This is a genomic window from Enterobacteriaceae endosymbiont of Donacia bicoloricornis (assembly GCF_012567955.1).
GTDB lineage: Bacteria > Pseudomonadota > Gammaproteobacteria > Enterobacterales > Enterobacteriaceae.
This window is the reverse complement of record NZ_CP046186.1, coordinates 76,799-134,469: the sequence shown is the minus strand read 5'-3', so window position 1 is coordinate 134,469 and position 57,671 is coordinate 76,799. Positions and strand designations below refer to the sequence as shown.

The following is a 57,671-nucleotide window of genomic DNA, read 5'->3' as shown; positions in this document are numbered from 1 at the left end:
TTCCCTATATCTCTTTCACCTCCACAACCAAAAATACACCATATTTTACCATAAGTAATTAATCTTATAGTTAATAAAATATTTTTTAATGAATCAGGACTATGAGCATAATCAATTATTATATTAGAATATTTTTTTTTAAAAAAAATTTTTTCCATACGTCCTTTAACAGGTTTTATTTTAGATGCTGTTTTTAACAATTTTTGTAAAGGATAATTTAAACTTAATAAAGCAGCCATACTTAAAATAATATTTATAACATTAAATTTACCTATTAAATTTATTTTTATTTTGCCATTACCCCAACTAGAATTAAATAAGATAATTGTTTGATCAGATAAATAAGTTATTTTTTTTATATAAATAAATATATTAGATTTATATAGTTTTTTTTTAGTAGTAACTGTGATTACATCAGATAATTTTTTAAACCATTTAAATCCAATATTATCATCAATATTTATAATTTTTTTTTTTACCTTATGAGTAGAAAAAAAACTCCATTTGGATAATTCATAATTATTCATATTATGATGATAATCTAAGTGATCTCTAGTTAAATTTGTAAAGATCCCAATAGTAAAAAATATATCATATACTCTATATTGTTTTAATCCATGAGAAGAAATTTCCATTATTATAATATTTGCTTTTTTTTTTACAAAATTTTTTAATGTAGATTGTATTTTTATTGCAGAATCTGTTGTATTTTTAGTTTGAGTTAATTTATTACTAAAACCATTACCAATAGTACTTAAAACAGCTGGATTACCTCCTAATAATTTAATCCATTGCATTAGAAAATGAGTTATGCTTGTTTTCCCATTAGTTCCAGTAATTCCTATAACAGGTATTTTTTTACTTGGATGATCATATAATAATCCTGCAAAATATGAAATATATTTATTTAAATTAAATAAATAAATAATAGGTATTTTATTTTTAAAAATAATTCTAGAAGAAGATATTTTGTTATCTGAATATGCTAATATAGCAATAGCACCATTTAATATAGCATCTTTAATAAAATTTCTACCGTTATTTTTATGTCCTTTCAATGCTACAAAGAGACAATTTTTCCCTTTAATTTTTCTACTATCTAAAACTATTCTGTTTATTAGAATATTTTTAATCAGATTATTTTTTATATATTTATTTAATAGTTTTTGTAAACTTAATAAAGAAGATGTCAATGCTTTTAATCCTTAATTTAAAAAATTTTTGAAAATAAAAGAATAAGTTATTTTTTTAGATTTTTTCTGCAATACGTAATGTTGCACTTCTTGATCTGGGATTTTTAAAAATTTCTTTTTTACTAGGAAAAATTCTATTAATAATTTTTAATTGTTTTTTCTCTTTTTTATAAAAATTATTTATTTCTATTTCAGTTAGAGGTAATTTATGATAAATACTTTTTTTATATAAAATACTATGTTTTTTTATAAAATACTTAACAATTCTATCTTCTATAGAATGAAAACTAATAATTGATAAAATACCTCCTTTTTTTAATAATTTTAATGAGTTTTTTAAAGCTTTTTTTAATTCTTTTGTCTCTTTATTTAAAAAAATTCTTATTGCTTGAAAAGATCTTTTTGCTGGATGTTTAAATTTATTATTTTTATTAATAGAACATATTAAATTAGATAAATCTTGAGTATTATTTAATTTTTTATGTATAATATACTTTTTGATATAATATGCTATTTTTTTATGATATTTTTCTTCACCATACTTTTTTAATATTTCAGATAATTTTTTTTCATTTATATTTTTTAATAAATTAAAAGCTGTTTCTTTTGTTCTTTGATTTATACGCATATCTAATGGTCCATTAGACATATAAGAAAAACCTCTTTGGGAATTATTTAATTGAAATGAAGAAATTCCTAAATCAAATAATATTCCATCTATTTTACCTATTTTAGTATTTAAAATAGATTTTAAATTTGAAAAATTATCATTAAGATAGATGATTCTATCATCTATAATTTTATGTTTTAAAATTGTTTTTATGTCACAATCTACTGCATAAATTCGTCCATAATTTCCTAATTTAGATAAAATTAACTTTGTATGCCCCCCACAACCATAAGTAGCATCTATATATATTCCATTACTTTTAATTTTTAAACTATTAATAGATTCTTTTAATAAAACCGGTATATGACTCATTATATGATATATAATTAAATTAATTTCTATGTAATTTATATATTATATTATATAATATAAATACAATTTATATATATTTTTTAAAATGTTTCTCAAAAAAATTTTATTAAATTTTAAAAGGTATAATTATGATGGAATGTCAAAATTTAAAAAGTACTACTTTAAAAAAAAAAAGATATCATATACAAACATATTTTAGAAGAGTATATGGATGGATGTCTTGTGGGTTATTATTAACAGCATTTGTCGCTTGGTATATAACTAATACATTACCAATAATAAATTATTTATTAAATAATAGATTTTTTTTATTAGGATTATGTTTTTTACAATTTGGATTAGTTTTGATTATGTCTAATCTATTAAATAGATTATCAGGTAAAACATTAACTACATTATTTATGTTTTATTCCGCTTTAACAGGATTAACAACAGCAGGAATATTTTCTGTATATAATAACAATACAATTTTTACAGCTTTTATAACTACATCATTAATGTTTTTATCTATGTGTTTTTGGGGATATTTCACTAAAAAAGATTTAAGTTATTTAGGAAATATTATTCTAATGGGGATATTTGGAGTAATTATAGCATCATTTATAAATTTTTGGTTACAAAATAATTTTTTATTATCAATAATAAATTATATTGGTGTAGTTTTTTTTACATTATTAATAGCATATGATACTCAGAAATTAAAAGGTATTGCAAAACAAATTAGTTTAAATATAAACGATAAAGATAATTTAAGAAGATATGCTATTTTAGGGGCACTTATGTTATATTTAGATTTTATTAATTTATTTTTTATAATATTAAATATTATTAATAATAATGAAAATAATGAAAATAATGATGATAAATAACTAATAGTAATAATTACTATATAAACTATTAAAATTATCAATTATTTTTCTTATCTTATTTGTTTTAAATAAAATTTTATTTAGGTAAAGTATTTTTTTTAAAATAAAAAATATTAAAAAGTAGTTAAATATGTCTACACCTATGATGAAGCAATATTTCAAATTTAAAAAACAATATCCTAATATTCTATTATTTTATAGATTAGGAGATTTTTATGAGATGTTTTTTGAGGATGCAAAAAAAGCATCAAAATTATTAAATATTGTATTAACTAAAAGAGGTAAATTAAATGGAAAGCCGATTCCTATGGCAGGGATACCAGTTAATAGTATACAAAATTATTTATCAAGATTAATTAAATTAGGAGAATCTATAGCTATTTGTGAGCAAATAGAAAAAAAAAATATATCTTCTAAAAATAAAATTTTAAATAGAAAAATAGTTAGAATTATTACTCCAGGAACAGTTAGTGATGATATTTTATTAAATAATAATATTGATAATTTATTAGGATCAATATATCAAGATATAAAATTGGGATTTGGTTATGCTACATTAAATATTAGTTCTGGGGATTTTAGAATTATGGAAAATAAAGATATTAATATAATTGCAGGAGAATTACAAAGAACAAATCCAAAAGAATTATTATATTCTGAAAATTTTCAAAGTATAGATTTATTAAAAAAAAGAAATTGTCTTAGACGTAGACCATTATGGGAATTTGATATAGATACCGCAATACAACAATTAAATATGCAATTTAAAACTAAAAATTTAAAAAGTTTCGGTATTGAAAAATCATTGTTAGCTATTAGAGCAGCAGGATGCTTAATCCAATATGTTAAAGATACACAAAAAGTATATTTACCTCATATCAATAATATTTATTTAAAAAATAATAATAATGAAATTATTATGGATGAAAATACTCGTAAAAATTTAGAAATTATTAATAGTATTTCAGGTGATAAAAATAATACTTTAATTAAAATATTAGACTATACAACAACTAATATGGGAAGCCGTTTATTAAAAAGGTGGTTAAATAACCCAACACGTGATATAAAAATCATTTTAAATAGACAAAAAAATATTTCTGTTTTACAAAAATATTTTTTAGATTTTCAAAAAATATTATTAAAAATTAGTGATATTGAAAGAATTATTGCTAGATTAGCTTTAAAAACTGCAAAACCTAATGATTTAGTGTCTTTAAGACAAACATTAAATTATTTACCTAAAATTCATAAAATTTTTCAGAAAATTAATAATTGTGAAATAAAATTAAAAATCCTAAATTTAGGACTTTTATCTCCGTTAAAAGAATTATTAGAAAAATCTATAAAGAAACATCCTGCTTTATCCCTAAAAGAAGGAAATGTTATAGCTATTAACTATAATTCAGAATTAGATAAATTAAGAGAATTATCTAATGATTCAAATAAATATTTATTATTTATAGAAAATCAAGAACGTAATTTATTAAAAATAGAAAAATTAAAAATAGGGTATAATACAATTCATGGGTATTATATTCAAATTAACAAAAGTTATAAAAATAACTTACCTAATAAATATATTCAAATTCAAACTTTAAAAAATTTTAAAAGATATACTATTCCAGAATTACAAAAATATCAAAAAAACATTCTTTTATCTAAAGAAAAACTCTTAAATTTAGAAAAATATTTATATAATAAATTATTTAATTATATTAATCCTTTTTTAAAAAATTTACAAAAAATATCATTATATTTATCTGAATTAGATGTATTATGTAATTTAGCTGAAAGATCTCTAACTTTAAATTATACATGTCCTATAATTAGTAAAAAAATAGGAATATCATTAATTAATTCTAGACATCCTGTTGTTGAACATATTATAAAATCATCTTTCATAGCTAATAATGTTATATTAACTGATAAATACAATATGTTATTAATAACAGGTCCTAATATGGGTGGAAAAAGTACTTATATGAGACAAATAGCATTAATTGTATTAATGACTTATATAGGTAGTTACATTCCTGCAGATAAAGCTATTATAGGTCCTATAGATAGGATATTTACAAGAATAGGATCTACAGATAATATTGCGTTTGGATTATCTACTTTTATGGTAGAAATGATAGAAACTGCAAATATTTTAAGAAATGCAACCAAAAAAAGTTTAGTATTAATGGATGAAATAGGTAGAGGAACATCTACTCATGATGGTTTAGCTATAGCATGGGCTTGTGCAGAAAATATTGCTCAAAAAATTAAATCACTTACTTTATTTGCAACTAATTATATTGAATTAACAAACTTAAAAACTAAAAATAAAAGTATAAAAAATATGTATTTTGATGCAGTCGAAATCAATAATTCTATTGTCTTTTTATATAAAATTAAAAATGGATCAATTAATAAAAATTATGGTTTATTCGTAGCATCTTTAGCTGGTCTTCCTAAAGAAGTTATTAATCAAGCAAAAAAAAAAATTAAGCAATTAGAAAATTATAATATTTAAATTTTTTTTAAAAATATTATTTTAAAACATAAAGTATAAAAATTTACTTTTTAATAAAAAAAATTCTATTACATAAGTAAGTATAAATTATAGAAATTTATATTATAAATTAGTGTATATTTTTATGATTTTATACATTTAATTATTTGAATTATATATTAGAATACATAAATAACAAATTTATAACTTATAAAACATAAGTTAAAAGGATATTTATTTACATGAATTTTTTTGCTAAAGAAATAAAATTAATTAATATTGAAGAAGAATTAAAAAATTCTTATTTAGATTATGCAATGTCAGTTATAATAGGGAGAGCCTTGCCAGATGTAAGAGATGGATTAAAACCAGTACATAGACGTATATTATACGCTATGTATATATTAGGAAATACATGGAATAAATCTTATAAAAAATCAGCAAGAATAGTAGGAGATGTAATAGGAAAATATCATCCTCATGGAGATAATGCAGTTTATGATACAATTGTAAGATTAGCACAAAATTTTTCATTAAGATATCCATTAATAAAAGGACAAGGTAATTTTGGTTCTATTGATGGAGATTCTGCAGCAGCTATGCGTTATACTGAAATAAAAATGTCTAAAATTTCTCAAGAAATTATTAGTGATTTAGAAAAAAATACAGTAAATTTTTTATCTAATTATGATGGTACAGAGAAAATACCTGAAATAATGCCTACAAAAATACCTAATTTATTAATAAATGGATCATCTGGTATAGCAGTTGGTATGACAACTAATATTCCTCCACATAATATTAATGAAGTGATTAATGCCTGCTTAGCTTATATTAAAAATAATACTATTAATATTAAAGAATTAATGAATTATATTCCTGGTCCTGATTTTCCTACTGCAGGGATTATTTATGGTATTGATGAAATTGAAAATGCATATAATACAGGTAAGGGAAAAATTTTTATTAGAGGACGTATTAAAACTATTAAAGATAAAAAACAAAAATACAAAAAAATCATAATTTATGAACTTCCTTATCAGGTAAATAAATCTAAATTAATAGAAAAAATAGCTTATTTAATAAAAGAAAAAAAAATTAAAGGAATTAAAACTTTAAGAGATGAGTCAGATAAAGACGGAATTAGAATTTTAATTAAAATAAAAAAAGATATATCTATTAATGTATTATTAAATAATTTATATAAATTAACACCTTTACAAACTACTTTTAGTATAAAAATGGTTTCTTTATATAAAGGAAAACCTACATTAATGTCTTTAAAAAGTATTATTGAAGCATTTATTTCTCACAGACGTGAAATAGTAATAAGAAGGACAAATTATGAAATAAATAAAGCACGTAATAAAGCACATATTTTAGAAGGATTAATAGTAGCTTTATTAAATATAAAAGAAATTATTAAAATTATCCGTTCTTCTAAAATAGAAGAAAATATAAGAAATAAAATTGCTTTACAAGCTTGGAAAATTCCAAATATATTCCAAATATTTAATTTACAGGAGAAAAAAACATTAAATATTTATTTGACTAATTCTAATTTAATAAAATTTAATGAAAATTATCATTTTAGTTATACACAAATTATAGCTATTTTAGAATTAAAATTAAATAAATTAACAAATTTAGAACATAAAAAATTATGTATAGAATATGAAAATTTAATATATAAAATATCGAATTTAATGAAAATAATTGAAAATTATGAATACTTAATGAAAGTAATATACGATGAATTAGTTTTAGTAAAAAAAGAATTTGGAGATCAAAGAAAAACAGAAATTATTTTAAATAATCATAATAATTCCATAATTCAAAAAAAAGATTTAATTAATCATGAAAAAGTTATTATTACCTTATCTTATCAAGGATATATTAAATATCAAAAAATTACTGAATATAATTTACAACATAGAGGGGGAAGAGGCAAAATAGCTGTAAAATTGAAAGAAAATGATTTTATATATAAAATATTAATAGCATATACTCATGATCAAATTTTATGTTTTTCTAATAAAGGATATTTATATTGGTTAAAAGTATATGACATACCTGAAGCTAATAGATATGCAAAAGGAAAACCTATTATAAATTTTATTCCTTTAAAAAATAATGAAATTATTAATACTTTTATTGTAATAAGTAATAATACAAATTATTCTGATTTAATTATGGCAACTTCACAAGGGAAAATAAAAAAAACAAATTTAAATAAATTTAATAAACCAAGATCTAATGGAATTATTGCAATAAAATTAAAAAAAAATGATACTTTAATAGGTGTCTCTCTTATTAAAAAAAATGATGTAATTATGTTATTTTCTTCTTTAGGTAAAGTAGTTAAATTTAATGAATCACAAATTAAATCAATAGGAAGGAACACAATAGGTGTAAAAGGTATTAGTTTTTCAAATAAAAAAAAAGATTATGTAGTTTCATTAATAGTATTAAATCATAAATTTCAAAAAAACATTTTTACCATAACAGAGAATGGATATGGAAAATGCACTAATAATCAAAAATTTCCTATAAAATCTAGAGCTACAAAAGGAATTATATCTATGAAAATTAATAAAAGAAATGGAAAATTAGTAGGATCTTTAAAAGTAACAAATAATGATCAAGTAATTATAATTACTAATATGGGTACATTAATACGTATTAATATATCCGAAATTTGTATTGTTGGGCGTAATACAAAAGGTGTAATTATAATTAAAACAAAATTTAATGAAAAAGTTATTGGATTACAAAAAATTTAAAAAATTTTTTATAATTTTTTCTATTTTAAGTAATTTTAAAAAAATCTTTAAATTTTAAAATTTTATCTGTTTTTTCCCATGAAAAAATATTTCTACCAAAATGACCATAAGATGCAGTTTTTTTATATATCGGTTTTAATAAATCTAACATTTTTATTAAATGAAAAGGTCTTAAATCAAAAATTGTTTTAATAAATGCAGTTATTTTTTTATCAGATACTTTTCCAGTACCAAATGTATTTATCATTATTGAGATTGGTTTAGCAATACCAATAATATATGAGATTTGGATTTCACATCGTGAAGCTAAAGATGATGCTACTATATTTTTAGCTATATAACGAGCAGCATAAGCAGCTGATCTATCTACTTTTGATGGATCTTTACCAGAAAATGCTCCTCCTCCGTGTCTAGCCATACCCCCATAAGTATCTACAATAATTTTTCTTCCAGTTAGGCCGCAATCTCCAACAGGGCCGCCAGTAATAAAACTCCCAGAAGGATTAATAAAAAATTTTGTTTTTTTATTTATCCATTTTTTAGGTAAAATAGGTTTAATAATTTCTTCCATAATAGCTTCTTCTAATTTTTTAAATGAAATTTGCTTAGAAATTTGTGTTGATAAAACTACAGAATCTATATCAATAATTTGATTATTTTTATATTTAAAAGTAATTTGACTTTTTGCATCTGGTTCTAACCATGATAAAATTTTTTTCTTTCTAACTGATGCTTGTTGATACATTAATTTATGTGCATATATAATAGGAGCAGGCATAAACACATCTGTTTCATTATTTGCATAACCAAATACAAATCCTTGATCTCCTGCTTTTTGATTAGCTTTATCAGAATTAGATGTTATACCTTTATTAATATCTTTCGATTGTTTACTAATAATATTTAGTATTGTACACGTATCTGCATCAAATCCTTTATTAGGATTAGTGTATCCAATTTCTTTGATTGTTTTTCTAGTTATTTTTTCTATATTAATTTTAGCTTTTGTTGTTATTTCACCTCCAATTAATACTATATTATTTTTAATATATGTTTCACATGCGACACGTGCATCAATATCTTGTTCAATTATTTTATCTAAAATAGCATCAGAAATTTGATCTGCTATTTTATCAGGATGTCCTTCTGATACAGATTCTGAAGTAAATAAATACTCTGTCATTAATATAACCTTTTATTTTTAATAAAAATAAACTAATTATATTAGTATATATTCAAATAAAATAAAATAAATATAAAAATTAAAATTTTAATAAATTTTATTTTTTTAAAATTTTAAAATTATAAAAATAGATTTTAAAATATTTTACGTATATATTTCTTTATATAAATAATTTTTTTAAAAAAATGTTTTATTTAAGTTTTAGGAGTAATTTATATTATGCCTTCTAGAAGAGATCTTGCTAATGCTATTAGATTTTTAAGTATAGATGCTATAGAAAATTCTAAATCAGGTCATCCTGGAGCCCCAATGGGAATGGCCGATATAGCAGAAGTACTTTGGCGCAATTATTTAAATCATAATCCTAATAATCCAACCTGGATTAATCGTGATAGATTTATATTATCCAATGGTCATTGTGTTATGTTAATTTATAGTTTATTACATTTAACTGGATATAATTTAACAATTTCTGATTTAAAAAAGTTTAGAAAATTAAATTCAAAAACTCCCGGGCATCCTGAATTTAGATGTACTCCTAATATTGAAACTAGCACTGGCCCATTAGGTCAGGGATTAGCTAATGCTGTTGGTATGGCTATAGCTGAAAAAACATTATCTTCACAATTTAACAGATCCAATTATAATATTATTAATCATTATACCTATGTTTTTTTAGGTGATGGTTGTTTAATGGAAGGTATTTCTCATGAAGTATGTTCTTTAGCTGGAACATTAAAATTAAAAAAATTAATAGTTTTTTACGATAATAATGGTATTTCTATAGATGGAAATGTTAAAGGATGGTTTAGTGATAATACTAAAAAAAGATTTGAAGCTTATGGTTGGAATGTTATATCAAATATAGATGGACATAATTTTAAAAAAATAGAAAAAGCTATTAATCAAGCAAAATCTTTAAAAGAAGAAAAACCTTCTTTATTAATTTGTAATACAATTATTGCTTTTGGTTCACCTAATAAATCAGGAAAAAATATTTCACATGGTGCTCCTTTAGGTAAAGAGGAAGTTATTTTAACAAGAAAAAATTTAAATTGGAATTATAAACCTTTTGAAATTCCTTTAGACATTTATAAAAAATGGGATGCGAAAAAAATAGGTAATATAAAAGAATCTAGATGGGAAAATATGTTTAAAAAATATTGTCATAAATTTCCTATTTTAGCTAAAGAATTTAAAAGAAGGATTAATAATCTTCTTCCCCAAAATTGGAATACTGAAATAAATAAATTTATTTATAAATTAAATAATGTTAATACTAATTTCTCAACAAGAGAATCATCTAAATATATTTTACAAAAATATTCTAAATTATTACCAGAATTAATAGGAGGTTCTGCAGACTTATCTAGTAGTAATTTAACTATTTTAAAAAATTCTAAACCAATTAATAAATTTAAAAATGGAAATTATATTTATTACGGAGTAAGAGAATTTGGTATGATGGCAATTGCAAATGGAATCTCTTTATATAAGGGTTTTATTCCTTATACAGCTACTTTTTTAGTTTTTTCAGATTATTGTCGTAATGCTATAAGAATGGCTGCTTTAATGAAAATTAGAAATATAATGATTTATACTCATGATTCTATTGGTTTAGGTGAAGATGGCCCAACACATCAACCAATAGAACAATTATCTAGTTTAAGACTCATTCCTAATATAAGTATTTGGCGCCCATGTGATAAAATTGAAACAGCCATATCATGGAAAATTAGTATTGAAAATGTATATAAACCAACTATCTTGATTTTATCAAGACAGAACTTACCTACGCAAAAAAGAAATAAAAAACAAATATCATTTATTTCATATGGAGCATATATTTTAAAAGATTGTTTAGATAAAAACCCACAAATCATATTAATAGCTACTGGTTCAGAAGTAGAATTAGCTATTAAAGTATATAAAAAATTATCTTTCTTAAAATATAAAGTCAGAGTAATATCAATGCCATCTACTGATACTTTTGATAAACAAAAAAAAGAATATCAAAATTATATTTTACCTAAACATATTAAAAATAGAATAGCTATTGAAGCTGGTTCTAAAGATTTTTGGTATAAATATGTAGGTTTAAAGGGTATTGTAATAGGTATAAATAAATTTGGATGTTCTGGATCTTCGGAAAAATTATTTCAAAAATTTGGTTTTACAGTTGAAAATATTATTTTAAAAATAAAAAAAACCTTTAAAATTATATAATTAATTATTTTTAAATTTTTTATGGTATAGGATTAATTATTTATGTTAAGTATTGCAAATTTAAATATTAAAAATAAAATTTTGTTAATAAGATCAGATTTTAATGTACCTTTAGATAAAAATGGTAATATTACTTCTGATACTAGAATTAGATTGTCATTACCAACTATAAAATATGCTTTAGAAAAAAAATCTAGAATTATTTTAGCTTCTCATTTAGGGAGACCTATTGAAGGAAAATATAACCCTTTTTTTTCTTTAAAAAAAATTGCTATATTTTTGGAAAAAATTTTAAATCATAAAGTTGTTTTAAAAAAAAATTATTTAAACGGATGTAATTTTAAAAATAATGAAATTATTCTTTTAGAAAATGTACGATTTAATCTCGGAGAGAAAAATAATAATAAAAAATTATCTAAAAAATACGCATCTTTATGTGATATATTCGTAATGGATGCATTTGCTACTGCACATCGTATGCATTCATCTACTTATGGGGTAATAAATTTTGCTAAAAAATCTTGTGCAGGATTTTTATTATTAAATGAAATAAAAAACTTAAATAAATTTTTAAATAATCCTATAAAACCTATAATTTCTATTATAGGTGGATCTAAAATATCTACAAAATTTAATATTTTAAAAAAATTATGTGAATTATCAGAAAAAGTTATTGTAGGAGGAGGAATAGCAAATACGTTATTATCATTAAATAATGATATTGGAAGTTCATTATATGAACCTAATGCAGTTTTATTGGCTCAGAAAATAAGTAAAAAATACAAAAATATAATTATTCCTATTGATTGTGTGGTTAGTACATCTATTAATGATGAATCTTTAATAAGAAATACAAATATTAATAATATATTAAAAAATGAAAAAATTCTTGATATAGGTAATAAAACTATAAATAGTATTAAATACGAATTAAAAAAAGCTGGAACCATATTATGGAATGGGCCTATTGGAGTTTTTGAATTTAAAAAATTTAGAAAAGGAACTGAAATTATTATTAAAACTATTATAAATAGTAATGCTTTTTCTATTGTAGGTGGTGGAGATACTTTAGCTGCAATAGAATTATTTAGTTCTTTTGATAGAATTTCTTATATTTCTACAGGTGGAGGATCTTTTTTAAAATATATAGAAGGAAATAAATTACCTGTTATATCTATATTAGAAAATATTTCATAACGTTTTATTTAAAAAAAATAAAATTGTTAAAAATTAAAATTTTAATAGGATTAAAATATATATTATGTCTAAAATTTTAAATTATATAAAACCTGGTGTTGTTGTTGGTCATGATTTACAAACCATATTTAAAATAGCAAAAGAAAATAAATTTGCTTTACCAGCTGTTAATTGTATTGGTACTGATTCTATTAATATAGTTTTAGAAACTGCAGCAAAGGTAAGATCTTCAGTTATTATTCAATTTTCTAATTCAGGAGCTTCTTTTATTGCAGGTAAAGGATTACAAATGATAAATCCTAGACTAGCTCCTGTTATTGGCGCTATTTCTGGGGCTAAACATGTTCATAAAATTGCTAAATATTATGGTATTCCAGTTATTTTACATACTGATCATTGTCCAAAAAATAAATTATCTTGGATTGATAATTTATTAGATGAAAATGAAAAATATTATTTAATACATAAAAAATCTTTATTCTCATCTCATATGATAGATCTTTCTAGAGAATCAATTAAAAATAATATTGAAATTTGTAGTCATTATTTAAAAAGAATGTCAAAAATGCAAATGACATTAGAAATAGAATTAGGATGTACAGGTGGAGAAGAAGATGGTATTGATAATAGTAATATGACTAAAAAATCATTATATACTGATTCTTATGACATTAATTATGCCTATGAAAAACTAAAACCAATTAGTTCTCAATTTATAATTGCTGCATCTTTTGGAAACGTACATGGAGTATATCAAACAGGTCATGTAAAATTATTACCAAAAATTTTAAAAGATGCTCAAAAGTTTATCAGTAAAAAACATAATATCCCCAATAATGCTATAAATTTTGTATTTCATGGAGGTTCAGGGTCTTCATTATTAGAAATTAAAGAATCTATTAATTATGGTGTTGTTAAAATGAATATTGATACAGATACTCAATGGGCTACCTGGGAAGGTGTATTAAATTTTTATAAAAAATATGAAAAATATTTACAAACACAACTTGGGAATCCAGAAGGATTTAATAAACCAAATAAAAAATATTATGATCCTAGATCATGGATTAGAGCATCTCAAATTTCTATGAAAAAAAGATTAGAAAAAACATTTAAAGAATTAAATGCAATTAATATATTATAAAAAATAAATTATTTTAATTATAAAAATCAGTATAAATTATTTCATAGAATGGATTATAAAATATGAATAAATTTACTAGTGTATTAGATTTTATAAAATTGTGGATTTTTCAAAATAGAGTTTTTATTTTATATCAATGTGAACATTTTGTTTTGGCAGGTATGATTTTATTTTTTGGATTATGGGGAGTAAAAATTGTTACTAAAACTACAAGAAATGTTTTTACTATTAGAAATATAGATCCAATTACCACTGGATTTCTTACAAATATTTTTAAATATAGTTTAACTATATTTGTCATAGTTAGTGCATTAAGTAGTATAGGATTAAAAACATCATCAATTTTTGCTGCTTTTGGAACTATTGGTTTAGTAATAGGTTTAGCATGGCAAAGTGCTTTATCAAATTTAGCATCAGGATTATTAATTATTACATTCCGTATTTTTAAAGTTGGAGATTATATTAATATAGGTAATGTAACTGGAAAAATTACTAATGTTGAAATTTTTTGTACTCTTTTTAAAACATTTGATGGAACTATTATCTCTGTTCCTAATGGTAAAATACTTACAGAGAATATAATAAACTTTTCTAAATCTAATGAATATCGAAATAAAATTACTTTAGGTATTGCGCGAAATTTAATACAAAAAGACATTAATATAATTAAAAAAATTTTATTAGATACTGTTTCAGTAAATGATAAAATAATAAAAAATTCGATTGTTAATATTATTGTTGATGAAATTACTAATAATTCTATTAATTTTACTGTTTTTTTTTGGATTAATGATTTTATAAATAAAAAAGAAATTTGTTCAGATTTAATTAATATTTTAAAAAATAATTTAGAATTATATGAAAAATCATGCGTATTATGGATTAATAATGATTAATATAATTTTTTTTAAAATAAATTATACGGTGCGAACGGGATTTGAACCCGTGACCCCCGGCGTGACAAGCCGGTATTCTAACCAACTGAACTATCGCACCATCAGACTATTATGGTATATTTAATATTTTAAATTGTCAATTTTTTATTTATTTTTATTTTCCCATAAAGAAAAACCATATTTATTTTTAATTAAATTTAATTGTAATTGGTGTAATTTTAATTCTTTTTTAGAAGCGTTTATAACTAATGTTTTTTTTATTTTTGATTTTGCATTTAAAAATTTTATTTTATTTTTAAAAATACTATTTTTTTCTTTTAAAAATTCTAATTGAAATGAATTTTGTTTAGTTGTCATAAATAAAAAAATATGAGCTAATAATTTTGCATCTAATAAAGCTCCATGTAAATTACGTTTACTTATATTAATATTAAATCTATTACATAATGAATTTAACGAATTTCTTTTTCCGGGAAAAATATTACGAGCTATTTTAAGTGTATCTGTTATTATGCAAATATCTTCAATTTTAGGTGTTTTTTTTTTTAATAATGATAATTCATAATTTAAAAAATTAATATCAAATTGAGCATTATGAATAATAAGTTCTGCACCTTTAATAAAATTAAGAAAATTATCTAATATATCAGAAAAAATAGGTTTTTTAGATAAAAATTTATTAGAAATACCATGAATACTAAATGCTTCTTTACTTATAATTTTTTGTGGATTTATATATGTATGAAAATAATTTTGAGTAATATTACGATTAATTATTTCGATAATACCTATTTCTATAATACGATGTCCTATATAATAGGGATAAGATAAATTCATTCCTGTTGTTTCTGTGTCTAAAACTACTTGACGTATATTAGTTTTTTTCATATTTGTTATATAAATAATATAAATTTTAATAAAATTATATGTATAAAAATATAAATATTTTTACTGATGGTTCTTGTCTATATAATCCTGGACCTGGAGGTTGTGCTGCTATATTACAATATCATAAATATGAAAAAATTTTAACTAAAGGTTTTTTTTTTACAACTAATAATAGAATGGAATTAATGGCTTCTATTATTGCATTAGAATCTTTAAAAGAAAATTGTAATATTTATTTATTTACTGATAGTAATTATTTAAAAAAAGGAGTTACAACATGGTTGTATAATTGGAAAAAATATAATTGGATACGTAATAACAAAAAAATAGTAAAAAATATTGATTTATGGAAAAGATTAGAATTATCTTTATCTAAGCATAATATTTACTGGAAATGGATAAAAGGTCATTCATATAATATAATGAATAATAAATGTGATAAATTAGCTCGTATTTCAGCTAAAAATCCTTTAAATCAGGATTCAGGATATATAAAAAATGTATAGTTTAAATTATGAAATAAGATTTTAAGAAAAATAGTTGTTATTTTTTTATAATTTATTTAAGTTTAATTAAAATAATTAATTTTTAACATAAAATTAATTTTTAAAAATTTTAAATTTTTTAAAAAAAAGGATAAAAGTATGCCGGATAACAATCGTTTACGCATAGCTATGCAAAAATCTGGGCGTTTAAGTAATGAATCTAGTAAACTATTAAAAAATTGTGGTCTAAAAATTAATTTACAACAACAAAAATTAATAGCATTTGCAGAAAATATGCCGATTGATATCTTAAGAGTACGTGATGATGATATTCCTAGTTTAATTATGGAAGGTGTTGTTGATTTAGGTATTATTGGGCAAAATGTTTTAGAAGAGGAAGTTTTAACTAGATTAGCAAGAGGGGATCATGCAAATTATTTAACATTACGTAAATTAAATTTTGGTATATGTAGATTATCTATAGCAATACCTATTAATAAAAATTATACAGGATTACAATCTTTACAAAATACTTGTATTGCAACTTCTTATCCTAATTTATTAAAAAAATATCTTGATAAACATCATATTACATTTAAATCTTGTATGTTAAATGGATCGGTAGAATTAGCACCTAGATTAGGTCTATCTAATGCTATTTGTGATTTAGTTTCAACAGGAGCCACATTAGAAGCACATGGAATTAAGGAAGTAGAAATTATATATATTTCACAAGCATGTTTAATACAACGTTATGATAAAATAACTAATTTTAAACAACAATTAGTCAATAAATTATTAGCAAGAATTAAAGGAGTTATTCAAGCAAGAGAATCTAAATATATAATTTTTCATATTCCTAATAAAAAATTAAAAAAAGTAATGTCATTATTATCATGTGTACAGAATCTTACTATTTTACCATTAATAAGAAATATTGAAAATGTAGTTATACATATGGTATGTAGTGAAACATTATTTTGGGAAAAAATAGAAGAATTAAAATTATTAGGTGCAAATGCTATTTTAGTTTTACCTATTGAAAAAATAATGGAGTAATAAAATGAATATTTTAAATAATTTAATTTATTGGCATAAATATAGTCAAGAACAGAAAAAAAAAATATTATCTAGACCGATATTTTTAATAAATAAAAATATTAAAAAAAAAGTAACACATATTTTAGAAAAAGTTAAACATGAAGGAGATAGTGCGTTAAAAAAATATAATTTTTTATTTGATAAATTACACATTAATACTCTAAAAATAGATAAAAAAAAAATATATAATTCAAAATTTCATATAGATAAAAATATTAAAAACGCAATAAAAAAAGCTTATAATAATATATATAAATTTCATAAATATCAAATTTTAAAAAAAAAAAAAATTGAAATTATACCTGGAGTGTTTTGTTATCATATTTATCGTCCTATATCAAAAATAGGATTATATATACCAGGAGGTACATCTTCTTTATTTTCTACAGTATTAATGTTAGGTATCCCAGCTCAACTAGCATTATGTCCTAATATTACATTATGTTCTCCTGCTCCAATTTCTAATGAAATTTTATTTGCTGCATATTTATGTAATATAGAAAATATTTTTCAGGTAGGTGGCGCACAAGCTATAGCAGCAATGGCCTATGGAACAGAATCTATTCAGAAAGTAGATAAAATTTTTGGACCAGGAAATTTTTTTGTTACTGAAGCTAAAAAACAAGTAAGTAATCAACATAAATCTTATAAAAATATATCTATTGATATGCCAGCAGGCCCATCAGAATTAATGATTTTAGCAGATAAATCTGCTAATTACAATTTTATTGTTGCAGATTTATTATCACAAGCAGAACATGGAGTAGATTCACAAGTATTTTTAATTACTATTGACGAAAAAATAGCAAAATTAGTAAAAAAAGAACTTTCTAAACAATTAGAAAAATTACCTAAAAAAGATATAGCAAAAAAATCTCTTAATAATAGTTTTATTATAATAGCTAATAATATTAAAGAATGTATACAAATAATTAATCAATATGCTCCTGAACATTTAATTATTCAATGTAATGATTACAATAAAATTTTATCTAAAATTATTAATGCAGGATCAATTTTTTTAGATCATTGGTCACCTGAATCAGCAGGAGATTATGCTTCAGGAACTAATCATGTTTTACCTACTTATGGTTATACAAAAACATATTCATGTTTAGGAGTTTCTGATTTTCAAAAAAGAATATCTGTTCAAAAATTAACAAAACAAGGATTATTAAATATTTCTGATACAGTAGAAATTATGGCAAAAAAAGAAAACTTATTAGGTCATAGTAATTCTATTACAATAAGAAAAAAATACATTAATAAAAATTATTTTGATCAAAAAAAAAATAATAATATTAATAAAATGATTAGAAAAAATATTCTAAATTTTACTCCATATAAATCTGCAAGATCTTTATATAAAAATAATCATAATGATTTAATAACATTAAATGCTAATGAATCTCCTATTACTTCTATTTTTTCATTAAATAAAAAAATATTTAATAAATATCCAGAACCACAATCTAGAGAGCTAATTAATTTATATAGTAAATATGTTAATTTATCCACTCAAAATATTTTAATTACAAGAGGAGCTGATGAAGGTATTGATTTAATTATACGTACATTTTGTAATAAAAAAGATGATAAAATATTATTTTGTCCACCAACATATGATATGTATCGTGTTACTGCTGAAATATTAGATATAGAATATTTAATGATTAATAGTAATATTAATTGGGATTTAGATTTAAATAAAATTAAAAAAAATCTTAGTAATATTAAAATTATATTTATTTGTAATCCTAATAATCCAACTGGGAATTATATAGATAAAAATAATATAATAAAATTATTAAAATTAACAAAAGATAAAATAATTGTTGTTATTGATGAAGCATATATTGAATTTTGTATAGATCAAACTTTAACTAATTTTATAAATAAATATAATAATTTAATTATATTAAGGACTTTATCAAAAGCATTTGCATTAGCAGGATTACGTTGTGGATTTATTTTAACAAATAAATATATTATTGATATTTTAGTAAAAGTAATTGCTCCTTATCCAATACCAGAACCTGTTATAAATATTGCAACACAAGCTTTAAATTCAAAAAATTTAATTATTATGCAAAATAATGTAAAAACAATTATTAATAATAAAAAATGGTTAATAAAAAATCTTAATAAATGTAATTGTATAAAAAATATATTTAATAGTGCAACTAATTTTATTTTAATAAAATTTCATAATTCTGAAATTATATTTAAAAAGTTAATTAAAAAAAAAATTATTGTAAGAAACCAAAATCATGAAAAAAAATTAAATAATTGTTTAAGAATTACAATAGGAACATTTATCGAATGTAAAAAATTACTTTTTGAATTACAAAAATTATCTTTTTAAAATTTTATAAAAAAAGACCTTATTATATGTTAAAAAAAATACTTTTTATAGATAGAGATGGTACTTTAATATCTGAACCTAAAATAAATTATCAAGTTGATAATATTAATAAATTATTTTTTGAAAAAAATGTTATTATTGCATTATCAGAATTAAAAAAATTTTCTTATTTATTTGTAATGATTACAAATCAAGATGGATTAGGTAGTAAAAATTTTTCTTATAAGTCTTTTAATATTCCTCATAATTTTATGATAAGTATTTTTAAATCACAAGGTATTAAATTTGAAAATATTTTTATTTGTCCTCATTATTCTTATGATAATTGTATATGTAGAAAACCGAAAACAACATTATTAAAGCAATATTTAAATAACTATTTAGATAAAATAAATAGTTATGTTATAGGAGATCGTTTAACTGATATTGCATTAGCAAAAAATATTGGAATTAATGGTATTTTATATAATAAACAAAAATGTAATTGGTTAGATATTTTAACTAAATTAACACCAATAAAAAGATATGCTACAATAAAAAGAATCACAAAAGAAACAAAAATATATGTCGAATTATTTTTAGATAAAAAAGGGAATAATAATATTAATACTGGAATTAACTTTTTAAACCATATGTTAGAACAAATAGCAATTCATGGAGGATTTATTTTAAATATTTATAGTAAAGGAGATTTATATGTTGATGATCATCATACAATAGAAGATATCGCAATATCATTAGGACAAACTTTTTTTAAAGCAATTGGTAATAAAAAAGGAATCAATAGATTTGGTTTTTTATTACCAATGGACGATTCATTAGCCCAATGTTCAATTGATTTATCAGGAAGACCATATTTACAATATGATGTAAAATTTAAATATCAAAAAATTGGGGATTTAAGTACAGAAATGATTAAACATTTTTTTTATTCTTTGTCATATTCCATGGCATGTAATATATATTTAAAAGTAACAGGAGATAATGATCATCATAAAATTGAAAGTTTATTTAAAGCATTTGGATGTTCACTAAAACAAGCTATAAAAATAGTAAATAATAATACTATAATTCCTAGTTCAAAAGGAGTTTTAATTTGAAAATCGTTATTTTAGATACATCCTGTGGTAATTTTTACTCTTTACAATCTACTATAAAAAAAATAGGATTTAATGCAAAAATCACAAATAAAAAAAAATTAATTTTAAATGCTGATAAAATTTTTTTACCAGGTGTAGGTTCTGCTAATTCTGTAATAGAAAAATTAAAAAATGATAATTTAATAAAATTAATCAAAAATTGTAAAAAAGATGTTTTGGGAATCTGTTTAGGTATGCAAATTTTAGGGAAATATAGCGAAGAAAATGAAGGTATTCCTACATTAGGAATTTTAAATTATTCTGTAAATTTAATGAATAATAAATATAAACCTATTCCACATATGGGCTGGAATAAAGTAAATAGTATAATATCATCACCATTATTTCATAATATTAATCAAAATTCTTATTTTTATTTTTCACATAGTTATAATGTTAATATTAATACTTATACAATAGCTACTACTAATTATGAAAAAGAATTTAGTTCTGTTATTCAAAAAGAAAATTTTTTTGGAGTTCAATTTCATCCAGAAAGATCAGGAATTAATGGTATTCAATTAATTAAAAATTTTTTAAATATATAAGATTAAAATATGATTATTCCAGCAATTGATTTAATAAAAGGAAAAGTTGTTAGATTACATCAGGGAAAGTTTAATTTAAAACGTCAATATCTATATAAACCTTTATTTTATATAAAAAAATATATAAAGCAAGGAGCAAAAAAAATTCATATTATAGATTTAGATGGTGCAAAAGATCCTAATAAAAAACAAATAGTTTTATTAAAAAATATTTTTCAATATAATTCATTTCCTATTCAATTAGGAGGAGGTATCAGGTGTAAAGAAGATATAGATTTAATTTTTAATTTAATACCTAAAGTACAAATTATATTAGGATCTTCTATTATTCATAATTTAAAAAATGTACAAAAACTGTTTCAAATATATAATCCAAATTCTCTAATTTTAGCATTAGATGTTAAAATTAACAAAAAAAATGAAAAAATTATTTTTATTAATGGATGGCAAGATAAAAGTAACATAATTTTTGAAAATATTATTGAAAAATTTTTAGATTTAGGATTAAAACACGTTTTATGTACAGATATCTCTAGAGATGGTACATTTTTAGGCCCAAATATAAATTTATATACTGAAATAGTTCAAAAGTATCCTCAAATTTTTTTTCAAGCATCAGGTGGAGTTTCATCATTAAAAGATATTATTAATTTAAAAAAAAGTGGAGTAAAACATATAATTATAGGAAGAGCATTTTTAGAAAAAAAATTTACTATTAAAGAGGCTAATTTATGTTGGCAAAAAGAATAATTCCTTGTTTAGATGTTTGTAATGATGTAGTAGTAAAAGGGAAACAATTTAAAAATCATAAAATTATAGGAGATGTTTTATCTTTAGCTAATAAATATAATAAGGATGGAGCTGATGAATTAGTATTTTATGATATTACAGCATCAATTGATAATCGATTAATAAATAAAAAATGGATATCAAAAATCGCAAAAATAATTAATATACCTATTTGTGTAGCAGGAGGTATAAAATCGATAGATGATGCTGCGCAAATATTGCATTTAGGAGCTGAAAAAATATCTATAAATACTCCTGCATTAAATGATCCGTCTTTAATTACAAGACTATCTAAATATTTTGGTAAACAATGTATTGTTGTTGGAATAGATTCCTGGTATAACAAAAAAGATAAAAAATATTATGTATATAAATATACTGGTAATACAAAAAATATAAAAATAACTAATTGGGAAACAATTAAATGGGTTAAAAAAGTACAAAAATTAGGAGCAGGAGAAATAGTATTAAATATGATGAATCAAGATGGATTATGTTCTGGATATGATATTATACAGTTAAAAAAAATAAGAAAAATTTGTCAAATTCCTTTAATTGCTTCTGGTGGAGCAGGTTCTTTAAATAATTTTTATGATGTTTTTAATAAAAAAGTAAATGTTGATGGAGCTTTAGCAGCATCAGTATTTCATAAAAATATTATTAATATTAATACTTTAAAAAAATTTTTACATAAAAAAAATATTGAGGTTAGAATATGTTAAAACAAAATATTTTCAGTACTTTGAATTGGACTAAAATAAATGGATTAATTCCTGTAATTATACAACATAAAATTTCAGGTCAAATACTTATGCATGCTTATATGAATAAAAAATCTCTCAAAATAACGTTAAAAACAAAAAAAGCTACATTTTTTTCTAGAACAAAAAATAAAATATGGACAAAAGGAGAGACAACAGGTAATTTTTTATACATAAAAAAAATTACTACAGATTGTGATAAAGACACATTACTCATTTTAGTAGAACCTGTTAATAAAACATGTCATTTAAATGAATATAGTTGTTTTAAAAATACTATATCAGATTTTACCTTTCTATATTTGTTGGAAAATATTTTAAATAAAAAAAAAAACTCTATAAAATCTTCATATACTAATCAATTATATCAAAGCGGATTAAAAAGAATTACACAAAAAGTAGGAGAAGAAGCAATAGAAACTATTATTGCTGCAAATGATAATAATAAAAAGGAAACTATGCAAGAAACAGCTGATTTAATTTACCATTTAATAGTTTTATTAAAAATAAAAAATATTAACTTATATGAAATTATAAAAATTTTAAAAAAAAGAAATTCTTAATTTTAATATTTTTTAAAAAATAATTTTTTTATTATAAAATATAATATTTTATAAAATATATCTACTAATATCTTCATTAATTATTAATGTATCTAAATGTTTACTTACGTAATTTTTATCTATAATAATAGATTTATTATAATATTCATTAGCATTATAGGAAATATCAGACATTAAATGTTCTAAAACAGTATGTAACCTTCTAGCTCCTATATTTTCTGTTGTTTCATTTACTTTCCAAGCAGATTCTGCAATTTTTTTTATACCATCTTCAGTAAAAATAATATTAACTTTTTCAGTTTCTAATAATGCTTTATATTGTATTGTTATAGATGTATCTGGTTCTATAAGAATTCTTCTAAAATCATTACTAGTTAATGCTTTTAACTCTACTCTAATAGGTAATCTACCTTGTAATTCTGGAATTAAATCAGAAGGTTTAGATATTTGAAATGATCCTGATGCAATAAACAAAATATGATCTGTTTTAACCATTCCATGTTTAGTTGATACTGTACATCCTTCTACTAATGGTAATAAATCTCTTTGTACTCCTTCTCTAGAAATATCCGAAGATATGTTATTACTTCTTCTACAAATTTTATCAATTTCATCTAAAAATACAATTCCATTTTGTTCTACTGCTTCAATAGCTTTTTGTTTAATATCTTCATTATTAATTAATTTCCCAGCTTCTTCTTCTATTAATAATTTAATGGCATCTTTCACTTTTAACTTACGTTTTTTTTGTTTATTACCACCTAAATTTTGAAATAATGATTGTAATTGACTAGTCATTTCTTCCATTCCTGGAGGAGCCATAATTTCAATACCCATAGGAGTACTAGCTACATTAATTTCAATTTCTTGATTATCTAATAATCCATTTTTAAGTTTAACTTTTAATTTTTGTTTTATGGATTCAATATTGTCATCTTGATTCCAATTATTTTTATTAGGAATTAAAACATTTAAAATTCTTTCTTCTGCCATTTCTCTTGCTCTATAGCAATTTTTATTAAATGCTTGTATTCTTATCATTTTTATAGCTACATCAGTTAAATCACGAATAATAGAATCTACTTCTTTTCCTACATAACCGATTTCAGTAAATTTAGTAGCTTCTACTTTTATAAATGGAGCATTAGCTAATTTAGCTAATCTACGTGCAATTTCTGTTTTTCCTACTCCTGTAGGTCCAATCATTAATATGTTTTTAGGTGTAACTTCTTGTCTTAAATTCTCATCTAGTTGCATACGACGCCAACGATTTCTCAATGCTATAGCAACAGCTTTTTTGGCACTTTCTTGTCCAATAATAAATTTATCTAATTCTTTAACAATTTCTTTTGGGGTCATCTCAGACATAATTAGCTTTTTCCTTATGCTTATTTACATGATAATTTTTCAATAGTAAAATTATGATTTGTATATATACAAATATCTCCTGCTATTTTTAAAGATTTTTTTACTATTTCATATGCATTTAGATTAGTGTTTTCAAATAAAGCACGAGCTGATGCTTGTGCATATGGCCCACCAGAACCAATAGTTACTATATTATTTTCAGGTTGTATAACATCTCCACTTCCTGTAATTATTAAAGAAGTAACTTTATCTGCAATTACTAATAAAGCTTCTAATTTACGTAAAATACGATCTGTTCTCCAATCTTTAGCTAATTCAACTGCTGATTTAGTTAAATTTCCTTGATATACTTCTAATTTTTGTTCAAATAATTCAAAAAGCGTAAAAGCATCTGCAGTTCCACCAGCAAAACCCGCAATAACTGTATTGTGATATAATTTACGAATTTTTTTTACATTTCCTTTCATTATAATGTGACCAAGAGTTGCTTGTCCATCACCACCAATAACTACATCCTCATTTTTCCTTACACTAACAATTGTTGTCACGAGTTTTATTCCTTACTTCAATTATTGAATTATTTTATATTTTATAATAATTATATAAAATAATTTTATTATAAATAAAATTTTAATAAAATTATTATTTATTAAATTTATTCTAAATTTAAATATTAAATATATTATTTTATAAAATAATATATTATAATTATTTGATATAATAGTTTGAATTGTTCATTAAAACATTAGAATTATAACATAATTTAGATTTTAAACAATAAATTTATTTTTAAATCAGAGATATATGTATAAAAATATTTTAACTATTGATACATCTACAAAATATTGTTTTGTAATTTTACAAAATAATGGAATTATTTATAAAAAAATTCAATTTTGCCCTTGTCTACATATGAAATATGTACTATTTCTAGTAAATAGTATTTTAAATGAAACTAATATATTATTATCTGAAATAAATTTATTAGGATATAATTTAGGTCCAGGTAATTTTACAAGTGTAAGAATAGGAATAGCGGTAATAGAAAGTATTTCCTATGCTTTAAATATTCCTAAAATAGGATTATCACATTTAATGATTTTAGCAGAAAAATCTTGGAAAATAAAAAAAATTAAGCGAATAATAACTATTATTAAATGTAATAAAGAATTTGTATATTTTTCTTTATATAGAAGAACGAAAAAAGGATTATGGATTGGTAAAAATAATGAATGTTTATTAAATTATAATAATATTATAAACAAAATTTCCTTATTAAAAGGGAAATGGGGTTTAATTTCAGATATTAATAATTTTATTAAAAATAACATAAAATTAACTTTAAATAAAAACCTAAAAATATCTTTTATTAAAAATAAAATCCTTTTTTCAGAAGAAATTATTAATATTATTAATAATATTTTATTAAATAAAAAAAAAATTAAAAAAAATTATGTTATTAATTATATTAAAAATACATTTTAAATTTTAATTCTTATTTATTGTTTTTCTTTTTAAAAGAATTTTTAGTTTTTGGTAACGTAATATTTAATTCTAATTTTGATATATTTTTTTTCTTATCATCTAGTTCTATATTAATCATATTAGGATTAATTTCAACATATTTAGAAATTACTTTTAATATTTCTTGTTTTAATTGTACTATATAATAAGGATATACATATCCTTTTTTTGATTCTTCAGATATAATAATTTGTAATCTTTTTTTAGCAATATTAGCAGTTTTTTTTTTTTTTGATAAAAAAAAATTAATAAAATTCATATTATCTCCAAAATAAACGTTGTAAAAAACTTTTTTTTTCATTTTTTATAAAACGTAAAGGAATTTTTTCCCCTAATAAACGTCTAACAGTATCATTATATGCTAGGGAAGCATTAGAATTATTATGTAAAATTATACTTTTACCCTGATTTGATGCTCTTAAAACTAAAGAATCTTCTGGTATAACACCTATTATCTGAATACCTAAAATTTCAATAATATCATCAATACTTAACATATCTCCACAGTCTACCCTTTTTGGATTATAACGTGTTAATAATAAATATTCTTTAATAGGTTCTTCTTCATATTTGGCTCTTTTTGATTGTGAAGCAATAATACCTAATATTCTATCAGAATCTCTAATAGAAGAAATTTCAGGATTAGTCGTAATAATAGCTTCATCTGCAAAATATAATGCAGTTAAAGCACCAGTTTCAATACCTGCAGGTGAATCACAAATGATAAAATCAAAATTCATTCTATGTAAATTTTTAAAAATTATTTCTACACCCTTATAAGTTAAGGCATCTTTATTTTTTGTTTGTGAGGCAGGTAGAATATATAAATTTTTGTTTTGTTTATCTTTTATTAAAGCTTGATTTAATGTTGCTTCTCCTTGTAAAACATTAATAAAATCATATACTACTCTTCTTTCACAACCCATGATTAAATCAAGATTACGTAATCCGATATCAAAATCAATAACAACAGTTTTTTTACCATATTTGGCTAATCCTGTAGCTATAGCAGCACTAGAAGTAGTTTTTCCTACCCCTCCTTTACCTGAAGTAACAACAATTATACGCATTAGAATTTCCTTTTATAGTAAATTTAAATAAAATTTAACTACATGATTTTATTGTTAATACTTTATTGTTTAAATATATTCTTGATGATTTTCCCAAAAATTTATTAGGGATTTGTTCTTGAAGTAAATATTCCCCAGCTATAGATAATAATTCTGCAAATAATTGAGTACAAAAAATTTGACAATTTTTATCTCCATTAGCTCCTGATAAAGCTTTTCCTCTCATAAAACCATAAATATGAATATTACCATCTGCTATTAATTCAGCACCTGTACTAACATTATTTATAATAATTAAATCACTATTATAAGCATAAATTTGTTGTCCAGATCTAATTGGATTATAAATAATTTTGCTTTTATTATAAATAATATTTTTATTTAATGATAAAGAATTTTTTTCTTTTATTATTTGAATAATAGATTTTTGTTTTATATTATTAACATTTTTTTTTTGTTTTTTAAAATCATTATTTTGATTTTTTTTTTGATCTTTATTATTTGTAAATAAAATAGGTATGCCAGTATTATTTATACTTTTAATTATATTTTTATTATTACAACCAATTACTCCTATTATATTAATTCCTGTAGAGATAATAGCATTATAAACTTTTTTCCAATCTATTTCATTTTTTATATAATTAATATTTATAATAACTGATATTTTTTTAAAAAATATAGGAGAATGATTTATTTTTTCTTTAATTGCATTAAATATAAGTTCAGGTTGATTATTATATAAATATATTACATAAAATGAAAAATTATTTTGTTTAAATTTAATTATTTTTGTTAACATTTTATCACCTTTAATTACTAAAATTATTTTTATTTAAAATAATTTTATTAATTACATTAATATTTTTTATAATATAAACATATATAAAATATTTTATACTTGTAATTTTTTTGATAAAAGTATAATTTACTTATGTAAGTAATATTAATATAAAATATTTTTAAATAAAAATTTAAAGAATAAAAATGAATAACTTATCAAAATTAGATCTATTATCCTCTAGATTTAGAGGTTTTTATCCTGTTGTAATTGATATTGAAACTTCAGGATTAGATTCTAAATCTAATGCTATATTAGAAATAAGTTTAATAACATTAAAAATGTACAATGGTTGGTTAGAAACAAATGAAACATTACATTTTCATATTTTACCTTTTAAAGGATCAAATATTTCTCCAGAAGCATTAGCTTTTAATGGAATCAATATTAATACTTCTTTAAGGGGGGCTATAACTGAAAAAAAAGCTTTAAAAATAATTTTTAAAAAAATTTCTCAAGATATAAAGATAAATAAATGTAAAAAAGCAGTTATGGTAGCTCATAATGCAATTTTTGATCATAGTTTTATTATGGAAGCTGTAAAACGTACAAGATTAGAAAATGATAATCCATTTCATTCTTTTGTTGTATTTGATACAACATCAATGTGTGGATTAATTCTAGGCCAAACAGTTTTAGCTAAGTCATGTCATGCAATTGGTATCTCATTTGATAACAACCAAGCACATTCAGCTTTATATGATACTAATCGTACTGCTAAATTATTTTGTAAATTAGTTAATAAATGGAAAAAAAAGGGTGGATGGCCTCCTTCTTCTTTATATTAATTTTTATTGAATAATTATTTTTTTTTAAAATTTAAAATATTTTTTAATTTATTATTATTATGTAACATATATAATATGTCATAACCTCCTATTAATTCCTTATTAACCCATAATTGGGGAAATGTTGGCCAATTAGCGTATTTAGGTAAATGTTTTCTAATATCTGGATATTTTAAAACATCAACATAAGTAAATTTTATTTTATAAAATGAAATAATTTTTACAGCTTTATCAGAAAAACCACACTGGGGATATATTGGATTACCTTTCATATATAAAATAATAGGATTATTATTAATTTGTTTTTTAATTTTATTAAAAATTTTCATAAAATTCTCTATTTTATTTAAAATAAAAAAATAATTAAATCAAAATAATTATTTATATAATAATAATTTAAAGTTTATAAAAAGTAAAATATTATTTTTTTAATAAAATCTCTTTTTTTTAAATTTAAACAAAATTAAAAAGGTTATACGTGCAAAAATATTTAATTGAAATAAAAAAATTATTTAACATTACTATTCCTATAATTTTAACACAAATAGCTTATACTTTAATAAGTATTATTAATATGATTATGTCTAGTTCTTTTAATAAAATTGATATAACAGTATTATCAATAGGAATATCAATTTGGTTGCCAATAATATTATTTGGTAATGGTATTTTTTTATCTTTAATTCCTATTATTACAAAATTATATATCTCTAAAAATAATAAAAAAATAATAAATTATATTAAGCAGTCATATCTATTAGTAATAATATTATCATTTATAATGATGTTTGCTTTATATCAAATAAAATTTTTAATATCATTATTATTTTATAATAAAATTTTTGTTTTAAAAATTAAAAAATTTTTAAACATTATTATTTGGAGTATACCAGGATATTTATTATTACAGATATTACGTTGTATATGTATATCATTATCATTAACAATACCAGATATGATTATAAGTTGGATTGGAGTAATTTTATATATTCCAATTAATTATATCCTAATACATGGTTTTAATTATATACCCTCATTAGGAGTTTTAGGATGTAGTTACGCTATAGTATTAATATATTGGATATTATTTATTATAACCATAATATGGATGTCTAAATCAGTATATTTTAAAAAAATTAATTTTTTTAATTTTTCAAAAAATATAGATTTTAAAATTTTAAAAAAAATTTTAAAAATAGGTATACCTATTGGATTATCTGTTTTTTTTGAAATTATGTTATTTAGTATTATTTCATTATTAATTTCATATTTTATGAAAATAGATGATATTATTAGCCATCAAATAGCTATAAATTTTAGTTCTTTAATTTTTATTTTTCCTTTATCATTAAGTATTGCTACTACTCTATTAATAGGAGTTTATTTAAGTTTAGGTCATACAAATAAAGCAAAGATTGTTAGTTGGATTTCTCAAATTACAGGAATAATAATATCTATTTTAATTACTTTAATAAGTATTTTTTTTAGAAAAAAAATTGCCACATTATATAATCCTAATAAAAATATTGTGAATTTATCATCTCATTTAATATTGTTAGCTTCTTTTTATCAATTTTTAGATTCTATTCAGATTATTGGATCTGGTATTTTAAAAGGATATAAAGATAATAAATATATTTTTTTTATTACATTTATATCTTATTGGATTATAAGTTTACCTATTGGATATATTTTATCTATTACTAGTTTGATTACTTCCCATCCTATGGGCCCATCAGGATTTTGGATTGGATTTAATATTGGATTAGTATTTTCAACATTATTTATTTTATTACGTATAATAAAAATACAAAAAAATTGATTTCTATAAATAAATGGGATACTATTTAATTAGTGTTTTTTATGCGTTCTTAACTCAGTGGTAGAGTGTCACTATGACATGGTGAAAGTCAGAGGTTCAAATCCTCTAGAACGCATAAATAATATTTTTAAATATGTGTTTATTTTATTTCCAATAAATTAAACAAAAATTTTTTTTACCTTTACGTAATAAAGTGAAATGATTGAATTTTTTATGATATTTTGCAAATGTAAATGAAATATCAGAAATGCTTTCATTATTGATATATATTGAATTTGATTTTATTAAAATAGAAGCTCTATTTTTAGAAGATGTAAATTTACTTAAAATTAGTACTGTTTGTAAATTAATATTTTTATTTTCTAAATAAAGATATTTAATATTTTTAGATAATATTAAAAAATCATTTTCTGAAAAATTGTTTATATTTTTATAAAAAAGTAAATTAGTTATTTTTTTTGATATTATTAAATTATCTTTTCCATGCACCATATTAGTCATATATTCTGCTAAAAGATATTGTGGGCTTTTTTTTTTAACATTATTTTTTTTTTTATTAAAACTGTTAATAATTTTTAATTCATAATTAGTAAACATATTTAAAAAATTAAATACAATTGAATCTGGGATATTTAACCAATATTGAAAAAATTTATATGTACTGGTTTTTTTTTGATCTAACCAAATAGTTTCGTTTTCAGTTTTACCAAATTTTTTTCCATCATTTTTAATTATTAAATTAGTAGTTAATCCAAAAACTTTTTTTTTACATATTTTTTTTGTTAAATCTATTCCAGATACAATATGTCCCCATTGATCTGAACCTCCAATTTGGAGTATAACATCAAAATTTTTGTTTAAATAAGCAAAATCATATGATTGTAGTAAATTATAAGAAAATTCAGTAAAAGAAATTCCTTCATTATTATTATTTATCATCCTTTTTTTTATTGCATCTTTATTAATCATTTGATTAACACAAAAATATTTACCAATTTTTTTTAAAAAAAAAAGAATATCCATTCTATGAAACCATTCATAATTATTAATAATAATAGCACTATTACTACCACAATTAAAATCTAAAAAATTATTTATCTGTAAACTAATTTTTTGACACCATAGATTTATGTTATTTATGAAATTTATCTTTCTTTTTTTAAGTTTAAAACTAGGATCTCCAATTAAACTTGTTGCTCCACCTAATAAAATTATTGGTTTATGTCCTAATTCTTGAAAGTATTTAAGTGTAATTAATTGTATCAAATGTCCTATATGTAAACTATCTGCTGTTAAATCAAAACCACAATAAAGATTAATTTTTTTTTCATTTAAAATTTTATATAAATTATTTTTATTAGTTACTTGATAAAGAATATTACGATCTTTTAATTTTTTTAAAATATCTATTTTATTTTTTTTTATCATTAATATTCCTTTTTTCATTTTATTTTATGTTAAATATTTTGTATTATTATATAATTTTTTTACAGTTTGAATAATACTTCTGATATATATATCAGTTTCAATATTTACATAATTACAAATATTTTTTTTAGATAATGTAGTTTTAGATAATGTTTCTGGAATTATATTTACACTAAATTTATTTTTTAATATTCTATCTATTGTTAGACTAACTCCATCTACACATATAGATCCTTTTTCTAAAATATAATTCATTTGTAAAATATTATTAGGTTTTATCCATAAAATTTTTGAAGAATTATAATTTTTAATATTAGTAATAATAGCTGTATCAGTAATATGACCTAATACAATATGACCTCCAATATAATTATTTATTTTAATAGGTTTTTCTAAATTTACATAATCTCCAATTTTTATTTTTTTAAATGTTGTAATATTAAATGTGTGTTTAATTATATTAAACGTAATAATATTATTATATAATTTAATAATTGTTAAACAACACCCATTATTGGAAATAGATTCGCCTATTTTTAAATTTTTTATAAATTTTTTATTTGTTTTTATATATAAAAAATATAAATTTTTATTTAAAATTATATTTTGAATTTTTCCTATAGATTGAACAATACCTGTAAACATTATTTTACTTTTTTATAAAAATATATTTATTATATAAATAATATATATTATTTTTAATTTCAATATTTTATTAATTAAATTAATTAAAAATTTTATTATTATTATTAATGTTAATTTCTTGATAAAATTTGAAATTTTCTTTTTAATTCTAAAATACATTTATTTATAATTTGATTAATTTCTTGTTCATTTAATGTATAATTTTTATTTTGTATTAGAAAACTTAGTGTAATATTTTTATATCCTATTGGTACATTATCTCCTTGATATATATCAATTAAGTTAATTTTTATTATTTCTTTTAATTTTAACTTTTTTAAAAAAGACAAAATATCTATGTAATAGATATTTTCTTTTATAAAAAAAGAAATATCTCTTTTATTTATTGGATAATGTATAATTTTTTGAAAATTAAAAATATCATTAATAGTAATTTTTTCAAAAAAAATTTCAAATAAAAAAGTATCATAGTTTATATTAAAATAATTCATTAATTTAGGATGTAACATCCCAACAGATCCAATATTAATATTATTAATATATATTAATGAATTTATATATGGATGAAATATTGTGTTTTTATTTTTTTGTTTACGGAACTCTATTTTATTATATTTATTAAAAAAATTAAATATATATTCTATATCACCTTTTATATCGTAAAAATTTATTAATTTATTTTTTTCATTCCAATAATCAGAATATAAATTACCATTTATTATTCCAGATAACATTAATTTTTGTGAAATTCCCATTTTTTTCTTTAAATTTTTAAAAAAACATAATCCATATTCAAAAAAACGTAAATTTTTTTGTTGTCTATTTTGATTATAGATAATATTATTTATTAATCCATATGATAAAGAATTACGCATAACAGATGTTTCAGTTGTAAGAGGATTAATAATTTTAATTTGTTTTGTTTTTGGATATAAAATTGATTGTATTACAGGATTAATAAAACTGTAATTAATTACTTCATAATATCCTTTATAAATTAAAATATTTTTAATTTTTTTTAAATTAATTTTTGTTTGTTTTAATTTTGATTCATTTTTTAAAATATTTTTTTTAATTAAATATATTTTAATTTTGTTAGGAATTTTATTATATCCATATACACGTATAATTTCTTCTATTAAATCCTCTTCAATATTTATGTCATTACGCCAACTAGGTATTGTAATAATACAATTATTATCAGTTTTTTTTATAATTAAAAAACCTAGTTTATTTAAAATTTTAATTATATTTTTTTCTAATATATAGAAACCTAATATTTTATATATATTTTTAAATGAAAATTTAATTGTTTTTTGTAAATTATTAATATTATTAATATTAATTGTATAAATTTTACTTCTGTTCCCACCGAATATTTCTAATATTAAATTTATTGTTCTGATCATAACTTCTTTTTGTATTAAAGGATCTAAATATCTATTATAAATATTAGAAATATCATTAAAAGAATGATTTTTATTAAATAAAGATGTAAAATATTTTTTTTTTATATAAAAACATTCTATTAAAATATCTTTTGTTGTTAATGTTACTATAACGTCTTTATTTTGTCTAATTCCTGGTATAGATAAAATTTTATGTTTATCTCTTATAATTAAGAGATCATCACTTATTATTGATTTAATATTTTGAATTTCGAAATTTAAAAAATTATATTTATTTTTTTTCCAATTTTCAATATAAATTTTTCCTTTAATTTTATTAAGATCATAAAATTGTATTGGATATCCTAATTCTAAAATTATATAATTATAAATGTTTAATAATGGATTTTTAGATATAATTTCAATCCCGGATTGAAATAATCTATTTTTAATAAATTGTGGAATTTTTTTTTTAAGATCAATATTTTTAATTATACAATAATTATATTGATATAATTCATTATTAATATTATTATTAATAATAATATCAATTTTATATTTTTTTGTATCTTTAATTAAAAAATTATTGTATGGTTTTTTAAAAAAAAAAATTTTATCTAATACCGACAAATCTCTAGTAAATCCTAATATACTTAAACAATCAATTCTATTAGTTGGTATATTAATATGTAAAATTTTTTCATTTATGTATAAATATTTATTCGCATTTTCCCCATTCTTACTATTAAGAGGTAGTTTTATTAAACTATTTTTTAAAAAATAATTTTGATAAGTATTTAAAATTTTATGAGAACATAATAAGCCTTCAGATTTTAATAAAAAAGAATATTTTGGAATTTTAATATATTTTTTATATAAAGAAGAATGTTTAGTAGCTAAAATAATTTTAGTTTTACTTTCTAAGTTATTTATATCAGAAAATATTTTTAATAATTTTGTATTATTAATTAATATATTTAATTTAAAAATTTTAGGTTTTTTTTGATATAAAGAAAATTTAATTATTTCTCCTACTAAAAGATTATCAAAAATTATATTTTCTTTTAAAGGTTCAATTTTTTCAACTTCAAATCCTAACATTGTTATTTCTTTTAATAAAGAATTAATATCTTTATTATAATTTAACCATTTATGTAACCATAATTCACTAAATTTAATCATATAAAATTATTGAATTTAAATTGTTTAAGAAAACGTATATCATTTTCATAAAAAAGACGAATATCTTGAATATTATAATATAACATAGCTAATCTTTCCACACCTAATCCAAAAGCATATCCAGTATATTTAGAGAAATTTATTTTAACATTTTTCAATACATTAGGATGTATCATTCCTGCTCCTAAAATTTCTATCCATTTTTTTTTTTGATTTAAAATATCTACTTCTAAAGAAGGTTCTGTAAAAGGAAAATAAGAAGGTCTAAAACGTATCTTACATTTTTTACCAAAAAAAAAATTTAAAAATAAAATTAATATACTTTTTAAATCAATAAAAGTTATTTTTTTATCAATAAATAATCCTTCTATTTGATGAAACATCGGGGTATGATTACTATCGTAATCATTACGATATACTTTTCCAGAAGTTAATATACGTATAGGAGGTTTTGATCTTTTCATTATTCTAATTTGAACATTAGAAGTTTGAGTACGTAATAAAATATTTTTATCTAACCAAAATGTATCTTGTTCTGTTCTTATAGGATGATGTTTAGGAATATTTAATGCATCAAAATTATGATAAACATCTTCTATCTCTGGACCTACAACTATTTCAAATCCAATTTTTACAAAAAATTTTTCAATTTTATTAATTATATTTTTTATAGGATGTTCAGATCCCATTTCAATATATTTTCCAGGTAATGAAATATCAATTTTTTGATTTAAAAAATTTTTATTATTTTTTTCTAATTCTATTTCTTTTTGGCGTTTTATTATTATTTTTTTTATTTTTTTTTTTTGTTGATTTAGAATAATACTTTTATTAATTTTTTCTTCTTTTTTTAAATTTTTTATTAATAAAAATTGTGTTTTAATATATCCTTTTTTACCTAAATATTTAACTTTTAATATATTTAACTCAGTAATATTTTTTACTGTATAAATTTCTTTTTTTGCAATAACAACTATATCATCAGATATCATATATGATATTCTCATTAATATAACATAAATACTTATTTATTTTAATAAAATTAAATTTTATAGGAAATATTTAAATTTAATAAATAAAATTAATAATTTAATTTTTTGAAAAATTTATTAATTTATTAAAAGATGAATTATCAAACATAGCTATATTAGCTAATATTTTTCTATTGATATTAATATTATTTTTTTTTAATTTATATATTAAACAGTTATAAGACATATTTTGTTGACGAGCTGCTGCATTAATTTTTATAATCCATAATTGTCGAAATTTTCTTTTTTTTTGTTTTCTATCTCTATAAGCATATTGTCCTGATTTAATTACTGCTTGAAAAGCAGAACGATAAGTTCTAGATCTTGCCCCATAATATCCTTTAGCTTGTTTTATTATTTTTTTATGTCTTGCTTTTGCTGTTACTCCACGTTTAATTCTTACCATATAATTTAAATTCCTATAATTATTATATTTAATATAATTACCTATATTTTATATATAAGGTAAACAAATTTTTAAAGAATATGAATCTCCTTTTTTAACTATTTTTTTTTGTCTTAGAAATCTTTTTCTTTTTTTGTTTTTTTTGGTTAACAAATGTCTTGAATTAGCTTTTTTATGTTTAAAAAGACCAGTACCTGTTTTTTTAAAACGTTTTGCAGCACTACGTACTGTTTTTAATTTATTCATATTAAATCCAGATTATTAATAATTATTTTTTTGGTATTAGAATCATTATAATTTGTCTACTTTCAACTTTAGATGGAAACGATTCTACTGTAGCCAATTTATTTAAATCATTTTTTATACGATTTAACATTGAAAATCCTAATTTAGTATGCATCATTTCTCTTCCTCTAAATCTTAAAGTAACTTTTATTTTATCTCCTTTTTTTAAAAAACGAATCAAGTTACGTAATTTTACTTTATAATCACCTATATCTGTTCCTGGACGAAATTTAATTTCTTTTAAATGTATTATCTTTTGTTTTTTTTTTTGTTCTTTGGAAGCTTTATTTTTTGCATATAAAAATTTACCATAATCCATAATACGACAAACAGGAGGTTTAGAATTAGGACTAATTTCTACTAAATCAAATCCTGTATCTTCTGCTTTTATTAAAGCTTCTTTCAAATTAATGATACCAATTTGTTCACCATTTAATCCTATTAATCTTACAATTTTACTCCTAATATTTTGATTAATTCTATTAGGTTTTAATAATTGCATAGTTTTTTTCCCAATTTTAATATTTCACCTCTCTTATTTTTTTTTATTAATATAATAATTATTAATTTCTTCTGTTATTTTTTTAATAATATCATGGATTTTCATAAATCCCAAGTTTTTACCAAAACAATCTCTCACAGAGAGAATATTATTATTAACTTCTTTATCTCCACATATTAAAATATATGGAATATGTTGTATAGCATATTTTCTAATTTTAAATGAAATTTTTTCGTTATTTATATCATATTTAACACGAATATTATTTTTTTTAATTATTTTAAATATTTTTAAAACATATTTAATGTGTTTTTTCCCAATATTCAATATTATAATCTGAATTGGTGATAACCAAAGAGGTAAATATCCAGAAAATTCTTCAAGAAGAATTCCTATAAATCTTTCTAATGAACCTAAAATAGCACGATGAATTATTATTGGAGTACTATGTTTGTTTTCTTTGTTTATATAAAATAAATTTAAACATTTTGGTAATGTAAAATCTAATTGTATTGTCCCACATTGCCATTCTCTATTTAAACAATCAAAAAAAGAAAATTCAATTTTAGGTCCATAAAAAGCTCCTTCTCCTATTTGATATCCAAAATTAATATTTAATTTTTTTAAAATATAAGATAAATTATTTTCTGCTTGATCCCAAATCTTATTATCTCCAATTTTATTTGATGGTCTAGTTGATAATTTCACAAGAAATTTTTTAAATCCAAAAAGATGATAAATATCATACATCATATTAATACAATATTCTATTTCTTTTATCATTTGATTTTTTGTACAAAAAATATGAGCATCATCTTGTGTAAAATTTCTTAATCTCATTAAACCATGTAAAGAACCTGATGGTTCGTTTCTGTGACAAATACCAAATTCTGCAATTCTTAAAGGTAAATCTCTATATGATTTTAATTTCTGTTGAAATATTTGAATATGAGCAGGACAATTCATAGGTTTTATACAATAATTTCTATTTTCTGAACAAGTAGTAAAAATAGATTCTTTATAAATTTTCCAATGTCCTGTTTTTTCCCAAATAGTAAAATCAGTAATTAATGGAGTTTTTACCTCTAGATAGTTATATTTATTTAATTTTAAACGTAATAGTTTTTTTAATTCTTTAAAAATAATATAACCATCATTATGCCAAAAAACCATTCCTGGTGATTCATTTTGAAAATGATATAAATTTAATTTTTTACCTATACTTCTATGATCTATTTCTAATAATTTATTAGATAGATTTATTTTTTTTAAATTATCATTTTGTGTCATTTTTTATTTTTAAAATATTTAATTTATTATTAATAATAACAAAATATTTCTTTTAAATATATTAAAAATATTATTATTAAAATAATTCAAATTATTAATTTTTTTTAAATTTTTGTCCACAAATAACTCTATGATGTTTTTGTATATCATAAAATTGTGATATATTTTTGAAGTTATTAATTTTAAATATTTTTTTTAAAATATACCCTTGTTTGTATCCATGTTCTAATATTAACCATCCATTATTATTTAAATAATATATAGATTTACGAATAATATAAATTAAATCTGATAATCCATTATTTAATGATATTAATGATTTAATAGGTTCAAATTTTAATTCTTTTTTTAGTTGATAATATTCATAATTACTTATATAAGGTGGATTACTAATTATAATATCAAATTTATTATTTCTTAAATTATTAAACCAATTACTTACGAAAAAATTGATATTATGAATATATAATGCTTTAGCATTGTATTTTGCTAAATTAATAATTCGTTTAGAAATATCTATAGCTGTAATTTTAAGGAATTTATATTTAGAAGCAATTGCTAATGCTATGGCACCACTTCCAGTTCCTAAATCTAAAATTTTTTTTACATTATTATTAATTTTTTTAAAAACAACATTTATTAAAACTTCTGTATCTTTTCTAGGTATTAGAACAAAAGGCGAAACATAAATTTTTAATGACCAAAATTCACAAAAACCTAATAAATAGGCAATAGGTTCTCCTTGAATTCTTCTTTTTAAAAAATTTTGTAATATTTTAAATTGTTTAAAATTTATTTTAGTTTCATTAAACCCATAAATCCATGATTTAGGTTTCTTTAAGACAAAAGATAATAGTATAACTGATTCTAATTGATGTGTTAATATTTTATTTTGTTTTAATAAATTAGAAGCATATTTTAACCATTTATTAATAGTCATTTTTTTAAAATTATAATTTATCAGTGTTATATTTATTAACAATAGGTTTTATTAAAATATCTAAATTACCGTTCATAATTTCATTTAATTTGTATAATGTCAAATTAATACGATGATCTGTTACTCTTTTTTGAATAAAATTATATGTTCTATTTCTGTCCGAACGATCTCCACTACCTAATAATATTTTTTTTTTGTTTGCATTATCTTTATTTTTTTTTGCTATTTCTAATGTATATATTCTTGTAGCTAGTACAGCTAAAGCTTTAGCTTTATTTTTATGTTGAGATCTTTCATCTTGACATTCTACGACAATTCCTGTTGGAATATGAGTAATTCTTATAGCTGAATCAGTTGTATTAACATGTTGTCCTCCAGCACCAGAAGATCTAAAAGTATCAATTTTTAAATCTTGATTATTTATTTTTGGAATTTCTGTTTTTAATAATTCAGGCATAACAGCAATAACACAAGTAGAAGTATGTATTCTTCCTTGTGATTCTGTTTCAGGGATTCTTTGGACTCTATGTCCTCCTGATTCAAATTTTAATGTACCATAAACTCTAGTCCCCATAATTTTTAAAATAATTTCTTTGAAACCATTACTATTTTCATTATAGTGAATGTGTATTATTTCTACTTTCCATTTTTTTGATTCTGCATATCTAATATACATTCTTGAAATATTTTTTACAAATATTGCTGCTTCATTACCTCCAGACCCAGCTTTTATTTCTAAAAAACAATTACGATTATCTTCTTCTTTTTTTTGTGGAGAAAGTAATTTATATAATATTTTTTCTATTTTTTTTTGTTTAATTTTAATATCTTTTATATCTTCTAATACCATTTGATATATTTCTTTATCTTTTTCTTTTAATAAAATTTTATTATTTAATAAATTTAATTCTAATTTTTTCCATTTTATAAATGGTCTAATTATATTAGATAATTTTGAATATTCAGTTGATAATTTACGTAAATATACGTGATTACTATATGTTTTATGTTCACTTAATTTTTTTGATAGATAATTATATCTCTTATGTAAGATATTAAGTTTTTTTATTATATAAGAATTCATAATTATTATTTTGATATTTTAATTTTATAAACAAAAATTTTTTATTAAAAATTACATTAATAATAATATATACTATATTAGTATATACATGAAGTAATGTATATTTTATATATTTTTATTATAATATAGCACGTTATTATTAATAGTTTTTTGTCACGTCAAAAATTTAAAAAAATTATAAATATAATTTATAAGGATTTTATATGGTTAATATGAAATTATTTGCTGGAAATGCTATTCCTGAATTAGCAAAAAATATTGCTAATCATTTATATATTAATTTAGGTAAAATATTTGTAGGTAAGTTTAGTGATGGAGAAATTTCTGTTAAAATAAATGAAAATGTAAGAGGAAGCGATATTTTTATCATACAATCAACTTGTGATCCTACAAATGATAATTTGATTGAATTAATTATAATGATTGATGCTTTTAAAAGAGCATCTGCTGGGAGAATAACTGCTGTTATTCCTTATTTTGGTTATGCTAGACAAGATCGAAGAATTCGTTCAGCTAGAGTACCTATTACAGCAAAAGTAATAGCTGATTTTTTATCTAAAGTAGGAATTAATAGAATATTAACAGTTGATTTACATGCAGAGCAAATTCAAGGATTTTTTAATGTTCCTGTAGATAATGTTTTTTCAAGTTCTATTTTTTTAAGAGATATATCAAAAAATATGTATAATAATCCTATAATAGTATCTCCTGATATTGGAGGTGTAATTCGTGCAAGATCAATAGCAAAAAAATTATTTAATGGAACAGATATGGCTATTATCGATAAAAGAAGAAATAGTTTAAATACTACTGAAATTATGAATATTATTGGTGATGTAAATAAACGAGATTGTATTTTAGTAGATGATATTGTAGATACTGCAGGAACATTATGTCAAGCAGCAAAAGCTTTAAAAGAAAATGGAGCAGCAAAAGTATTTGCTTATGCTACTCATGCTATTTTTTCTGGTAATGCTATTCAAAATATTCATAATTCTGTAATAGATGAAATTATTGTATGTGATAGTGTACCATTAGCAAAAAAAATTAAAAAATTTAAAAATATTAGAGTATTAACTCTATCTTATATGCTTGCAGAAACAATAAGAAGAATTAGTAATGAAGAATCTATTTCTATTATGTTTAAATAAATTAAAATAAAAAATAAGGTGAATATTTGAATAATATAAAAATGATAGTAGGATTAGGTAATAATTTAAATAGTAAATTTATTAAAACTCGTCATAATATAGGTTCTAATTATATTATTAATTTATCTAATAAATTTAATGTAAAATTTAAAAAAATAAAAAAAATAAATGAAAACATTGGTTATTTAAATATTTTAAATAAAAAAATAATTTTATTAATACCAAATTCTTTTATGAATAATTCAGGAAAATCAATATTTATTGTTTCCAATTTTTATAAAATTTTATTAAAAAATATTTTAGTTGTTCATGATGAATTAGATTATTTACCTGGGATTATAAAATTTAAATATGGAGGAGGTAGTGGAGGTCATAATGGCATTAATAGTATTATTAAAATATTTAATGATAAATTATTTTATAGATTACGTATAGGTATAGGACATCCTGGAAATAAAAATCAAGTAAATAATTTTGTATTAAATTCTCCTACATTAACTGAACAAGTAAATATTAATTTTACTATAAAAAATAGTATTAAAGCTTTATTAATTTTTATTAAGACAAATAATTATAATAAAGCAATTAATTATTTACATTCTAAAATAACAGGATAATAGAATAGTGGAATTAAAATGTGGTATAATAGGTCTTCCTAATGTGGGAAAATCAACATTATTTAATGTATTAACTAATTCTAATGTAGATGCATTAAATTATCCTTTTTGTACAATTAAACCAAATACTAGTATAGTAACTGTTCCTGATGATAGATTATGTTATTTATCTAAAATAATAAAATCTAAAAAAATTATATACTCAGTGGTGACTTTTGTTGATATTGCTGGTTTAATAAAAGGAGCTTCTAAAGGAGAAGGATTAGGTAACCAATTTTTACATAATATATCAGAAGTTGACGCTATAATTCATGTAGTACGTTGTTTTTCAAATAAAAATATATTAAGTTTGTCATTTAATCCTATAAAAGATGTAAATATCATAAATAATGAAATTATTAATTTTGATATAAATCTATTATATAAATTAAAAAATAATAAATTATTTTTTAAAAAATGGGAATATTTATTAAATAAATGTCTAAATTTTTTAAAAACTGGAAAATTATTAAATTTATTAAAATTAGATAAAAAAGAAATAAATTTTTTAAAAAAATTAAAATTATTAACAATTAAACCAATAATTATTATTGCTAATACAGATGAAAAAAAGATTAATAATAATTTTTTTTTAAATGAAATAAATATTCTTAATAAAAGTTATTTAACTTTAAAAATTTGTATTAAAAATCTTAATAAAAAACAAAAAATATTACCAATAAATAAAAATAATGATTTAAAAAATATAATAATTTGTAGTTTTAAATTATTAAATTTACATACTTTTTATACAGTAGGAATCAAAGAGATTAAATCATGGAGTATTTTAAAAGGCACAACAGCATTCATTGCTGCTAAAAAAATTCATAGTGATATCCAAAAAGGATTTATTAGAGCACAAATAATTCATTATAAAGATTTTATTTTTTATAAAAGTCCAATAAAAGCAAAATTATTTGGTAAAATGAGAATAGAAGGTAAACAATATATAATACAGGATGGTGATATTGTTAATTTTCTTTTTAAGATTTAAAAAATATTTATTTTTTTTTAAAATCAAATATTACAAGATTTATGTTTTAATTTTTTAAAAATTATATTTAAATAGTTTATTTAAAATGATTAATTTTTTAAGTTTAATTTTATTAAATAGTAAAATAATATTATTAATTTTTATTATAATTAGAATTTTTATTAAATATAAAGATATAAAATCTTATATATTATGGTATCTTATTTTATATATTTTCCCAAAAATAGGTATTATTTTTTATTTTTTTTTTGGAGAAATTTACTCAAAAACACAATATACTTCTTGTAAAGCTAAAAAAATATGGTTTCGTTATAGTAAATTATTAAAAAAATTACAAATATATTATAAATTAAATATTAAGAATATTTATATAAACAAAAGAACAAAAACATTATTTCAATTATGTGAAAATAAACAAAATTTATTTAGTATGACTAATAATTCTATTAAATTATTAAGTTCATCATTTAAATTATTTACATCACTAATTACTGATATACAGTCAGCAAAATATAGTATACATATTGTTTTTTATATATGGCTTCCTGGAGGTTTAGTAAATAAGATTACAGAATCTATTATAATAGCAGCTAAAAGAGGTGTTAAATGTTATATAATGTTAGATTATATTGGAAGTAAAAAATTTTTTTATAGTTCTTGGTATTATCATATGTTAAAAACTGGTATTTTTATAATTAAATCATTAAATATTACAATTTTTAATCTTTTTTCTTCTAGAATTGATTTAAGACAACATAAAAAAATAATATTAATTGATAATAAAATAGTTTATGTTGGTAGTATGAATATGATAGATTTAACAAATTTTAAAAAAAATACTAAAATAAATAAATGGTTTGATTTAATGATTCGTATAACTGGACCTATTGTTAATACAATTAGTATTATTTATTCATATGATTGGGAAATAGAAACAGGACAAAATATATTATCTATTAATCAATTAAAAAAAAATTTTTTAAAATATCAAAATAAAAGTAATATTAATAGAATACAAGTAGTATTTTCAGGATTAAAATTATCTAAAAAAATAATACATAATTCTTTAATTACAGCTATATTTTTAGCTAAAAAAAGTTTAATTATTACAACACCTTATTTTATACCTAGCAAAAATTTATTATCTGCTATTTATATAGCTTCTGAGCGTGGAGTAAATGTACAAATTATTATTCCAAAATATAATGATTCAATTTTTATTTATTGGGCTAGTAAATTTTTTTTTTATAAATTATTAAAATTAGGTGTGAAAATTTATCAATTAAAAAAAGGATTTTTACATACAAAAAGTATTATTATAGATAAAAAGATTAGTTTTATAGGAACCGTAAATTTAGATATAAGAAGTATATATTTAAATTTTGAAATCAATTTAATTATAGATGATATTAATTTTAATAAATCACTTTTATTTATACAAAATAAATATATTTCAAAATCGCAAAAATTAGAATATAATTTATGGATAAAAAGACCATATTGGAAAAAAATAATAGAAAAATTATTTTTTTTATTTAAATTTATTTTATAAAAATAAAAAAAATAATATTTATTTAATAATTTTATATTAAAATTTAAATTTTATGAAAATTTTTTCATTTAACATTAATGGAATAAGAGCACATATACATCAATTAAAAATGATTATAGAAATATATAATCCTGACGTAATTGGATTACAGGAAATAAAAGTAAATAATAAAAATTTCCCTAAAGAAGAAATATCTAAATTAGGATATCATACTTATATATGTGGACAAATAAAAAATTATGGAGTAGCTTTATTAAGTAAAAAAAAACCTTTAAATATTCAAAAAAATTTTTTAAAAGATTTTTTTAATAATCAAAAAAGATTAATAATGATTGATTTAGATAGTTCTATTGGTAATATAAAAATTTTAAATTGTTATTTTCCACAAGGAGATAATGAAAAAAATAATATAAAATTTAAATATAAAATTAATTTTTTAAAAAATTTATATTCTTATTTTAAAAAAAATCTAAATCCCAAAGACCATATTATACTTATGGGAGATATTAATATAAGTATTTCAGATTTAGATATTGGGATAGGAGAAAAAAATCGTAAAAAATGGTTAAAACAAGGAAAATGTTCTTTCTTACCAATAGAAAGATTTTATATAAACCAATTACTTTATTGGGGTCTATTTGATATTTGGAGATTAATGAATCCTTTAATAAATAATAAATTTTCTTGGTTTGATTATAGATTAAAAAAATTTTTTATTAATGAAGGATTAAGAATTGATAATATTTTAATTACCAATTCATTAATAAAATATTATTCTGATTCAGGAATAGAATATTCTATTCGTAATTTAATTAAACCTTCAGATCATGCTCCTATTTGGGTAAAGTTTAAAAATATTTAATAAATTTTTATTTTAAAAAACTAGGTGAAAAATGATTAAGTTATTGAATATAATAAAATTTGTTTTTTGTTATTTATGGTCATTAATTAATTTTACTAGAACATTAATAATTAATATTATTTTTATTTTATTAATATCTTTATTTTGTTATTATATATATAATATTAATCACAAAAAAAATATAAATAATAAAATTTTAAAAAAAAATCATCAAGTTTTAGAAATTAATTTTGATGAAAATTTTGATAATGATTCTTTCTATAAAAATAATTTAATATTTAAATTATTTAATAAATTTACAAATAAAAAAAATAATAATTTAATAATTAATATTGTTAATGCTATAAATTTTGCAAAAAAAGATAAAAATATTGATGGTATTATATTAAAACTTCATAATTTAAATATTTATGATCTTCCTAATTTAAGATATATAGGTAAATATTTAAATGATTTTAAAAATAGTGGTAAAAAAATATATGCAATTTCAGATATGTATGATCAAAATCAATATTATCTAGCTAGTTTTGCTAATAAAATTTTTTTATTACCATATGGTTATGTAAAATTATATGGAATAAATTTTAAAAAATTTTTTTTTAAAAAATTTTTAAAAAATTTAAAAGTTAAAACTCATATATTTAAAGTTGGTAAATATAAATCAGCAGTTGAAATCTTTGCTAGAAAAGAAATGTCTAATGATGATAAAATAGTTATGAGTCAACTAATAAATAATTTATGGGATGATTATTTAACAACCATATCTATTAATAGACAACTAACTAAAGAAGAAATTTTTCCTACAGATGAAAATTTCTTAATTTCTCTTAAAAAATCTCATGGAAATTTAACTTTATTTGCACTTCAAAATAAATTGGTAGATAAAATTTCTGATAATCATGATTTTGAAAAAGAAATGATTCAAAATTTTGGTCTAGATAAAATTCAAAATACATATAAAAAAATTAATATTAATGATTATATTAAATTATATATAGATGATGGAATGCAAAAGAATAATGGTAATATTGCGGTTATTCCAATAGATGGAATTATGATATATGGTAAAAATGGAAGTGATATTATTATTAATCAAATAAATAAAGTTTATCGAGATCCAAATATTAAAGGATTAATATTAAAAATTAATAGTCCAGGAGGAGATATTTTAGCTGCTAAAGCAATTTATAATGAATTAATTTTATTAAAAAAAATTCATAAACCAATAGTAGTTGTTATGGAAAATATGGCAGCATCAGGAGCATATTGGATTTCTACAGCAGCTGATTTTATTATTGCAGACCCAGTAACCTTAACTGGTTCTATTGGTATTTTTAGTGTTGTACATAATATTAGTGATATTTTGGATTTAATTGGTATAAAAAAAGATGGTGTTAATATATCAGATCGATTTAATCTTTCTATGAATGAGAAATTATCTTCTATAGAAGAAGAGATAATGAATTTAAATATTAAAACCGGTTATAATGAATTTATTTCTTTAGTTTCTAAAGAAAGAAATTTACCTATCGAAAAAGTTGAAAAAATAGCTAATGGTATGGTTTTTTTAGGTAAAGATGCTCAAAAATATGGATTAATTGATGATTTAGGTGATTTTGATAATGCAATAATGAAAATTGTACAATTAACAAAAATTAAAAAAATAAAATTACAATGGATAAACATAGATACTTTCTCTCCATTAAATTTTTTTTTAAAATCAAATAATTTTATTATGTCTAATTTAATTCAAAATTATATAAATTTTATTTTTAATAAAAATTTTTCATTAAATAATGAAAAATTTTTAAATTTTAAAAAAACATATTCTTTATGTGTTATATAATTTTATAAATAAATAAAAATTTTATTTTTTCATAATTTTATATTTATAATTAGGAGATAATTAGATGTCTATTAGAGTTGCTATCAATGGATTTGGAAGAATAGGACGTATTTTTTTTCGTGCTGCTCAAAAAAATAATAAAATTAAAATCATAGCTATTAATGATTTATTAGAAATAAATTATATGGCATACATGATAAAGTATGATTCATCACATGGTCTTTTTAATGGAAAAATTAAAGTTTATAAAAATAATTTAATTATAAATAAAAATATTATTCATGTATTTTCTGAAATAGATCCGAGTAAATTAAAATGGAATGATTTAAATATTGATGTTGTAATTGAATCTACTGGTATTTTCTTAACAAAAGAATTAGCAAAAAAACATATTATTGCAGGAGCTAAAAAAGTTATTATTACAGCTCCTCCTAAAGATAATTCAATTCCTATGTTTGTAAAAGGAGTAAATTTTCACAATTATAATGGAGAAAATATTGTTTCTAATGCATCATGTACTACTAATTGTTTAGCTCCATTAGCTAAAATTATAAATGATAATTTTATTATTGAAAATGGTTTAATGACAACTATTCATGCAGTAACTTCTACCCAAAAAACAGTAGATAGTCCTTCTATGAAGGACTGGAGAGGAGGAAGGGGTGCATATCAAAATATTATACCTTCAAGTACTGGAGCTGCAAAAGCAGTAGGCATTGTTTTACCAGAATTAAATAATAAATTAACAGGAATATCATTAAGAGTACCTGTTTCTAATGTTTCTGTTGTTGATTTTACTGTTAAAATTTTGAAAAAAACAACAATATCAAATATTTATCAAGTTATTAAATTTGCATCTCAAAATTATATGAAAGGAATTATTGGTTATACAAAAGATGATGTAGTATCTAGTGATTTTAATGGATCAACACTAATATCTATTTTTGATAAGAAAGCAAGTATAGCTATTAATAATAATTTTTTTAAATTAATTGCTTGGTATGATAATGAAACAGGATATTCTTCTAAATTATTAGATTTAATCTTACATATTTCGAAATAAAGATAAAGTATAAATATTTGCTATGTATTATTTTAATATATACATAGCAATATTAAAACTTGTTTTAAAAAATTTTAAATTATAAAAGATATAATTTTTAAAAAAAAATATTATTACCTTTTCTTCCACCTAATAAATGCATGTGTAAATAAAATATTGTTTGACACCCATCATTATTACAATTAATAACAATTCTATATCCAGATTTATCAATATTTTTTTTTTTTGCTATTTTAGACGCAACTAACAACATTCTTCCTAAGACTAATTCATGTTTGTAATTAACATTATTGAGTGTTTTTATAAAAAAATTTGGTATAATTAAAACATGTATTGGACTTTGCGGTTTAATATCATTAAATGCTGTTATTAAATCATCTTGATAAATAAAATCAGTAACGATTTCTTTAGATAAGATTTGTTGAAATATATTTTTTTTATTATTCATAATTATTTTTTTTTATAAAATTATTCATTTCTGTTTTTAGATTATCCGATTTAGTACCAAATATTGCTTGAACCCCATTCCCAGAAATAATAATAGCAGAAGCTCCTAATAATTTTAGTTTTTTTATATTAACTTTTTTTGTATTAATAACAGTTATACGTAAACGTGTAATACATGCATCTAAATTAGTAATATTATTTTTCCCTCCAAAAGCTTCAACTAATTTTTTTCCATAATTTAATGATATATAATTCTTTTTATATATATTATTTTGTATTTTCTCTCTTCCTGGAGTTTGTAAATTTAATTTAATAATTATTATTTTAAATATATTAAAATATATAATGGTATAAATGATACCTATAATCGGAAATAACCATATTTTAGAACCATTTCCACTTAAAATAATAAAATCAATTAATCCATGAGAAAAACTTGTTCCATTTCTCATCCCTAATAAAATACAAATAGGAAAAGATAATCCTGATAAAATAATATGTATTATATATAATAATGGAGCTACATACATAAAAGAAAATTCTATTGGCTCAGTAATCCCTGTAAAAAAAGATGTTAATGCTGCAGAAAACATTAAACTACCAATTTTTTTTTTATTTTCTTTTTTTGCAGTTTTCCATATAGCAATAGCTGCTCCTGGTAATCCATACATTTTAAATAAAAAACCTCCTGCTAATTTCCCTGCAGATGGGTCCCCAGCAATATATCTTGCAATATCACCATGATATATTTGTTTAGTAAAAATATTTGTAAATGAACCAATTTCCATTTGAAATGGTACATTCCAAATATGATGTAAACCAAAAGGTAATAAAATTCTTTCTATTATTCCATAAATACTAAATGCAAATACAGGATTTTGATAAGCCGCCCAATATGAAAAAGATTGTATTATTTTTCCAATTGGGATCCATATAAAGGATAATAATATACCAATAAAAATTGATGTAAATCCTGAAATAATAGGAATAAAACGACTACCAGAAAAAAAACCAAGATAATCAACTAACTTAATATTATGAAAACGATTAAACATATATGCAGCAATAGAACCAGCAATAATGCCACCTAATACTCCTGTATCTGCAAGATGTTTTTGAATAACTATCTCTTGTGTTAAATTATTTTGTAATAAAATAGGAATCATAACTTCAATAGTTTTTGTTAAAATACCATAAGATACAACAGCTGCTAATGCAGATACACCATTATTTTGAGTAAATCCTAAAGAAATTCCAATAGAAAAAATTAATGGCATATTCGCAAAAACAGAACTACCTGTTTTTTCCATAATATTAGAAACTACATGAGGTACCCACCAAAAATTAGCTGAACCTATACCTAATAATATTCCTGCGATAGGTAACACAGATACTGGTAACATTAAAGATTTACCTATTTTTTGCATATTAGCGAATATGTTATTAAACATCATTAATATCCTAATTTTAAGAAAAAATTTAATAAATATTATTTATACTTATTTATCATACTTATATATCTTTTCTATAGATAATAATAAATTAATTAATACTAATTCATGATTAATATTATTAATTTTTAATAAAATATTATTATAAAATAATATTTTTTTTGTTATTAATAAAATTTTATCTATTAAAATTAAATTAGATATTTTATCTATAAAATATATTTGATCTAAATTATATAAAAATTTTTTATCTATATTTAAATGAATTTTAATTACATCCAGTAAAATTAGATAAATCCAATTCAAATATAATAAAATATTTTTATTATTTAAAATAGATAATAATTTCATTATATCCTCCTCTAGAGCGGAAACAAAAATAGTATATAGAATATTTCTATTTTTCCATATTATATTATTTAATAATTGATATGCATTAATTGGTGAATTATTACACAAACGCAATGCAGTTTGGATGGATTTTTTTTGAAAAATTTTATTATTTTGTAGTTTTTTTTTTAACCATAATATACCTATTTTTTCGTTAGGAGGATATATATCCCAAAATTGACATCTACTATATATTGTTGGTAATAATTCATTTTTATTAGTACATTGTATAAAAAACCAAATATTATCTGAAGGTTCTTCTAAAATTTTTAAAAGAGCATTACTAGATGAAATATTTAATTGTTTAGCATAGGGAATCCATATAATCTTACCAACATCTTTATAAGATGATAAAGAAATAATCTCAGCAAGATCTCTAATTAATTCTATATGAATATTATTAGTTTTTTTATTATTTTGAATAATATGTAAATCAGGATGAATATTTTTGTCTATTAAAATACAATTTTGACATTTAGAACAACTATATATTTTTTTTTTATTAATACAAAAAATCCATTTAGTTAAAGCATAAATTAAACTATTTATACTTAGTTCATTTAAAGAACAAAAAACATAAGCTTTATAATTTTTTTTATTTAAAAATTGAAAAATTATTTTTTTATAAAAAAAATTTAACCATGGTAATAATATAGGATATTTTTTCATTTTATACGAAGATTAATTTGTTAATAATTTTTTTTACCGATAACTTTACATCTTTTAAATTCTTATTAGCATTAACTATTTTTATAGTTTTATTTTTTTTTGCTATTTTTAAATAATACATTCTTACTCTAGAAAAGAAACTTATAGATTCTTTTTCAATTCTATCATAATTTCTTAAATTTATTCTTTGTAAAGAAATTATGGGATTTACATCTAAATAAATAGTTATGTCTGGCTTTATGTTATTTTTGATAAAATTTTGTAAAAATAATATATTTTTTTTATTTATATTTCTTCCACCTATTTGATAGGCATAAGTAGATAAATCATATCTATCTGATATAATCCAATTTATATTAACATTTTTTCTTATGATATTGTCTAATAATTGTAATCTAGCTGCATATATTAATAATAATTCTGTTTTATAAGAAATTTTTTCTTCTTGAGAAAATTTAATAATATTTCTTAATTTTTCTGCAATTGGGGTTCCTCCAGGTTCATGTGTTTTAATAATATTTTTAATATTAAAATTATTTAATAATTTAACAATATAATTACAAATAGTAGATTTTCCTGCACCATCTATTCCTTCTACTACAATAAATTTTTTATTATTCATTTTTTTTTAAAAAAATATTCATTATTAATATGATATATTTATCATCTATTTATTTTAAATAAAACTTTTAAAATTAAAAATTTATATTTTAATATTATATTTTTTTAAAAATTAATGAAGCATTAGAACCTCCAAAACCAAAAGAATTACATAATACGTATTTCATATTATGAACATCTCGTGAAATTTTAGGAACAAAATCTAGATCTAAATTTTTATCAGGATTATCTAAATTAATTGTAGGAGGAATTATTTGATTTTTTAAAGATAAAATAGAATAAATTGATTCAATTGCTCCAGCAGCACCTAATAAATGTCCAGTAATTGATTTAGTAGAACTTACAAATAATTTATAATAATTATTTTTAAAAATTTTTTTAATAGCATTTACTTCTGCTATATCTCCTATTTTTGTTGATGTACCATGTGCATTTATATATTTAATATTTTCAGGATTAAGATTAGCATCTTTTAATGCATTAAACATTGCTAATTGTGCACCTTTACCATTTATAGGTGGTGAAGTTATATGATATGCATCATTACTCATACCAAAACCTATTAATTCTGCAAAAATATTTGCATTTCTTTTTTTAGCATGAGTATATTCCTCCAATATTAGAATACCTGCTCCATCTCCAAGAACAAATCCATCTCTATCTTTATCCCAAGGTCTACTTGCTTTTTGTGGTTCATGATTTCTTTTTGATAAAGCATTCATTGAACAAAAACCACTTAAACTTAAAGGAGTTACAGCTTTTTCTGATGCTCCAGTTATCATAATATCAGCATCATTATAGGATATAATTTTAAAAGCTATACCAATATTATTGATTCCAGAACTACAAGATGTACTAATAGCTAAACTAGGTCCTGTTAATTTATAATTAATTGCAATATTTCCTGGTAACATATTCATAAGGGTTGATGTCATTAAAAATGGAGTTATTTTTTTAGGACCTTTTTTATATAAAATTTTAGTATTTTTTTCTATTAAATTAAGACCTCCTAATCCAGAACCTATTGCAATTCCAAATCTAGAATTATTATATTTATTAAATATTAAACCAGCATTATTAATAGCTTCTTGACAAGCAATTAACCCATATTGTATAAATAAATCAATATGTTCCTTTTTTCCATTAGAAAAATTATTTTTATAGTTAAAATTTTTTATTAATCCAGCAATTTTAGTTTTATATTGAGTAGTATTAAAAGTATTAATTAAATTAATACCACTATTACCATTAATAAGATTATGCCAATTAGATTCTATTGTATTTCCTATTGGAGTAATCATTCCAATACCAGTAATTACTACACGTCTACGTTTAAACATTATATTTTTTCTTCTATATAAATTACATATTTAAAAATTTATTATTATAGAAATAAAATAAAATATATTATTTTCTTAATTTCAGAATTATAATTAAATTTTATTTTTTATAATTATTAATATAATTAATAGCCTCTTGAATAGTAGTAATTTTTTCAGCATCTTCATCTAAAATTTCAATATTAAATTCTTCTTCTAATGCCATCATAATTTCAATAGTATCAAGAGAATCTGCTCCTAAATCTTTTTTAAAAGAAGAAGAATTAATAATATGTTTTTTTTTTATTCCTAACTGATCAATAATAATTTTTTTAACACGTTTAGTAATAGAATTATTCATATTTTTTTATATTTTCCTATAAAATTATCTTAGAATAATTTATTTAAAATAATAAAATAATAATAAAATTATCCCATATATAAACCACCATTAATATTAAGTATTTCTCCTGTTATATAAGATGCTTTATCAGAAGCAAGAAAAATTACAGCATCAGCTATTTCTTGAGGATAACCAAAACGTTTAGACGGAATTTGTTTAATGATATTATCATAATCTTTTTTTTTTAAATGTGATGTCATATCAGTTTTAATATATCCAGGAGATATTACATTTACAGTAATACCTTTTGAAGCTACTTCTTTAGCTAAAGATCTACTAAATCCAATAATTCCTGATTTTGATGCTGCGTAATTAGCTTGTCCTACATTACCAGTTGTTCCAATAATTGATCCAATATTAATTATACGACCAAATGATCTTTTTATCATATAATAAATAACTTCTCTACAAATTCTAAAAATAGAAGTTAAATTAATCTGTAAAACATTATCCCATTGATAATCTTTCATATTTAATACAAGTTTATCATATATAATTCCTGCATTATTCACAAGTATATCTAAAGTTTGAAAATTTTTAATTATATATCTAATTAAATTATTAATAATATAAGGTGATTTATTTGTTAGATCAAGAAATAAACCAATACCATTTTTACCTAAAAAATTATTAATTTTTTTTATTCCATGAATATGAGTTGATGTGCCTATTACATAGGCACCACATTTTATTAATGTGGTAGCTATATTATAGCCTATTCCTCTATTTGCTCCTGTTACTAAAGCTATTTTATTTTTTAAATTAAAATTTAACATATTATTTATTATAAATTTTATATTTTTCTGATGTTAACAGAAATGTTTGTGTATTATAGATTGAATCTATATTAATATTTTTAGAAATTTTTTTTGATATTTTTTTAAGTATACTTCTAGGGGTAAATTCTATTATATTAGATATATTTTTTTTTTCTATAAATTTTATACACCCCATCCAATTAACAGTAGAATATAATTGTTTTATTAGATTTTTTTTAATTATTTTAGCTGATTTTTCATATTTACAATTTAAATTATTTATAAATTTAATTTGTGGTTTATGAATAATAATTTTATCTAAAAATTTTTTAAATTCATATATCATAGGTTTCATTAATAAACAATGAGAAGGTATATTTATATTAATAGGTATTATATATGCACCTAAAGATTTAAATATTTTAATAGCTTTTATTATAGCTAACTTATTTCCGCTAATTGTAATATTATAAGATGAATTATAATTAGATATTGAAATAATATTATTATTTGTAGATATTTTTTTACAAATTTTTGTTATTTTTTTTTTTTTAAACCAATAATAGTTTGCATATAATATCCATTTTCATAAAAATCTTTTAAATTGCATGATATTTTATACATTAATCTACCCCGATATTCTACAATTTTAATTGCATCTTTGAAACTAATAATATTACTACATACCATAGCAGTATATTCTCCTAAACTATATCCAGTAACTATATTAGGTAATATATTATTTTTTTGTATCCATAATCTATATATAGCTATAGATGTAGTTAAAATAGCTGGTTGTGTATAATATGTTATATTTAATTTTTTTAGTGGATCATTTTGAATAATATTCCATAAATCATATTTAAGAATTTCTGAAGCAAAATTAAAAGTATCTCTTATAATTTTATATTTATAATATAATGAAGATATCATTCCAATAAACTGAGTTCCCTGTCCAGGGAAAATAGCAGCAAATTTTTTCATATTTTATATTTTTTAAAAAATTAATAATTATTTATTTTTTTTATTTATAATTTGTTTACCCCTATAAAAACCATCATCAGTTATATGATGAAATAAATATTTTTTACCTGTTTTTTTATTAATTAATAAAAATTTATTATGAAATATTTTATCATGAGAACGTCTCATCCCTCTTTTAGATCTTGATTTTTTATGTTTTTGTACAGCCATATTATTTATATACCTTTTTTTATTTTGTTAAGTTTAATTTAATTTTTTATTATTAAATTTATATTATAAATATGTTTATTTATATATTCAATATTATTTAATATTGTTTTAAGTTTAATAAACAGTTACTTAATTCATAACTTAATGGAGCATAAATTTTAATTTTTTTGTTATTAATGGGATGTATTAATTGTATACTTTTTGCATGTAAAAATAATCTATTTACACAAAAATTTTGTCTAAATTTTAGATTTAAATTATTATTACCATATCTTTGATCATTAATTATAGGATAATTTAAATGAGACAAATGAACTCTAATTTGGTGGGTTCTTCCAGTTAGAGGATTAATTTTTATTAACATAAAATTTTTATAATTTTTTATTATTTTAAATTTAGTTTCTGAATATTTACCTTTATTATTATGTATCTTTACCTTAACTTTTTTATTTAAAAAATTTTTTATTAAAAAATTTTTAATATAAATATTTTTTTTTTCAAAACAATTTCCTTTAACTAGAGCTATATATTCTTTAAATACTTTTTTTTCTGATAATTGTTGTTGGAGTATTTTTAATACTGTTCTTTTTTTAGCCATTAATAAAACACCAGAAGTTTCTTTATCAATTCTGTGTACAAGTTCTAAAAATTTTATTTTTTTTAATAAAAATCTAAAATTTTCAATAATACCATAATTGATACCACTACCTCCGTGTACTGCTATTCCAGATGGTTTATTTATAGCTAAAATATATTTATCTTCATAAATAATCATTTTTTTAAAAAATTTTATTTTACTTAATGTTATATTATATTTAACAGGTTTAATTTTATTTATATAAATAAAAGGAATTTTGATCTTATCTTGAGATTTAATTTTAAAATTTGGAGATATTTTTTTTTTATTAACTTTTATTTTTCCTGTTCTTAACATTTTATATATTCTACTTTTAGGAACATTTTTAAATTTATTTATTAAAAAATTATCAATTCTTTGAGTTTCAATAGTAGATGGAATGATTATTATTTTATTATTTATTATTTTATACATAAAATTGTAAAATTTTTTAAAATATATTAATTATTATT

Annotated in this window: 55 protein-coding genes, 2 tRNA genes and 2 pseudogenes (1 of these 59 cut by a window edge); 27 read left to right on the top strand and 32 right to left on the bottom strand. The window is 20.1% G+C overall.

Annotated features, from left to right (window positions below):
• On the bottom strand, positions 1-1,193 hold the 5' portion of the coding sequence (murE, locus tag GJU03_RS00685; RefSeq protein ID WP_168918784.1) for a UDP-N-acetylmuramoyl-L-alanyl-D-glutamate--2,6-diaminopimelate ligase. 310 nt of this gene lie to the left of the window's left edge; only the first 1,193 of its 1,503 coding nucleotides appear in the window; the start codon lies at positions 1,191-1,193; the stop codon falls past the left edge of the window.
• A 55-nt stretch (positions 1,194-1,248) separates the two neighbouring features.
• Positions 1,249-2,175: a 16S rRNA (cytosine(1402)-N(4))-methyltransferase RsmH gene (gene rsmH, locus GJU03_RS00680; protein ID WP_211080480.1), complete on the bottom strand. Its 927-nt coding sequence runs from the start codon at positions 2,173-2,175 to the stop codon at positions 1,249-1,251.
• Between the two features lie 131 nt (positions 2,176-2,306).
• On the opposite strand from rsmH, the gene GJU03_RS00675 reads away from it, so the two are divergent.
• The 3 genes and pseudogenes from GJU03_RS00675 to gyrA all read left to right on the top strand — a co-directional run bounded on the left by GJU03_RS00675 (position 2,307) and on the right by gyrA (position 8,327).
• A complete protein-coding gene (locus GJU03_RS00675; RefSeq protein WP_168918783.1) occupies positions 2,307-3,044 on the top strand; it encodes a Bax inhibitor-1/YccA family protein in 738 nt (245 codons plus the stop codon).
• A 130-nt stretch (positions 3,045-3,174) separates the two neighbouring features.
• Positions 3,175-5,553 (top strand): annotated as a pseudogene (gene mutS, locus GJU03_RS00670) (DNA mismatch repair protein MutS); the annotation flags it as partial.
• 233 nt (positions 5,554-5,786) lie between these two features.
• A complete protein-coding gene (gyrA, locus tag GJU03_RS00665) occupies positions 5,787-8,327 on the top strand; it encodes a DNA gyrase subunit A (protein ID WP_168918781.1) in 2,541 nt (846 codons plus the stop codon).
• Between the two features lie 25 nt (positions 8,328-8,352).
• Here the strand turns inward: gyrA and metK are convergent, their stop codons facing one another.
• Positions 8,353-9,510 carry a methionine adenosyltransferase gene (gene metK, locus GJU03_RS00660; protein ID WP_168918780.1) on the bottom strand — a complete coding sequence of 386 codons (1,158 nt, stop codon included), beginning with the start codon at positions 9,508-9,510 and terminating at the stop codon, positions 8,353-8,355.
• A 219-nt stretch (positions 9,511-9,729) separates the two neighbouring features.
• Between metK and tkt the strand changes: the two genes are divergently transcribed.
• From tkt to GJU03_RS00640, 4 genes are all read left to right on the top strand, one after another.
• On the top strand, positions 9,730-11,736 hold the full coding sequence (tkt, locus tag GJU03_RS00655; protein ID WP_168918779.1) for a transketolase: 2,007 nt from the start codon (positions 9,730-9,732) through the stop codon (positions 11,734-11,736).
• Between the two features lie 42 nt (positions 11,737-11,778).
• Complete coding sequence (locus GJU03_RS00650; protein WP_168918778.1) at positions 11,779-12,933, top strand: phosphoglycerate kinase; 1,155 nt, start codon at positions 11,779-11,781, stop codon at positions 12,931-12,933.
• A gap of 64 nt (positions 12,934-12,997) precedes the next feature.
• Positions 12,998-14,077, top strand: coding sequence for a class II fructose-bisphosphate aldolase (gene fbaA, locus GJU03_RS00645; RefSeq protein WP_168918777.1), 1,080 nt, complete (start codon positions 12,998-13,000; stop codon positions 14,075-14,077).
• A gap of 62 nt (positions 14,078-14,139) precedes the next feature.
• Positions 14,140-14,973, top strand: a complete 834-nt coding sequence (locus GJU03_RS00640; RefSeq protein ID WP_168918776.1) for a mechanosensitive ion channel domain-containing protein — start codon at positions 14,140-14,142, stop codon at positions 14,971-14,973.
• 26 nt (positions 14,974-14,999) lie between these two features.
• On the opposite strand, the gene GJU03_RS00635 is transcribed toward GJU03_RS00640, so the two are convergent.
• Together GJU03_RS00635 and dnaQ are read right to left on the bottom strand one after the other, a co-directional pair.
• Positions 15,000-15,073: transfer RNA gene (locus tag GJU03_RS00635), tRNA-Asp, on the bottom strand.
• A 44-nt stretch (positions 15,074-15,117) separates the two neighbouring features.
• Entirely contained in the window at positions 15,118-15,861 is a 744-nt protein-coding gene (gene dnaQ, locus GJU03_RS00630) for a DNA polymerase III subunit epsilon (RefSeq protein ID WP_168918775.1), read from the bottom strand.
• Positions 15,862-15,899: 38 nt separating this feature from the next.
• Between dnaQ and rnhA the strand changes: the two genes are divergently transcribed.
• The 9 genes and pseudogenes from rnhA (at position 15,900) to hisIE (ending at position 23,612) form a co-directional block, all read left to right on the top strand.
• Entirely contained in the window at positions 15,900-16,367 is a 468-nt protein-coding gene (gene rnhA / locus GJU03_RS00625; protein ID WP_168918774.1) for a ribonuclease HI, read from the top strand.
• 138 nt (positions 16,368-16,505) lie between these two features.
• A complete protein-coding gene (gene hisG / locus GJU03_RS00620) occupies positions 16,506-17,405 on the top strand; it encodes an ATP phosphoribosyltransferase (RefSeq protein WP_168918773.1) in 900 nt (299 codons plus the stop codon).
• Between the two features lie 4 nt (positions 17,406-17,409).
• A pseudogene (gene hisD, locus GJU03_RS02260) lies at positions 17,410-18,711 on the top strand (histidinol dehydrogenase); the annotation flags it as partial.
• A gap of 45 nt (positions 18,712-18,756) precedes the next feature.
• Complete coding sequence (hisC, locus tag GJU03_RS02255) at positions 18,757-19,812, top strand: histidinol-phosphate transaminase (protein WP_246208762.1); 1,056 nt, start codon at positions 18,757-18,759, stop codon at positions 19,810-19,812.
• A 26-nt stretch (positions 19,813-19,838) separates the two neighbouring features.
• Positions 19,839-20,912: a bifunctional histidinol-phosphatase/imidazoleglycerol-phosphate dehydratase HisB gene (gene hisB / locus GJU03_RS00610; RefSeq protein WP_168918772.1), complete on the top strand. Its 1,074-nt coding sequence runs from the start codon at positions 19,839-19,841 to the stop codon at positions 20,910-20,912.
• Complete coding sequence (hisH, locus tag GJU03_RS00605) at positions 20,909-21,499, top strand: imidazole glycerol phosphate synthase subunit HisH (RefSeq protein ID WP_168918771.1); 591 nt, start codon at positions 20,909-20,911, stop codon at positions 21,497-21,499. The genes hisB and hisH overlap by 4 nt, the downstream gene beginning before the upstream one ends.
• Positions 21,500-21,508: 9 nt before the next feature.
• On the top strand, positions 21,509-22,249 hold the full coding sequence (locus GJU03_RS00600; RefSeq protein ID WP_168918770.1) for a 1-(5-phosphoribosyl)-5-[(5-phosphoribosylamino)methylideneamino] imidazole-4-carboxamide isomerase: 741 nt from the start codon (positions 21,509-21,511) through the stop codon (positions 22,247-22,249).
• Complete coding sequence (gene hisF / locus GJU03_RS00595) at positions 22,231-23,010, top strand: imidazole glycerol phosphate synthase subunit HisF (RefSeq protein ID WP_168918769.1); 780 nt, start codon at positions 22,231-22,233, stop codon at positions 23,008-23,010. The genes GJU03_RS00600 and hisF overlap by 19 nt, the downstream gene beginning before the upstream one ends.
• A complete protein-coding gene (hisIE, locus tag GJU03_RS00590; protein ID WP_168918768.1) occupies positions 23,004-23,612 on the top strand; it encodes a bifunctional phosphoribosyl-AMP cyclohydrolase/phosphoribosyl-ATP diphosphatase HisIE in 609 nt (202 codons plus the stop codon). Before hisF ends, hisIE begins: the two co-directional genes overlap by 7 nt.
• Before the next feature lie 48 nt (positions 23,613-23,660).
• Here the strand turns inward: hisIE and hslU are convergent, their stop codons facing one another.
• Both hslU and hslV read right to left on the bottom strand, forming a co-directional pair.
• Positions 23,661-24,980 carry an ATP-dependent protease ATPase subunit HslU gene (gene hslU / locus GJU03_RS00585; RefSeq protein WP_168918767.1) on the bottom strand — a complete coding sequence of 440 codons (1,320 nt, stop codon included), beginning with the start codon at positions 24,978-24,980 and terminating at the stop codon, positions 23,661-23,663.
• A 20-nt stretch (positions 24,981-25,000) separates the two neighbouring features.
• On the bottom strand, positions 25,001-25,528 hold the full coding sequence (gene hslV / locus GJU03_RS00580) for an ATP-dependent protease subunit HslV (RefSeq protein WP_168918766.1): 528 nt from the start codon (positions 25,526-25,528) through the stop codon (positions 25,001-25,003).
• Between the two features lie 256 nt (positions 25,529-25,784).
• On the opposite strand from hslV, the gene tsaB reads away from it, so the two are divergent.
• The gene (tsaB, locus tag GJU03_RS00575; RefSeq protein WP_168918765.1) at positions 25,785-26,465 is read left to right on the top strand and encodes a tRNA (adenosine(37)-N6)-threonylcarbamoyltransferase complex dimerization subunit type 1 TsaB; all 681 of its coding nucleotides are present in this window, start codon (positions 25,785-25,787) and stop codon (positions 26,463-26,465) included.
• Positions 26,466-26,475: 10 nt separating this feature from the next.
• On the opposite strand, the gene minE is transcribed toward tsaB, so the two are convergent.
• Genes minE through minC form a run of 3 tightly spaced genes read right to left on the bottom strand, consistent with a single transcriptional unit; the run spans position 26,476 to position 28,376 of the window.
• A complete protein-coding gene (minE, locus tag GJU03_RS00570) occupies positions 26,476-26,763 on the bottom strand; it encodes a cell division topological specificity factor MinE (protein WP_168918764.1) in 288 nt (95 codons plus the stop codon).
• 1 nt (position 26,764) lies between these two features.
• On the bottom strand, positions 26,765-27,574 hold the full coding sequence (gene minD, locus GJU03_RS00565; protein ID WP_168918763.1) for a septum site-determining protein MinD: 810 nt from the start codon (positions 27,572-27,574) through the stop codon (positions 26,765-26,767).
• 34 nt (positions 27,575-27,608) lie between these two features.
• Complete coding sequence (gene minC, locus GJU03_RS00560) at positions 27,609-28,376, bottom strand: septum site-determining protein MinC (RefSeq protein WP_168918762.1); 768 nt, start codon at positions 28,374-28,376, stop codon at positions 27,609-27,611.
• Positions 28,377-28,561: 185 nt separating this feature from the next.
• On the opposite strand from minC, the gene rnt reads away from it, so the two are divergent.
• Entirely contained in the window at positions 28,562-29,203 is a 642-nt protein-coding gene (gene rnt / locus GJU03_RS00555) for a ribonuclease T (RefSeq protein ID WP_168918761.1), read from the top strand.
• A gap of 14 nt (positions 29,204-29,217) precedes the next feature.
• On the opposite strand, the gene grxD is transcribed toward rnt, so the two are convergent.
• Complete coding sequence (grxD, locus tag GJU03_RS00550) at positions 29,218-29,532, bottom strand: Grx4 family monothiol glutaredoxin (protein ID WP_168918760.1); 315 nt, start codon at positions 29,530-29,532, stop codon at positions 29,218-29,220.
• 149 nt (positions 29,533-29,681) lie between these two features.
• Between grxD and GJU03_RS00545 the strand changes: the two genes are divergently transcribed.
• Together GJU03_RS00545 and GJU03_RS00540 are read left to right on the top strand one after the other, a co-directional pair.
• A complete protein-coding gene (locus GJU03_RS00545; protein WP_168918759.1) occupies positions 29,682-31,025 on the top strand; it encodes an MATE family efflux transporter in 1,344 nt (447 codons plus the stop codon).
• A 43-nt stretch (positions 31,026-31,068) separates the two neighbouring features.
• Positions 31,069-31,140: transfer RNA gene (locus GJU03_RS00540), tRNA-Val, on the top strand.
• A 29-nt stretch (positions 31,141-31,169) separates the two neighbouring features.
• Here the strand turns inward: GJU03_RS00540 and tyrS are convergent.
• From tyrS to prfA, 10 genes are all read right to left on the bottom strand, one after another.
• Positions 31,170-32,453 carry a tyrosine--tRNA ligase gene (tyrS, locus tag GJU03_RS00535; RefSeq protein WP_168918758.1) on the bottom strand — a complete coding sequence of 428 codons (1,284 nt, stop codon included), beginning with the start codon at positions 32,451-32,453 and terminating at the stop codon, positions 31,170-31,172.
• A gap of 24 nt (positions 32,454-32,477) precedes the next feature.
• Positions 32,478-33,098 carry a riboflavin synthase gene (locus GJU03_RS00530; protein WP_168918757.1) on the bottom strand — a complete coding sequence of 207 codons (621 nt, stop codon included), beginning with the start codon at positions 33,096-33,098 and terminating at the stop codon, positions 32,478-32,480.
• 110 nt (positions 33,099-33,208) lie between these two features.
• Positions 33,209-35,668, bottom strand: a complete 2,460-nt coding sequence (gene pheT / locus GJU03_RS00525; protein ID WP_168918756.1) for a phenylalanine--tRNA ligase subunit beta — start codon at positions 35,666-35,668, stop codon at positions 33,209-33,211.
• On the bottom strand, positions 35,665-36,660 hold the full coding sequence (gene pheS / locus GJU03_RS00520) for a phenylalanine--tRNA ligase subunit alpha (protein ID WP_168918755.1): 996 nt from the start codon (positions 36,658-36,660) through the stop codon (positions 35,665-35,667). Before pheS ends, pheT begins: the two co-directional genes overlap by 4 nt.
• A gap of 97 nt (positions 36,661-36,757) precedes the next feature.
• Positions 36,758-37,105, bottom strand: coding sequence for a 50S ribosomal protein L20 (gene rplT / locus GJU03_RS00515; protein WP_168918754.1), 348 nt, complete (start codon positions 37,103-37,105; stop codon positions 36,758-36,760).
• A 48-nt stretch (positions 37,106-37,153) separates the two neighbouring features.
• The gene (gene rpmI / locus GJU03_RS00510; RefSeq protein ID WP_168918753.1) at positions 37,154-37,351 is read right to left on the bottom strand and encodes a 50S ribosomal protein L35; all 198 of its coding nucleotides are present in this window, start codon (positions 37,349-37,351) and stop codon (positions 37,154-37,156) included.
• 22 nt (positions 37,352-37,373) lie between these two features.
• The gene (gene infC, locus GJU03_RS00505; RefSeq protein WP_168918752.1) at positions 37,374-37,892 is read right to left on the bottom strand and encodes a translation initiation factor IF-3; all 519 of its coding nucleotides are present in this window, start codon (positions 37,890-37,892) and stop codon (positions 37,374-37,376) included.
• A 33-nt stretch (positions 37,893-37,925) separates the two neighbouring features.
• Positions 37,926-39,182, bottom strand: coding sequence for a threonine--tRNA ligase (gene thrS / locus GJU03_RS00500; RefSeq protein ID WP_168918751.1), 1,257 nt, complete (start codon positions 39,180-39,182; stop codon positions 37,926-37,928).
• A gap of 94 nt (positions 39,183-39,276) precedes the next feature.
• Complete coding sequence (gene prmC / locus GJU03_RS00495; RefSeq protein ID WP_168918750.1) at positions 39,277-40,122, bottom strand: peptide chain release factor N(5)-glutamine methyltransferase; 846 nt, start codon at positions 40,120-40,122, stop codon at positions 39,277-39,279.
• A 10-nt stretch (positions 40,123-40,132) separates the two neighbouring features.
• Positions 40,133-41,206 carry a peptide chain release factor 1 gene (prfA, locus tag GJU03_RS00490; protein ID WP_168918749.1) on the bottom strand — a complete coding sequence of 358 codons (1,074 nt, stop codon included), beginning with the start codon at positions 41,204-41,206 and terminating at the stop codon, positions 40,133-40,135.
• Between the two features lie 203 nt (positions 41,207-41,409).
• Here prfA and GJU03_RS00485 point away from each other — a divergent pair, with 203 nt between their 5' ends.
• From GJU03_RS00485 to gap, 7 genes are all read left to right on the top strand, one after another.
• Positions 41,410-42,357 (top strand): ribose-phosphate pyrophosphokinase, encoded by a 948-nt coding sequence (locus tag GJU03_RS00485; RefSeq protein WP_168918748.1) that lies wholly within the window; start codon positions 41,410-41,412, stop codon positions 42,355-42,357.
• Between the two features lie 26 nt (positions 42,358-42,383).
• Complete coding sequence (gene pth, locus GJU03_RS00480) at positions 42,384-42,974, top strand: aminoacyl-tRNA hydrolase (RefSeq protein WP_168918747.1); 591 nt, start codon at positions 42,384-42,386, stop codon at positions 42,972-42,974.
• Between the two features lie 7 nt (positions 42,975-42,981).
• The gene (ychF, locus tag GJU03_RS00475; protein WP_168918746.1) at positions 42,982-44,007 is read left to right on the top strand and encodes a redox-regulated ATPase YchF; all 1,026 of its coding nucleotides are present in this window, start codon (positions 42,982-42,984) and stop codon (positions 44,005-44,007) included.
• Between the two features lie 85 nt (positions 44,008-44,092).
• The gene (gene cls / locus GJU03_RS00470) at positions 44,093-45,559 is read left to right on the top strand and encodes a cardiolipin synthase (RefSeq protein ID WP_168918745.1); all 1,467 of its coding nucleotides are present in this window, start codon (positions 44,093-44,095) and stop codon (positions 45,557-45,559) included.
• A gap of 52 nt (positions 45,560-45,611) precedes the next feature.
• The gene (gene xthA / locus GJU03_RS00465) at positions 45,612-46,421 is read left to right on the top strand and encodes an exodeoxyribonuclease III (RefSeq protein ID WP_168918744.1); all 810 of its coding nucleotides are present in this window, start codon (positions 45,612-45,614) and stop codon (positions 46,419-46,421) included.
• Positions 46,422-46,452: 31 nt separating this feature from the next.
• Positions 46,453-48,267 (top strand): signal peptide peptidase SppA, encoded by a 1,815-nt coding sequence (gene sppA / locus GJU03_RS00460; RefSeq protein WP_168918743.1) that lies wholly within the window; start codon positions 46,453-46,455, stop codon positions 48,265-48,267.
• 64 nt (positions 48,268-48,331) lie between these two features.
• Positions 48,332-49,330 carry a type I glyceraldehyde-3-phosphate dehydrogenase gene (gene gap / locus GJU03_RS00455; RefSeq protein ID WP_168918742.1) on the top strand — a complete coding sequence of 333 codons (999 nt, stop codon included), beginning with the start codon at positions 48,332-48,334 and terminating at the stop codon, positions 49,328-49,330.
• A 97-nt stretch (positions 49,331-49,427) separates the two neighbouring features.
• Here the strand turns inward: gap and GJU03_RS00450 are convergent, their stop codons facing one another.
• From GJU03_RS00450 to GJU03_RS00400, 11 genes are all read right to left on the bottom strand, one after another.
• Complete coding sequence (locus GJU03_RS00450; protein ID WP_168918741.1) at positions 49,428-49,778, bottom strand: histidine triad nucleotide-binding protein; 351 nt, start codon at positions 49,776-49,778, stop codon at positions 49,428-49,430.
• A complete protein-coding gene (gene ptsG / locus GJU03_RS00445; RefSeq protein WP_168918740.1) occupies positions 49,771-51,228 on the bottom strand; it encodes a PTS glucose transporter subunit IIBC in 1,458 nt (485 codons plus the stop codon). Before ptsG ends, GJU03_RS00450 begins: the two co-directional genes overlap by 8 nt.
• A gap of 48 nt (positions 51,229-51,276) precedes the next feature.
• Positions 51,277-52,287 (bottom strand): DNA polymerase III subunit delta' C-terminal domain-containing protein, encoded by a 1,011-nt coding sequence (locus GJU03_RS00440; RefSeq protein WP_168918739.1) that lies wholly within the window; start codon positions 52,285-52,287, stop codon positions 51,277-51,279.
• Position 52,288: 1 nt separating this feature from the next.
• A complete protein-coding gene (gene tmk, locus GJU03_RS00435; protein ID WP_168918738.1) occupies positions 52,289-52,909 on the bottom strand; it encodes a dTMP kinase in 621 nt (206 codons plus the stop codon).
• 94 nt (positions 52,910-53,003) lie between these two features.
• Entirely contained in the window at positions 53,004-54,248 is a 1,245-nt protein-coding gene (fabF, locus tag GJU03_RS00430; protein WP_168918737.1) for a beta-ketoacyl-ACP synthase II, read from the bottom strand.
• A 100-nt stretch (positions 54,249-54,348) separates the two neighbouring features.
• Complete coding sequence (acpP, locus tag GJU03_RS00425) at positions 54,349-54,588, bottom strand: acyl carrier protein (RefSeq protein ID WP_168918736.1); 240 nt, start codon at positions 54,586-54,588, stop codon at positions 54,349-54,351.
• A gap of 68 nt (positions 54,589-54,656) precedes the next feature.
• Positions 54,657-55,406 carry a 3-oxoacyl-ACP reductase FabG gene (gene fabG / locus GJU03_RS00420; RefSeq protein ID WP_168918735.1) on the bottom strand — a complete coding sequence of 250 codons (750 nt, stop codon included), beginning with the start codon at positions 55,404-55,406 and terminating at the stop codon, positions 54,657-54,659.
• A 1-nt stretch (position 55,407) separates the two neighbouring features.
• A complete protein-coding gene (locus tag GJU03_RS00415) occupies positions 55,408-55,734 on the bottom strand; it encodes a hypothetical protein (RefSeq protein WP_168918734.1) in 327 nt (108 codons plus the stop codon).
• Between the two features lie 191 nt (positions 55,735-55,925).
• On the bottom strand, positions 55,926-56,372 hold the full coding sequence (locus GJU03_RS00410; protein ID WP_168918733.1) for an ACP S-malonyltransferase: 447 nt from the start codon (positions 56,370-56,372) through the stop codon (positions 55,926-55,928).
• Between the two features lie 27 nt (positions 56,373-56,399).
• Positions 56,400-56,582 (bottom strand): 50S ribosomal protein L32, encoded by a 183-nt coding sequence (rpmF, locus tag GJU03_RS00405; protein WP_168918732.1) that lies wholly within the window; start codon positions 56,580-56,582, stop codon positions 56,400-56,402.
• A 97-nt stretch (positions 56,583-56,679) separates the two neighbouring features.
• Positions 56,680-57,633: an RluA family pseudouridine synthase gene (locus GJU03_RS00400; RefSeq protein ID WP_168918731.1), complete on the bottom strand. Its 954-nt coding sequence runs from the start codon at positions 57,631-57,633 to the stop codon at positions 56,680-56,682.
• Positions 57,634-57,671 lie beyond the last annotated feature (38 nt).

Bases quoted from the DNA above. Each gene is read 5' to 3' on its own strand.
- rplT (WP_168918754.1), bottom strand. From the start codon at position 37,105: ATGGTAAGAATTAAACGTGGAGTAACAGCAAAAGCAAGACATAAAAAA.
- GJU03_RS00650 (WP_168918778.1), top strand. From the start codon at position 11,779: ATGTTAAGTATTGCAAATTTAAATATTAAAAATAAAATTTTGTTAATA.
- rnhA (WP_168918774.1), top strand. From the start codon at position 15,900: ATGTATAAAAATATAAATATTTTTACTGATGGTTCTTGTCTATATAAT.
- tyrS (WP_168918758.1), bottom strand. From the start codon at position 32,453: ATGATAAAAAAAAATAAAATAGATATTTTAAAAAAATTAAAAGATCGT.
- minD (WP_168918763.1), bottom strand. From the start codon at position 27,574: ATGCGTATAATTGTTGTTACTTCAGGTAAAGGAGGGGTAGGAAAAACT.
- grxD (WP_168918760.1), bottom strand. From the start codon at position 29,532: ATGAAAATTTTTAATAAAATTAAAAAACAAATTAATAATAATCCTATT.
- gyrA (WP_168918781.1), top strand. From the start codon at position 5,787: ATGAATTTTTTTGCTAAAGAAATAAAATTAATTAATATTGAAGAAGAA.
- metK (WP_168918780.1), bottom strand. From the start codon at position 9,510: ATGACAGAGTATTTATTTACTTCAGAATCTGTATCAGAAGGACATCCT.
- sppA (WP_168918743.1), top strand. From the start codon at position 46,453: ATGATTAAGTTATTGAATATAATAAAATTTGTTTTTTGTTATTTATGG.
- fbaA (WP_168918777.1), top strand. From the start codon at position 12,998: ATGTCTAAAATTTTAAATTATATAAAACCTGGTGTTGTTGTTGGTCAT.
- thrS (WP_168918751.1), bottom strand. From the start codon at position 39,182: ATGACACAAAATGATAATTTAAAAAAAATAAATCTATCTAATAAATTA.
- gap (WP_168918742.1), top strand. From the start codon at position 48,332: ATGTCTATTAGAGTTGCTATCAATGGATTTGGAAGAATAGGACGTATT.
- rnt (WP_168918761.1), top strand. From the start codon at position 28,562: ATGAATAACTTATCAAAATTAGATCTATTATCCTCTAGATTTAGAGGT.
- rpmI (WP_168918753.1), bottom strand. From the start codon at position 37,351: ATGAATAAATTAAAAACAGTACGTAGTGCTGCAAAACGTTTTAAAAAA.
- dnaQ (WP_168918775.1), bottom strand. From the start codon at position 15,861: ATGAAAAAAACTAATATACGTCAAGTAGTTTTAGACACAGAAACAACA.
- fabG (WP_168918735.1), bottom strand. From the start codon at position 55,406: ATGTTAAATTTTAATTTAAAAAATAAAATAGCTTTAGTAACAGGAGCA.
- GJU03_RS00450 (WP_168918741.1), bottom strand. From the start codon at position 49,778: ATGAATAATAAAAAAAATATATTTCAACAAATCTTATCTAAAGAAATC.
- ptsG (WP_168918740.1), bottom strand. From the start codon at position 51,228: ATGTTTAATAACATATTCGCTAATATGCAAAAAATAGGTAAATCTTTA.
- hisF (WP_168918769.1), top strand. From the start codon at position 22,231: ATGTTGGCAAAAAGAATAATTCCTTGTTTAGATGTTTGTAATGATGTA.
- prmC (WP_168918750.1), bottom strand. From the start codon at position 40,122: ATGACTATTAATAAATGGTTAAAATATGCTTCTAATTTATTAAAACAA.
- tsaB (WP_168918765.1), top strand. From the start codon at position 25,785: ATGTATAAAAATATTTTAACTATTGATACATCTACAAAATATTGTTTT.
- GJU03_RS00440 (WP_168918739.1), bottom strand. From the start codon at position 52,287: ATGAAAAAATATCCTATATTATTACCATGGTTAAATTTTTTTTATAAA.
- xthA (WP_168918744.1), top strand. From the start codon at position 45,612: ATGAAAATTTTTTCATTTAACATTAATGGAATAAGAGCACATATACAT.
- acpP (WP_168918736.1), bottom strand. From the start codon at position 54,588: ATGAATAATTCTATTACTAAACGTGTTAAAAAAATTATTATTGATCAG.
- rpmF (WP_168918732.1), bottom strand. From the start codon at position 56,582: ATGGCTGTACAAAAACATAAAAAATCAAGATCTAAAAGAGGGATGAGA.
- pheT (WP_168918756.1), bottom strand. From the start codon at position 35,668: ATGATTAAATTTAGTGAATTATGGTTACATAAATGGTTAAATTATAAT.
- hisB (WP_168918772.1), top strand. From the start codon at position 19,839: ATGTTAAAAAAAATACTTTTTATAGATAGAGATGGTACTTTAATATCT.
- GJU03_RS00600 (WP_168918770.1), top strand. From the start codon at position 21,509: ATGATTATTCCAGCAATTGATTTAATAAAAGGAAAAGTTGTTAGATTA.
- fabF (WP_168918737.1), bottom strand. From the start codon at position 54,248: ATGTTTAAACGTAGACGTGTAGTAATTACTGGTATTGGAATGATTACT.
- cls (WP_168918745.1), top strand. From the start codon at position 44,093: ATGATTAATTTTTTAAGTTTAATTTTATTAAATAGTAAAATAATATTA.
- GJU03_RS00415 (WP_168918734.1), bottom strand. From the start codon at position 55,734: ATGATATATGAATTTAAAAAATTTTTAGATAAAATTATTATTCATAAA.
- hisG (WP_168918773.1), top strand. From the start codon at position 16,506: ATGCCGGATAACAATCGTTTACGCATAGCTATGCAAAAATCTGGGCGT.
- GJU03_RS00485 (WP_168918748.1), top strand. From the start codon at position 41,410: ATGGTTAATATGAAATTATTTGCTGGAAATGCTATTCCTGAATTAGCA.
- GJU03_RS00530 (WP_168918757.1), bottom strand. From the start codon at position 33,098: ATGTTTACAGGTATTGTTCAATCTATAGGAAAAATTCAAAATATAATT.
- rsmH (WP_211080480.1), bottom strand. From the start codon at position 2,175: ATGAGTCATATACCGGTTTTATTAAAAGAATCTATTAATAGTTTAAAA.
- hisC (WP_246208762.1), top strand. From the start codon at position 18,757: ATGATTAGAAAAAATATTCTAAATTTTACTCCATATAAATCTGCAAGA.
- minE (WP_168918764.1), bottom strand. From the start codon at position 26,763: ATGAATTTTATTAATTTTTTTTTATCAAAAAAAAAAAAAACTGCTAAT.
- hisIE (WP_168918768.1), top strand. From the start codon at position 23,004: ATGTTAAAACAAAATATTTTCAGTACTTTGAATTGGACTAAAATAAAT.
- GJU03_RS00400 (WP_168918731.1), bottom strand. From the start codon at position 57,633: ATGTATAAAATAATAAATAATAAAATAATAATCATTCCATCTACTATT.
- pheS (WP_168918755.1), bottom strand. From the start codon at position 36,660: ATGATATCTGATGATATAGTTGTTATTGCAAAAAAAGAAATTTATACA.
- minC (WP_168918762.1), bottom strand. From the start codon at position 28,376: ATGTTAACAAAAATAATTAAATTTAAACAAAATAATTTTTCATTTTAT.
- tkt (WP_168918779.1), top strand. From the start codon at position 9,730: ATGCCTTCTAGAAGAGATCTTGCTAATGCTATTAGATTTTTAAGTATA.
- infC (WP_168918752.1), bottom strand. From the start codon at position 37,892: ATGCAATTATTAAAACCTAATAGAATTAATCAAAATATTAGGAGTAAA.
- GJU03_RS00640 (WP_168918776.1), top strand. From the start codon at position 14,140: ATGAATAAATTTACTAGTGTATTAGATTTTATAAAATTGTGGATTTTT.
- GJU03_RS00410 (WP_168918733.1), bottom strand. From the start codon at position 56,372: ATGAAAAAATTTGCTGCTATTTTCCCTGGACAGGGAACTCAGTTTATT.
- prfA (WP_168918749.1), bottom strand. From the start codon at position 41,206: ATGAATTCTTATATAATAAAAAAACTTAATATCTTACATAAGAGATAT.
- GJU03_RS00675 (WP_168918783.1), top strand. From the start codon at position 2,307: ATGGAATGTCAAAATTTAAAAAGTACTACTTTAAAAAAAAAAAGATAT.
- tmk (WP_168918738.1), bottom strand. From the start codon at position 52,909: ATGAATAATAAAAAATTTATTGTAGTAGAAGGAATAGATGGTGCAGGA.
- hslU (WP_168918767.1), bottom strand. From the start codon at position 24,980: ATGTCTGAGATGACCCCAAAAGAAATTGTTAAAGAATTAGATAAATTT.